Source organism: Thermodesulfovibrio sp. Kuro-1, from assembly GCF_006538445.1.
In the GTDB taxonomy this organism is placed as follows: Bacteria; Nitrospirota; Thermodesulfovibrionia; order Thermodesulfovibrionales; family Thermodesulfovibrionaceae; genus Thermodesulfovibrio; species Thermodesulfovibrio yellowstonii.
Genome location: NZ_BJKS01000002.1, coordinates 115,344 through 173,014, shown reverse-complemented (window position 1 = coordinate 173,014; position 57,671 = coordinate 115,344). Strand labels below are relative to the sequence as shown.

Here is a 57,671-nt window from a genome sequence, read left to right as displayed (position 1 = left end):
ACTTCTTCATGAGCATCCTGAGGACATACTGAAAGACCTACTCTGTCCAAAATTGATAAATCAATTATATCATCTCCCATAGCTGCGATTTCTTCTTTTTTGAGATTGTATTTTTCAACTATTTCATTGAAAATTTTAAGTTTTTCCCTCGTGCCCTGATAAACTTCAGCTATTCCCAGTTCTTTCATTCTTCTTTCAAGAGCTTTTGAGTGTCTTCCTGTTATTACAGCTAAATTTATTCCTGATTTATGAAGCATAACCAGCCCGTGCCCGTCTCTTACATTAAAAATTTTCAGCTCATTATTTTCATTGTCAAGAATGATGCCTCCAGAAGTTAAAACTCCATCCACATCAAGAATTAAAAATTTTATATTCTTTGCCTTTTTAATTATTTCATCAGAAAGATTTTTAGTTGTGTAGTTTTTTAAAATTCTTTCAATTATTCCAGTTGTTGAAATGCCTTCAATATATGGAAGGCTGTGGACTTCCTTTACTAATTCAGTACCAACAATGTTTTCAACTTTCCAGTCACCACCTTTAACCAAAACATCAGGTTCAAGAAATTTAATAAGATTATAAGGTGTTTCCTCATCAAAAAATGTAACAAAATCAACCATTTCAAGTGATGAAAGAACCTCTGCTCTTTCATTCTCTGGATTTATAGGTCTTAATGGTTTGATTTTTTTGACTGATTTGTCGGAGTTTAATCCTATCACAAGAATATCGCCTAACTTTTTTGCTTCTTTAAGATATCTGACATGTCCTACATGAATAATATCAAAACATCCGTTAGTGAAAACAATCTTATTGCCCTGTTTTTTTAGGTTATCTATTTCATTTTTTAGTTTCATTGCATGGACAATCTTACCCATTAATTTTCTCCATGGCTTTCTTTAAAATTTCTTTATCACTTTTGTATGTAAGTTTTTTCAGAGCTTCTTGGATGGTAAACCATTGAGCAGAACTAACTTCCCAGTCAGGATTTACCTGGCCTCCTGTATATTCAGCAAGAAAATATTTTACAGTTTTAAAATATCTTTCACCTTCCATTATGAACCAATAGGATACTTCACCCAATTCATCTACAATTTTCACATCAACCCCTGTTTCTTCTTTTATTTCTCTTAAGGCAGTTTCTTTTGGGTCTTCTTTTTTTTCAACAAGTCCCTTAGGAAGAGCCCATACTTTTCCATCCTTTGTTGAAATTAATAGAATTTTTACATTACCATCTTCAATTTTATAGACTATTCCGCCTGCTGAAAATGCTCTTTTCATTATGGCATCTTTGAGGGATTTAAAAGTCTTATAATATCATTATAAAATGCAAGCATCATAAGCGCAATAAGGAAGGCTATGCCTATTTTTTGAGAAACTGCAACAAATTTTTCACTTAAAGGTTTTCTCCTAATCCCTTCTATCATGAAAAACAGAATATGTCCACCGTCAAGCACAGGAATTGGTAGTAAATTAAGCACACCGAGATTAATGCTTATTATGGCTGCAAAACTCAAAAAACTTACCAAACCCTGTTCAGCAGTTTTTCCTGCTGCTTGAAATATAAGTATAGGTCCTCCAATAACATCTGTGGATACAACTCTTTGAAATATTTTTACGATTGTTAGGTAAGTAAGCTCTACAATTTCATAACACTTTTGAAATGATTTAGTTACGGCTGTTATTGGGTCTTCTTTTTTAATATAAAACTCATCAGCTGGCTTTATTCCAATCTGCCCTACAACAACTTTTTCTCCAAAAAGATTTTTAGCTTCCTTTGCTTGCGGAGTTATTTTAAGATTTAATATTTCGCCCTTTCTTTCTATTTTAAAGATGAGCTCTTTGTTGGGATTTTGCTGTATGAATTGAGCCATATCAAACCAGTTATTAATTTTTTGACTATCTAATTCAATAATTCTATCTCCCTTTTCTAATCCAGCTATTTTTGCTGGAGAGTTTTCTATTATTTCTCCTATGATTGGTTTAAGAACAGGAACACCATGAACAAAAATAACCCAGAATAGCAATACAGCGCCAAATATATTAAAAAGCGGACCGGCAAGCACAATGAATATTTTTTTATAAACAGGCTGATGTTTAAATGATCTTTTTTCATCAATTATTTCATCTCCTACTTCTTCACCATACATTTTTACATATCCACCAAGAGGCACAGCACTTAAAAGATATTCTGTTTCCCCTATTTTTTTGCCGAGAATTTTAGGTCCAAAACCGATAGAAAACTTAAGCACTCTAACACCGCTTAGTTTAGCAGCTAAGAAATGACCAAGCTCATGAATGAATATTAAAAATCCAAAAAGAATAACTGCATAGATAAGACTCATTCTCCAATCTCCTTTTTTGCCATTTTTCTTGCCCAGCTATCAGCTTCAAGAACTTCTTCTATACTGCTGACAGAAACAATTTTGTGGGCATCCATGACTTTTTTTATTATTTTATATATCTCTTTAAATTTTAACCTTCCAGACAGAAAAGCTTCAACAGCTACTTCATCTGCTGCATTTAAAACTGCTGGCATGCTCCCTCCTGCATTCAATGCTTCATAGGCAAGTTTAAGGCAAGGGAAAACTTCTGTATCTGGAATTTCAAATTGTAGCTTAGTTGTGATACTCCAGTCTATTGGTGGAACAATCTCTGGAAGTCTTTCAGGAAAGGAAAGCGCAAGTGCAATAGGTGCTTTCATATCAGGATTACTCATCTGAGCAAGATATGTTCCGTCAATAAATTCAACAAGACAGTGAATAATACTCTGTGGATGAATCAAAACACCAATATTTTCTGCGGGCATATCAAAAAGATAGTGCGCTTCAATTACTTCAAAACCTTTATTCATAAGAGTCGCTGAATCAATTGTTATTCTTTTCCCCATTTTCCACTTTGGATGATTTAAAGCCTCTTGAGGAGTAACATTTTCTATTTCATAGCTTTTTTTGCCTCTAAACGGACCACCTGATGCTGTAAGCCAAATTTTCTTTATGTAGGGTTTATTACAACCATTGATGCATTGGAAAACTGCACTATGTTCACTGTCAACAGGAATAATTTTTGCTCCACTTATTTTCCCCTGTTTTTTTATTAACTCACCTGCCATTACAAAGCTTTCTTTATTGGCAACTCCTATTGTTTTTCCTTCTTTTACTGCTTCAAAAGTAGGGATAAGACCTGCAGCACCTACTATAGCTGAAAGAATTATATCTGCTTCTTTTAGTTTTGCAAGTTTACAAATTCCTTCATTTCCTTTAAGTATTTCTAAATTTTTGACTTTTTTCCTTAATTCGTCACAGGCTTTTTTATCAAATACTGCTACATATTGAGGGTTAAATTCTTTAATCTGTTCTTCCAGAATATTAACACTGCTTTTTGCAGCAAGTCCTAATACTTTAAATTTATCTGGGAATTTTCTTATTACTTCAAGAGCGTTTTTTCCTATTGAACCTGTACTGCCAAGTATAACAACCTTTTTCAAACTCCCCTCCTAAATAAATCTCATTCCAAAATAAAGTATCGCTCCTGCAAAAAGTATGGCATCTATTTTATCAAGAATTCCACCGTGTTCTGGGAAAATAAAGCTTGAATCCTTAACTCCAGCATCTCTTTTAAACATGGACTCTACAAGGTCACCAAATATTGAGATAAAACCAATCAGTAATCCAGCTACAGCAAGACTTAAAAAAGTTTTGTTAATTAAGATATAGCCTAAAATTATAGATGCCAGACTGCCTCCAAGTAGTGAACCATAAGCTCCAGCCCATGTTTTTTTGGGACTTACCTCAGGATAGAGTTTACGATTTCCCAGACCTTTGCCTATATAATAAGCAAAAGAGTCCGCTGCCCAGACCACACCATAAAGATAGATTATCCACTGCCATCCATGTTCTCTTAAAAACCACTGAAAAGAAATTAGAGTTGGAATATATAGAAGTCCTGTAATTAAGGGAGAGATTTCCTGTAGAGACCCTTGAGGATCTTTTTTTGACAATAATCGTATAACTGTGATTGCTATAAAAGTTAAGGCGTAATAGTGTAATGCATATTGAAAATTGAAGCAGTTTAACAGGAAAATAATCAGTGAAATAATAACACCTAAAGCAATCCAGAAAGAGGAAGTTCTATACATTTTTAGAAACTCCCACATTCCAATAATATTTACAACTGCTAAAAGACCAAGAAAGCAATATGGTGGAAGTTTAATGATAAATAAAACTAAAATTGGCAAAGCAACAACTGCAACAAGAAGTCTTTTTTTATGTCCTTGTAAACTCACTGACTTTTCCAAATCTCCTTTGTCTTTTTTGAAAATCAAGAATTGCTTCTGTAAACTCTTCTTCAGTAAAATCTGGCCATAGAGTTTGGCTGAAATAAAACTCTGAGTATGCAGATTGCCATACAAGAAAATTACTGATTCTTTGTTCACCTGAAGTTCTAATTATAAGGTCAGGTTCAGGAATTCCTGCTGTATCAAGCATGGAAGAAAAAAAATCTTCATCAACTTTTTCAGGGACTGTATTGTTTATAATAATTTTTTTAACAGCTCTTATAATCTCATCCCTGCCTCCGTAGCTAATTGCAAACTGCGCAATCAGTTCTTTACATTCACTGGTTGCTGATTCTGTCTCTTCTATTACATTGAGAATATTTTTTGGAATCATGTCACGATTTCCTATCATTTTAAATCTAACTCCTTGGGATATAAATGTTTGAGTTTCTTTCCTTAAATGATTTTGAAGTAAATCCATTATAATTTCAACTTCTTTTTTGGGCCTTTGCCAGTTTTCAATTGAAAATGCATAGAAAGTAAGAACATCTATATTTAATCTAATAGCAGAGCGGATAATTTCTTTTACTTTTTCTACTCCTCTTTTATGCCCTTCATATCTTGGTAGTCCTCGCAACTGCGCCCATCTTCCATTTCCATCCATTATTATTCCAACATGTTTTATAAATCTGCTCATTTTTAATACTTAAAAGAAAGGATATGCAGAATTGTTTCAAAGGGACTTTCTCCCTGAAGAATTCTTTTAGGATTAAAGCCAAAAGGAGGCTTCACCAGAACAAATAGTTTATCTGATGATACAGCATAGTCAAGTATCTCGCCTGACATCTCGTCTGTTATATCTGTTTGTTCTATTCCTATTCCTGTCCACTGAAGTAACTGAAGTTTAGAACTTCTATATCCGAAAGTTGAGGCATTTACAAAACCTAAAAGAGGTTTCTTCTCAATAACAATTACTCCATTGCTTAATGGCTTAATTCTACTTTGAACCTTCCATTTTCCAAGACTTAACATGGCTATTCCCGTTTGTTTTTCATACTGAAGTCCGAATCCCATTGGTTCTTGTGAACGCCAAAGCGGGATTCCTTTGTTGTTGTATACTGCAAGTGAGCCATCATCTTCCCATTTAAAAGTAGTATCTCCAAATATGTAAAAATCATAAATATTTGCCTTTACAGGCAGTTTAAGAATGCTATTTTTTTGATATGTTGATTTTTGTGGCAGTATATAAAAAATTTCACCATTAAATCCCTCAGAGGGAGAATAAGCCTGTGCAATAAGACTACCATCATAAATTCTTAAAAATATATCATTTATTCTTGAGATTTCAACAAATCCATCTCCAACCCATTTAATTATTGATGAGACAACTCTATCATCTTTTTTGATTGTTACTATTATTTCATCTTTACCATCTTTATCAATATCCCCTGTATCAAACCATAATATATCTCCACCTATGGGTATTAGGTAGTTGCTTTTGAGTTTTAGATCTACATCTATAAGATATAGACTTATTTCATTATCAGATGCTATTAAAATTTGATTTTGACTGATACCATCAAAATTTCCTGTTGCAACTCTATTAACTCCTCTTGATAATCTAAATGAAAGAAGAGTATGACCTTCAGGAACTATCAATGAAGCATATTTTTTCCTTAATTCATTGATGGCTACAGCAGAAAGTTCGGTTTCTGATCTGGACAGAAGTTTTTTATCCTTTATCCAGTAAAGTTCTTGAGTAAGTTTGATATTTCCATTTTGTTTTGATTGTTTAAGCAGCAGAACAACATCAGCATTTTGCGGTTCTTTTAAAAGATTGTCTACTTCATTTATATTTACAGGAGCATTTATAAGTTCAAATCTTTCTGTATTTTTTAGTTCTCTGTAATAACCTTCACCAACTGCCCATTCTGTATTTCCTTGAGCATATAAAATTTTGATTTTTGATTTAGGAATTTTAAATAAAAGAGAGTTTTCTTTTGGTAAATTAATATTTCCTTCTATGATTATAGCTTTGGAAGAGTTTTCTTCAACGCTTACAACCTCTGCAGAGCCAATTATTTTTTCAGATTTACCTATAATCTGCCTTGTAACAGGATGAATTAAAGGCATGGTTTCTTCAAAAAGAACTACCCTTTGTCCCTTTTTTATTCCATCTTTAGCTCCTTTATCAAAAGTTAATTCATTATTTTCTAATTTAATAACCTTGCCAGTAATTATAGGGAAATATGATAAAAGACTTTCTTTAAAGTTTTGAAAATAATCAACCTGAGCATAACCTTGTTTTGTTAGCAAGATGAAAAGAAAAAGAAATAAAAATATTGAACACTTTTTAAAGTAATGCATTTTAAAGTTTATACTAAATACCTTTTTGAAGTCAAAAATTTTAATGATTAGTAAAGAATGCTATATTTCATCTACTGCCCCTTCAATCCAGTTTCTTTATCCAGAGTATTATCTAAGAGGTTTTTTATGGTATATTTAAACAGAGATGAAAAAATTCATATTAATTTTTGCTGCTATAGTTGTTATCGCAATTTTACTTATAACTCTTGATTATATGGATAAAGAATCTCAAATAAAAGTAAGGGTCTCAATGGAAGGCTCTTTTTTTAAAGATGCAGAATTTATTCAAAAAAAGGATGGGCAGGTGAAGCTACAACTTTCCTCAAAAGAAGCTTTTATGAGCGATGATGGAAAATTAATGGATATGAAATATCTCACTATGTTTTTTCCTGAAAAGGAATTTACTGTAAAGTCTCAAAGAGGATTTTACTATCCTGAATCAGGTGATCTCATTTTGACTGATGGAATTGAAGGGCTTTCAAAGGATTATAGAGTTTATGGCACAGAAGCATACTGGAGTGCAAAGGACAAGACCCTTTATTCAGAGAAACCCCTTAAAGTTGTAAGTAGTAAATTTTCTATAGAAGGAAGTTCTGGTAAAGCCAGTGCAGATTTGATAGAATTAAAGAAAGGGGTGGTAGCAATTGTCTATTCCAAGAAGTAGTCTTATAGCTATATTAATTTTTCTTCTTTTTATTAATCCAGTTCTTGCTGAAGAGAAAAAGGAAATGCCTCAACCTATAATAATAACTTCAAAAACTCTTATTAATGACAGCAAAGCAAAGACAGCGACATTTGAAGGAGATGTTGTGGCTAAAAGAGGAGAAGTTACTTTATATGCTGCCAAAATGATTGTATATTATGAAGATGAACAAAAAGGCGGTAATATAAAAATGATAGAAGCAATAGGAAATGTAAAGCTTGTAAAAGGAGATAGAGTTATAACATCCCATAAAGCAACATACTATCCTGAACCAGAGGAACGAGTAATTTTCACAGGAGAACCCAGGGCAACAGAAGGGAAAAATCTTGTTACAGGAGAAAAAATAACATATTTTATGAAAGATGACAGGTCATTGGTAGAAAAAAGTAAAGTTTACTTGAAAGAGAAAAAATCAGAAAAATGAGCAATACTCTGAAAGTTGAAAAATTAAAAAAGAGCTTTGGTAAAAAGGAAGCGGTTAAAGGTGTCAGCTTTAAAGTAGAAAGTGGAGAAGTTGTTGGTTTATTAGGACCTAATGGTGCAGGAAAAACAACAACATTTTACATGATAACAGGAATAATAAAGCCTGATAATGGAAACATTTTTCTTGATGATAAAAATATTTCATCAATGCCAATTTATGAGAGAGCAAAACTCGGATTAGGCTATCTTCCACAGGAACCCTCTATATTTAGAAAACTAACAGTTAGGGATAATTTAAAAGCTGTTCTTGAAATCAAATATGAAAATGATAAAGATGCTTTAGCTAAGATTGATGAAGAAGTTAATGATATTCTTAAAGAATTTAATCTGTTAGAGTTTGCGGACAGAGAAGGTTACAAGCTTTCAGGTGGAGAAAGAAGAAGGGCTGAGATTGCAAGGGCGATATCATTAAAACCGATTTTTATGCTTTTTGATGAGCCTTTTGCAGGCATAGACCCTTTGGCTGTGGTTGAATTAAAAAAAACAATAAAGCACCTTAAAGACAAAGGAATTGGAGTAATAATAACAGATCATAATGTAAGAGAAACTCTTTCCATAACAGATAGAGCTTTTATAATCCACAATGGTAAGCTACTTGCTGAAGGCTCTCCAGATACTCTTGTTAATGATCCTGTTGTAAGAGAAGCTTATCTTGGAGAGGAGTTTAAACTATAATGGGACTTGAACAAAGAACTGATTTAAGACTTACTCAAAAACTGGCACTTACACCCCAGCTTCAACTTCAACTCAAGCTTCTTCAGTTACCACAGCTTGAGCTGAGTCAATATATTCAGCTTGAGTTAATGGAAAATCCAATACTTGAACTGGATGAAGAAACTGAAAATATTCAGGAAAATGAAGTTTCTTCTGAAGAATATGAAGAACCTGTAGCTGTTGATAAGCTGGAAAAAATAATGATAGATGAGTATTTTGCTGAAAGGGCAGATGATGGCAGAGATCTTGGCTATTTTAATCCTGGCGTAGAAGAAAAGCCATCTTTTGAACTTTTTTACTCCACAACTACTGACTTATGGGAACATCTATTGTGGCAATTAAGATTAAGTAAAGCTCCAGATAAAATAAGAGCAGTTGCTGAAGTGGTTATAGGAAATATTGATGAGGATGGGTATCTTAAGGCTACAGAAGAAGAAATAGCAAAAATGTCAGATACAGACAATGAAACTGTTAAACAGGCAATTGCTCTTGTTCAGGAATTTGATCCGGCGGGAGTTGCAGCAAGGGATATTAAAGAATGTTTAATCCTACAGATTAAAGCACTGGGACTGGGAGATACTCTGGTTCAATCTTTTATTGAAGAACATCTTGAAGATATAAAAAAGAAAAAATATGAAAATATCGCAAAAAGATTTGGCATTTCAATTGATGAAGTTATTAAGTCTGTAAAAATTATAGAGAAACTTGAACCAAGACCGGGGAGAAACTTTTCTAAAACACAGGTTAATATTCCAGTGCCTGATGTGTATGTAACTAAAGTTGAAGGTGAATATCAGATTATATTGAATGACGAAGGCATTCCAAAGCTGAGATTAAGCAAAATTTATAGAGAGCTTTTTACAGAAAAAAATCTGCCTGTTCAGGAAAAAAAGTATTTAAGAGAAAAGTTTAAAAATGCTGTAGAACTGTTAAGGAGTATAGAACAGAGAAATAAAACAATTTACAGAGTAACCGAAAGTTTGGTTAAATTCCAAAAAGAGTTTTTTGATAAAGGAGTGAGTTATTTAAAGCCTCTTAACTTAAAAGATATAGCACAGGACCTTGGGCTCCATGAAAGCACAATAAGTAGAGTAACTTCCAATAAGTATCTTGCTTGTGAACATGGCTTATTCAATTTTAGATTTTTTTTCAGTAATGCTCTATCATCTAACCATGGCGGCATTTCTACTACACTTGTCAAAGATTTAATTCAAAAGATTATAAATGAAGAAAACCATATAAATCCTTTGTCTGACAAGGAAATTTCAGATATGCTTAAAAAACAAGGTATAGATATTGCACGACGAACTGTTGCAAAATATAGAGAAGAACTCAAAATACCACCCAAGCCTTTAAGAAAACTAAAAAATTATTAAGGAGGAAAGATATGAAAATAACCATCAGAGGAAAGAACATTGACGTGACAGAAGCATTGAAGCAGTATATTGAAAAGAGAGTAACTAAATTTGAAAGATTTTTAACTGACACATCTGAGGCTATTGTAACAATAAGTACTGAAAAATTTACGCATAAAATAGATGTTCTTCTAAAGGTGGATGGACATTTAATTCAAGCTGAAGGGAAGACTGAAGACCTTTATTCAGCAGTTGACCAAGTTGTAGAGAAACTTGAAAAGCAGGTATTAAAATATAAAGAAAAAGTCCAGAATAAGAATAAAAAAGAAACAATTAAATACCCATCCGCATTGTCCGAAGAAGTAGAGACTGCTAAGAGAATTGTTAAATATAAAAAATTTGATTTAAGACCAATGTCTCCTGAGGAAGCAGTAGACCAATTAGAACTTCTGGATAAAGATTTCTTTATCTTTATTAATTCATTCAGCGGAGATGTTAATGTTATATATAAAAGAAAAGATGGCAATTTTGGTTTAATTGAACCTGCCAGATAACCTTTAATTGCTTTGAATTTTGACAAATTCATAGTAATAGTAACAGGACTTTCAGGAGGAGGCAAGACAGTTACGCTCCGAACCTTAGAGGATATTGGTTTTTTCTGTGTTGATAACTTGCCGCCTCCTATTGTATTAGAATTTCTGGGGATGTTGAATGAATATAGTAGTTTTAAAAATATTGCAATTGGAATTGATATCAGAGTCCAGCAATTCTTGGAAAAAGCAACAGAACTTATCAAAAGAATAAAAGATATTTATAAAATAGAAGTTTTATTTCTTGAGGCTGATGATGATACGATTCTCTTGAGATATAAAGAAACAAGAAGACCTCATCCCCTTTCAACTCATTATAACGATTTACATAAGGCAATCAAACAGGAAAAAGCTTTGTTATATCCTCTTAGATGTTTGTCAGACAGAAGAATTGATACATCAAATTTAAATCCTCATGAACTAAAATTCTTAATTCGCTCAATGTATGGAGCAGAAAAGATATCACCTTCAATAACTATTATTTCTTTTGGCTACAAAAAAGGTATTCCTGCCAATGCTGACTTAATATTTGACGCAAGATTTTTACCCAATCCATATTTTATCCCTTCTTTAACAGACCTTAATGGCAAAGATAAGCCAGTAAAAGATTTTGTATTAAAACAAAATGAAACAATTGAGTTTTTGACATATATCAAGAATTTTTTGAGTTTTGCGGTTTCAGGTTATAAAAGAGAAGGAAGAGCTTATGTAACAATAGCTATTGGATGCACTGGAGGAAGACACAGATCAGTGGTCTTAGTAGAAGAAATAGCAGATTACTTGAGAAGCCTTTCTCTTAATCCAGTTGTTATTCATAGGGATTTATAAGTAAATTTTAAGAAAACCATAAAAATTTAAAATCGCAAAATTTCTTGACAAAATAGACTCTGTATGGTATTCTTTTTTGCAGTTGTTTTTTAATCTCATAAAAATCTAACAGAAAGAAGGTGGGGTATGTTAGAGTTCAACAATTGGTTTTTTGTATTAATGGTTCAATTTTTTATTTTAATGTTTATTCTTAATGCTATTCTGTTTAAACCCTTGATGGAGCTTTTCAGGCAGAGAGAACAAACAATTAAAGGCGCTCTTGAAGAAGCTCAACTTATGAACGAGAAGAAAGAAAAAGCAATTGCTCAGATGAATGCAGATTTAGCTCAAGCAAAAGCTCAGGCAAAGCAGATTATTAATGCCTTAAGGGAGGAAGGGCTTGCTTATCAGAGAGAGGTTGTTTCTAATGCTGAAAAAGAAGCTGTTCAGATGATTGAAAAAGCCAGGGCAGAAGTTAAAGCAGAAACAGACAAAATCAGAAATATGCTTAGACAAGAAGTTGAAAGGCTCTCTGAAGAAATTGTTAATAAACTGGTAAAGGCTTAAATGGAGGGGACATGAAAGGGAAAATGCTTTTAATATTCATGATGATAGTAATGATTGCATCTTCAGCAATGGCAGCAGAAGCAGAACATGCAGGAGGCGACTTAAAAGAGTGGGCATTTAAGGTAATCAACTTTGCTATACTGGTTTTTATAATTGTTAAATTTTTAGGCAAACCTATCAAAAATTATTTTGCACAGAGAAAAGAGTTAATTGAAAAGAGCATTCGTGAGTCACAGGAAGCTAAGGAACTTGCTCAAAAAGCACTTCAAGAGGTAGAAGAAAAGCTTAAATTAAAAGATAAAGAAGTGCAAGATATTTTAGATACAGCTAAGAAGATTGGTGAGCAGGAAAAAATACAGATTGTTCAAGAGAGTGAAAAATTAAAAGAGAAAATTCTTGAGCAGGCAAAGACAAACATAGAGTTTGAAGTGAAGATGGCTAAGGATGCTTTGAGGCTTGAGGCTGCTGAGCTTGCAATTCAGTTAAGTGAGCAGAAATTAAAGGAGAAAATAACTCCTGAAGAGCAGGAAAAGCTTCTTCAGGAATCAATAAAAATAATAGAGGGGCGGAAAAATTGAGAAAGGTAAGAGGTGCAAAGGCAAAAAAATATGCTAAACAATTTTTAAGCCTGGTGAATATTGACCAGGTACCAGAAATTGTCTCTAAGTTGGAAACAGTTGTAATGCTTATGCAGAAGGAAAAGCAGTTCAGGAATATGCTTACTTCACCTTCTTTTAAGGACGAAGAGAGAGTTGGAGTCATTGGTTATCTTTGTGAAAAATTAGGGCTTCCAGAAGAAACAAAGAAATTCCTAAACTTTCTTAGTATTGAAGGGGTGCTGATAGGTTTGGGTGAGATTGTAAGATACATTAATGCGCTCTATCTGGAAGCTAAGAAGAAGGTTAAGGGGATTGTAACCTCAGCAGTAGAACTTCCCGAAAATATCAAGCAAAAGATTGTTGAATCACTTAAGGCAATTACAGGCAGAGATGTGGAATTGCAATATGAGATTGATCCTTCATTAATAGGTGGAGTAAGAGTTAAAGTTGGAAGCACAATGTATGATTTGAGTATAAAAGGCCAGTTGGGTCTTTTAAGAGATAAGCTTATAAAGGGGTGAAAAACTATGGAACTTAAGATGGAAGAAATTAGCGAGTACCTTAAAAAGCAGATTGCTGACTTTGAGAAGAAAGCTGATGTCAGCGAAGTGGGAATAGTTACCTCTATCGGTGACGGAGTTGCGAGAATCTATGGATTAGATAACTGCATGGCCTCTGAAATGTTAGAGCTTCCAAATGGTGTTTATGGAATGGCTCTTAACCTTGAAGAGGACAATGTAGGTGCTATTCTTTTTGGTGATGATAGGCTTGTTAAAGAGGGAGACCTTGTTAAGAGAACTGGAAGAGTTATGGAAACACCTGTTGGAGAGGAACTCATTGGAAGAGTAGTTAATGCAATCGGTATTCCAATTGATGGTAAAGGTCCAATTAATGCAAAGACTTCAAGAAAGGTTGACGTTATTGCTCCAGGAATTATTAAACGTCAGCCTGTTAAAGAACCTCTTCAAACAGGTCTTAAGGCAATAGATGCAATGATTCCTATAGGTAGAGGACAGAGAGAGCTTGTTATTGGTGACCGTCAAACAGGTAAAACAGCTATTTTGCTTGACACGATAATAAATCAAAAAGGTCAGAACTGTATATGTATATATGTTGCCTGCGGTCAGAGACGTCAGAGCGTAGTTCAGGTTGTTGAAACTCTGAAAAAATATGGTGCAATGGACCACACAATAGTTGTTGCAGCAACCGCTTCTGAGCCTGCATCCATGCAGTATCTTGCTCCTTATGTTGGCTGCGCAATGGGTGAATATTTCAGAGATAAAGGAATGCATGCATTGGTATGTTATGATGACCTTACAAAACAGGCTTATGCTTATAGACAGGTTTCATTGATTTTAAGAAGACCACCAGGAAGAGAAGCTTATCCTGGTGACGTTTTCTATCTCCACTCAAGATTGCTTGAAAGAGCAGCAAAACTCTCAGATGCAGAGGGTGGAGGTTCACTTACTGCATTGCCTGTTATTGAAACCCAGGCAGGTGACGTTTCTGGATATATTCCAACAAACGTTATTTCCATTACAGATGGTCAGATATATCTTGAGCCAGAGCTTTTCTATGCAGGTGTTCGTCCTGCTATTAACGTCGGTCTTTCAGTTAGCCGTGTCGGTGGAGCAGCACAGATCAAAGCAATGAAACAAGTTGCGGGTATGCTAAGACTTGACCTTGCACAATACAGAGAGCTTGCAGCATTTGCTCAGTTTGCTGCAGACCTTGATAAAACAACAAGAGCACTTCTTGAAAGAGGGCAGAGAATGGTTGAACTGCTTAAGCAGGATCAATATGTTCCAATGCCTGTAGAAGACCAGATAATGCTTATATTTGCTGGAACTCAAGGACATCTTGATGATCTACCAGTTTCTGCTATTAAAGCTTTTGAACAGGGATTCTTAAGCTTCATTAGAAGCCAGAAAGAAGACATTAGAAAGGAAATCAGGGAAAAGAAAGAACTTGATGATACATTGAAACAGAAAATTACTGATGCTATCTTAGAGTTTAAGAAGACTTTTCAGCCTTAATAATAAAATCTGAAGGTAGAGGAGCAGTTAAATGCCAACATTAAGAGATATAAGGAAAAAAATAAAAGCAATACAGGGAACAAAAAAGATTACCTCTGCCATGAAGATGGTGGCAGCAGCCAAGCTCCGTAAAGTTCAGGATAGCATGCTGAGGTATAGACCTTATGCTACCAAAATGCAACAGGTTTTATCAGATCTGGCTGGAGCAGTTGAGACAAGAGGTGATGTTCCGCCATTGCTTTTAAGAAGACCTATAAAGAATGTAGAAGTACTGGTTATTACATCTGACAAAGGACTTTGTGGAGCTTTTAATACAAATATATTGAGAGTTGCAGCAAAAGAAATAGACCGTCTAAAAAAAGAAGGCTTAAATGTTACAATTTCAGTTGTTGGCAGAAAAGCAAGAGATTATTTTAAAAGAAGAGAAATTCCGTTAAAAAATATATGGACAGGAATTTCAGGAAAACTTCAATATGCTCATGCTCAGATGATAACACAGGAAATGATTAACTCATATGTAAGTGAAGCTGTGGATGAGGTAGTAGTTATCTATAATGAATTTAAGTCTGTAATAGCTCAAAGGGTTGTAATTAATAGAATTCTACCGGTGGGAAGAATAGCTTCTGAGCCTTCGGAACAGCCAGTATTTATTCCATTTACATATGAGCCGAGAGCACCTGAATTGTTTGCAATGCTTCTTCCAATTTATATAGAAATCCAGATTTATAGAGCACTCTTGGAATCGCAAGCAGCGGAAGAAGCAGCAAGAATGACTGCAATGGACAATGCAACAAAGAACTGTGACGAGTTGATAAAAAAGACCACTTTAATAGCCAACAAGGTCAGACAGGCATCAATTACAAAAGAGCTTATGGATATAGTTGGTGGTGTAGAAGCTTTAAAACAAAGTGAAGGATAAAAATTTTAAAAAAGAATAAAAGGAGGTTTAAAAATTATGAACGTAGGTAAAGTAGTACAGGTTATCGGAACAGTTGTTGACTGCGAGTTTGAAGGGCAACTACCGGAAGTTTTGAATGCTCTGAAAATAGAGGAACCTGGCGATCCTGCTAAGGGTATTCCAGAGCTTCATTTAACACTGGAAGTTGCAATGCATCTTGGAGAAAATAGAGTTAGAACAATTGCTATGGGTTCAACAGATGGACTTGTCAGAGGAATGAAAGTAGTTGATACAGGTGCGCCAATTACAGTTCCTGTTGGTAAACCTGTTCTTGGAAGGATTATAAATGTTATTGGTGAACCTGTTGATGAAATGGGACCAATTCAGGCACAGGATAAATATCCAATTCATATATCAGCTCCTGAATTTACCGAACAATCCCCAACTACCCAGCAGTTTGAGACAGGTGTTAAAGTTTTTGACCTTCTTGTCCCCTTTGTTAGAGGTGGAAAAATGGGAATGTTCGGTGGAGCAGGCGTTGGTAAGACGGTTATTATTATGGAAATGATTCACAACATCGCTATGAAGCATGGTGGTGTTTCTGTTTTCGCAGGTGTTGGAGAAAGAACCCGTGAAGGAAATGACCTTTATCTTGAAATGAAGCATTCTGGAGTTTTGCCACAGGTTGCGCTTGTTTATGGACAGATGAATGAGCCACCTGGTGTTAGGGCAAGAATTGCTCTTACAGCTTTGACAGTTGCAGAATACTTCAGAGATCAAGGACAGGACGTTCTCATATTCATAGATAACATCTTTAGATACACCCTTGCTGGTAGCGAAGTTTCCGCACTTCTTGGAAGAATGCCGTCTGCAGTTGGTTATCAGCCAACGCTTTCAACAGAAATGGGTGCTTTGCAGGAAAGAATAACCACAACAGCAAAAGGCTCTATTACATCCATGCAGGCAATTTACGTTCCTGCAGATGACTTAACAGACCCTGCAGTTGCAGCAGTTTTTGCTCACCTTGACGGTACAGTCGTTCTTTCCCGTCAGATTGCAGAGCTTGGTATTTATCCTGCTGTTGACCCGCTTGATTCTACAAGCCGAATTCTTGATCCAAGAGTAGTTGGTGACGAGCATTATCAGGTTGCAAGAGGTGTTCAGTCAGTACTCCAGAGATACAAAGAGTTGCAAGACATTATAGCAATTCTCGGTATAGAAGAGCTTTCAGAAGATGATAAGCTCACTGTTGCAAGAGCAAGAAAGCTTCAGAGATTTCTAAGCCAGCCATTCCATGTTGCAGAAACATTTACAGGAACTCCCGGAAAATATGTAAAACTTGAAGATACAATAAAAGGATTCAAAGCAATTCTTGATGGAAAATATGATGACCTGCCAGAGCAGGCATTCTACATGGTTGGACCAATTGAGGAAGTTGAGGAGAAAGCTAAGAAGATGGGATACACAAGACAGGTTTAATTAAAAGGAGTGGAGAATGGAAAACAAATTGAAGTTAGAAGTTATAACTCCCTATGGAGAAGTAATAAACGAAGAAGTTGATGAGGTTTATACTACAGGCGCGGAAGGAGATTTTGGAGTATTTCCAGGGCATTGTGCCTTTATGACAGCTATAAGAATTGGTTCTCTTTCATATAAAAAAGATGGGCAGATGCATTATCTTTTTGTTAATAGAGGATACTGCGAAGTGCTAAATGATAGAGTTCTGGTATTGGTTGGAAGTGCTGAGAGAGTTGAAGAGATTGATGTAGAAAGAGCAAAAGCAGCTTTAGCACGTGCAGAGGAAAGACTTCGTAAGGCTCAGGCTGGTGAGACAGATATTGATCTTGCCAGGGCACAAGCAGCTTTGGAAAGAGCAACAATAAGAATTCAGCTTGCTACAAAACTTATACCAAGATAACAGCATATACTAAATAAGTAAAAGGGAGAGCAACAACCTCTCCCTTTTACTTATAGACCATTCAAAAATTCAAAAACCTAAATTTAGAAAATCAATAGATTATAGAATCGATACGCTTCAATCACTAAAGGTTATTCCGATGGGTCTCAATAACCCTGACGAATTTGATCCGAAAGGGTCATCCTGTAAGCCGAGGTTTCCTTTTTCTTTTGTTATTCCGAGCACTTTCAATGGGTATGAAGAATCTCTCTTTGGTTCAATAAAAAAATGGAGTAGATTCCTTGTCGCTCGTGCTCCTAGGAATGTTGCCTACGTCGTCACTCTGAGGGACAATGTCCTGGAGGGTCTCCTCCGTAAAAAAGAGGAGATTTCTCCTATCTTCGTAAAGTTTTGCTGAATTTTGTAAAGGTATAAAAAAACGGGAGGGACTGCCCTCCCGCTTTTTTATTATCCGTGGGATGCTGGAAAGAAAGTGTAGCTTACCCAGACAAGAATAAAAAGTAAACCTATACCAAGTCCTATGCTCCAGATTATAAGCTTCTTTTCAATAGGAAGCAAAGGCTCATACTCTGCCTCCATTTTTTCAAGTTCTTCTTTGAGTTTTGCTTCATCTACCATAGTATACCTCCTTTATCCTGTTATTATCGGAGGTTTTACTCCGTGGAAGAATATGTAAGAAATTACCAAACCAATCCAGAGTATGAATCCGAATAAACATATCAGATAAACAAGAGCAAGTCTGCCAATTCCCTCTTCCCAAAGTTTTCTGAAGTCAGACATTACACCGATTGTGAAGAATGTTATTAAGAAGAAAAGCACTCTCAGAGCATTTGTTCCTGCGGTTGCAACATTTGTATCTGAAATAACTTTTTTAGAATCCTTGATTGAAGCTTCAAGTTCTTTAATTTTATTTTTCTTTTCATCTATCTTTGCTGTTAGTGTTGTCTGCTGAGCAGGGTCTGTTACAGTAGCAAGCTGTTTCTCTGTTGCTGTAATTTCTTTCTTTATTTTATTAATCTGAGCTTCTACAGGTTGAATCTTTGGTGCATGAGGAGCAGAAATAAGTAAAATTACTATAAATGTGACTGCATATGCCATTACAAATTTTGGAAATCTTCTCCATATTTCTGTAGCACTTACTCTTTCACCAGGTTTGCACTCAATCTTTGCACACCAGATATAGGCAAGAATAAATGCCCATATACTGATAAAGATATCTATAAAGAGCTTTGTTGTTGATGCTGCCATGAGCATCCATCCTGGTTCGTACTTAATTCCAGCTGCTGTCTCAGCCTTTGCCCTCACAAGTGCATCAACAACCGCACCTGATGCAAAAGCTGCACCATCTGTCTTAACAGCAAGTCCCATCCATGCACCAGCAACCATTGGTTCTTTCCAGAGGAATGCCTGTGCAAAGAATGGGAGAATTATGAGCTCAACAACAGCAAATATAACAACAAGAGAGGAAACCATAATTGGAACTACAGGTCTTGCCTTAATTGCTCCACCTGTTGCTATTGCAGCAGAAACACCGCAAATTGAAATTCCTGATGCAAGCGGAGCTGCCCATTCTTTACTGAACTTAAACCATTTTCTTGCTATGAAATAGACAAGTGCCCAGTAAATAAGATATGCCTCCACTATAGCGCAAAGACCTCTGAATAAAACCGCTGAGGCAAGTCCGAATGCTTGTGCTGATTTTAATCCAAGAAGAGCTCCCATTAAACCGATTGCTGTTTTAATGTAAAACTCTGGTTTAAGGGCTTCACCTATGAATTTAGCAAAGGGTCTAAAGAAGTTTCCGACAATAAGTCCAAGTAGGAGAGCAAATATAAAACCACCTTCTCCTGTTAGTTTCAGAGACCATGGAATTCCTGCTTTCTTTGCATCTGTTGCTGCAAAATAGGCATAGTGACCTATAAACCAACACAGATAGCTAAGCCAGAAAACAAAGAAGAAACCGATATTGAACTTCACTAAATTTGCTCGCATCAAAGCAGCACCAATTGTGAAAACAACCGCCATAAAGATGTAGGTTAACACTAAAGAAGCAAACCCTGAAAGTCCTTTCTTTTCATAAGTATCACCTACTTTATAAGGTGTAGGGTCTTTAACTGTGACAGTTTCCTCTTTACCATCAGCCTTTTTAATTGTGAGTTTGTTGCCATCAATCTTTGTAATTTCTCCTTTAACAGATTGATAAATCTTTCCAGTTGGAGCTATTGCTTTACTTGAGTCAGTCCATTCCTTTGTGCTTACAACCCAGCCAAGCGGGTCAGTGCCTGTATAAGCCAAGAGAGAAATGAGAAATATAACGATCGCTAACCAAAACGCCAACCAATCTTCGCTAACACCTTTTTTTTGCTCTGCCATACTTCAACCTCCTTTCTAAAAATTTTTAAGGAAAGAAAAAAATAAAACTAAAATAAAACTAATTTCTCACCTCCTTTCATTTAAAAAAATTTAAAGACTGTCAGCCTCTTGCAATCTCCTTAAAATCAATATATTGTGAGATAACGCAATTTCCAATTTATCACTCCTTTGCTACTAAGAAGATTGCAAGAACATCATATACCATTATTAGCATTATAGACATGTTAATAAAAAACAACAGCAAAATACATACCAAACAAAAAATGAACAAAAATCAAAGGCAAAATTTCACTATTGTTACCAAGTAGTAACATTATTTTATTTAATACGTTACCAAGCAGTAACATTATCTAAATATCCTTTTCCTATGCTTGAGATGGCTTTAATTGACAATATTCAGATAATTTAAAAATCTCTGGCAATATTAAATCTCTAAAAATTGCTCAATTCAGCTTATCGTAATTGATAATTTTAGAGAGTAAAAATTTGTTTGACAAAAAAATTTTTTTTACAGTAATATATAAAGTTTGCAGGGGCTTTGTCCCTGTTTTCATCTCTGTGGGAGGAGGTCGAAAATTGTATGCTTTAGGGACCCATCTTTTAATTGAATTAAAAAATTGCAATCCTGAGATCCTCAAAGATCTCGAAAGTGTCAAAAACATTCTGGTAGATGCCGCAAAAAAAGCAAATGCAACAATCATTAGTGTTAATTTCCATGAATTTAATCCATTTGGTATCAGTGGGGTTGTTGTTATTGCGGAGTCTCATCTGACCATTCATACATGGCCAGAATATGGTTTTGCTGCAGTGGATGTATTTACCTGCGGAGAAACCATAAAGCCAGAGATTGCAGCTCAATATATTATAGAAGCATTTGAGTGCAAAGTTCCCTCAATAGTTGAGATGAAAAGAGGTATAATTTCTCATAGAAACGAGAAACTACCTCATAAGGTATGTCATGAAGAATTGCAAGTGGTATATTGAGCAAACATCTGAGGATGAGATTATATTTCATTCTCTTAAGGAGATAATATATAGTGAGAACTCTCCTTATCAGAGGATTGAAATAGTCCATTTTGGTAATCTTGGCAGATGTCTTCTTCTTGATGGTAAAATGCAGTCTTCTGAGGTTGATGAATTTATTTATCATGAAGCATTGGTTCATCCTGTTATGCTTCTAAGTGAATCTGTAGACAAGGTGCTCATAGCAGGCGGTGGAGAGGGAGCTACTTTGAGAGAGGTATTGAAACATCCTGTTAATGAAGTCGTCATGGTAGAGCTTGATGAATCAGTTATTACAATTGCTAAACAATATCTTCCAGAATGGAATAGCGGTGCTTTTGACGATCCGAGGGTCAGGTTGGTTATAGATGATGCAAGGTCTTATATTGAAAAAACAAAAAACTATTTTGATGTAATAATAATAGATTTACCTGAACCAGCAGAAGGAGGACCTGCTTATCTGCTCTATACTAAGGAGTTCTATGAAAAAGTAAAAGAAGCTCTCACAGAAAAAGGCATGATGGTTACGCAATCTGCTTCTGCTTCTGTAAATAACTTAAGGGTTTTTGTTTCAATTGTTTCTACTCTTAAACAGGTATTTCCATATGTTAGACCCTATATTACTTATGTGCCTTCTTTTTTTGCTCCATGGGGATTTGTTCTTGTTTCTAAAAAAATTAATCCTGATGAGTATGTAAATAGAATAAATGAGAAACTCTATTCTGTGGGAGAAAGTTTAAAATTTTACGATATGGATAGTCATACATCTATGTTTTATCTTCCAAAGCATATCAAAAAAGCTTTTGAAAAAGAGGGGATAGTCATACACGATGACTCCCCTCTTTCTTTTTATTAATCTTTCTTTTTAGAAGGTAACACTGCAAGTCCTGGTAATTCTTTCCCTTCAAGTAATTGTAAAGCAGCACCACCACCCGTTGATATAAATGAAATGGAATCACTCACTCCTGCTTTATGCACTGCATAGTCTGTATCTCCACCACCTACTATTGTAAATGCATAAGAATCAGCAACTGCATGGGCAATCGCGAATGTACCTCTTGAAAATGCGTCTATTTCAAAAACTCCCATTGGTCCATTCCATAAAATAGTTTTTGCATCATGTAAAGCCTCTGTAAAAAGCTTTACTGAAGCAGGTCCTATATCAAGCCCTCGCCAGCCCTGAGGTATTTCCTGTACAGGAACTATCTTAGTTTCTGCTCCTGTGTCTATGCTTTGAGCAATCACAACATCTACAGGAAGATAAAATTTAACCCTGTTTGCGCGAAGTTTTTCCATTATTTTTATAGCAAAATCTATCATATCGGACTCAACAAGGGAGTTACCAACCTCGTATCCCATAGCTTTTATAAATGTAAAAGCCATTCCTCCACCAACTATTACTTTATCTGCTTTGTCTGCAAGATTTTCCAATACTCCAATCTTCCCTCCAACTTTAGCACCTCCCAGTATTACCACAAAAGGTCTTATCGGAGATTCCACAGCTCCTTTTAGATATTCAATTTCTTTTTTAAGTAAAAATCCAGCGGCTGAAGGAATAAATTTTGGTATTCCAACAATGGAAGCATGTGCCCTATGCGATGCTCCAAAAGCATCGTTTACATAAAAATCTGCTAAAGATGCAAGAGCTTTTGCAAACTTTTCATCATTTTTTTCTTCTTCCATGTGAAACCTTAGATTTTCAAGGAGAATGACATCTCCCTCTTTCATTTTTGAAACAAGCTGTTCAACCTGAGGTCCAATACAGTCAGGGGCGAAAATTACTTCTTTGTTAAGAAGCCTTTGAAGTCTTCTTGCAACAGGAGATAGTGAAAACTTGGGATCAACCTTTCCTTTCGGTCTTCCAAGATGTGAAGCAAGAATTATTTTTGCTCCTTCGTCAATGGCGTAGTTTATAGTTGGTAGTGTGGAACGAATACGTCTGTCATCAGTTATTACTAAATTTGCATCAAGGGGCACATTAAAATCAGCTCTTATAAAGACCCTTTTTGATTTTATAGGTAAGTCTTCAATTGTCATTTTGTCAAAAGAATTATTAAAAGGTGTCATTTTGACCTCCTTAAATTTTTTCCATTAAATAAAGAACAAGGTCCCTAACCCTGCAGCTGTATCCATATTCATTGTCATACCATGATATTACTTTTGCCAGTCTGCCTTCTATGACTTTTGTAAGAAGTCCGTCAACAATTGAAGAGTAAGGAGAGCCGTTAAAATCAATTGAAACCAGAGGTTCTTCAATATAATAGAGAATGCCCTTAAGGAGTTCTTCAGAACTTTTTTTCAATGCTTCATTGATATCTATTTCATTTACATTTTGACTTAGTTGAACTACAAAATCAACCATAGATACATTAGGAGTTGGTACCCTTATTGCCAATCCATCAAGTTTTCCTTTAAGTTCTGGGAGTACTTTTGCAACAGCTTTTGCAGCACCAGTTGTAGTGGGAATCATTGACATGGCAGCAGCTCTTGCCCTTCGCAAGTCTTTATGAGGAAGGTCAAGAATTCTCTGATCATTTGTATAGGAATGAATAGTTGTTGCGAAACCTCTTTCAATTCCAAAATTTTCGTGTAGCACCTTAGCTACAGGAGCAAGACAGTTTGTGGTGCATGAAGCATTGGAAATTATTCTGTGCTGAGAAGGGTCAATCATATGATGATTAACTCCCATAACAACAGTGATATCTTCTTCTTTAGCAGGTGCTGTAATTATTACCCATTTTGCTCCAGCCTGCAAATGACGCGAAGCACCGGCTCTATCTGTAAATCTTCCTGTTGATTCAATTACAATGTCAATTTCTAAATCTTCCCAAGGAAGTCTTTCAGGAGAAGTTTCAGCAAAGATCTGAATTTCTTTGTCATCAACCATAATATAATTATCTTGAGCTTTTACAGCACCTCTGAACTTTCCATGAACAGAGTCATATTTAAGCAAATGCGAAAGGGTGTATGCATCGGTAAGGTCATTGATTGCAATAACTTCAATATCTGGATAACCATAACAAGCACGGAAAAAAAGTCTCCCAATCCTTCCAAATCCATTGATTGCAACTCTTAAGGACATACTTACCTCCTACTTAAAATTTTCTTTAAAACTGTTTATAACCATTCCTGTAAGAAGTTTTGGGTAGAAATATGTTGATTTAGGAGGCATTCTTAGACCTGCAAGTGCAACTCGTTCTATTTCCTCTACTTTTGTTGCTCTGAGAATAAAAATTGCATCACATTTACCTTCTTGAACCATTTTTATGCCTTTTTCAATGTCTATATCATAACAGACTTCTCTTTGAGGAAACATTTTTTTTAGAATTACTTCTTCCAAGATGTTAACATCAAAATATCTTAACTCCTCAGGTAAATAATCAAGGCATGGTCCTTTGTATTGAAGAATATAAAATTTGTTATCTTTTAAATATACTCCAATATTTTTGGGTCCCATTTTTTCAATTACTTGCTGTATATCCTCATCTTTATTGAATTCAAATAAATGAAAAAGATCATTTTGGTTCTCAAGTTGCTCTTTGACTGGTAAAGAAGTGCTTAAAAGTCTATGAGTTGGTAAAATAAGATAACCATCATCTTCAATATTGGTTAAAAACATAAGCACATAATTCCAGGGAGAATCTTTTTGTTCTGGATAAAGTTCATTCATCTGTTTTTTAAACTCAAGAGCAACTTCATATCTATGGTGCCCATCAGCAATAAAGATGGGTTTATTTTTAAACTCTTCCACTATTTTATTAATCTGAGCGGGTTCTTTGATTTTAAATAATCTATGAATATTTCCATTTAAATCTCTTGCTTGAAGATAAGGAGTTTTTAATTTTTCCAATATTTGAGATGTTATTCTTTCTTTTGAGCGATATATGGAAAATATCAGAGAAGTATTTGCCATACAGGCTTTCATAAGATTTAGCCTATCTGTCTTAGGTTTTGAATAAGTCTGTTCATGGGGATAAATTCCTTTGCCAAACTCTTCAATTTTTACAGTACCTATGATACCTCTTAATATTTTCTTTTTATTTTTATATGAATAATGAATTTCATAACCGTAAAAACAGGGTTCTTTTTCCTGAATAAGGATACCCTCTTCCAACCATTTATTTAAATACTGTTTTGCAAGAGAGTATTTATCTACATCAGGTGAATTTTTTCCATAATCAATTCTTACTATGTTATAAGGGCTTTTATTATAGAGAGTCTCTTTGAGTTCATCAGAAATGATATCATAAGGAGGACACATAACATCGTCCTCATTTATTTTTTCAGGATTGTAAACAATTCCTTTAAAAGGCTTGATAATAGTCATATGAGTTTTATGATAACATTTACATTTATTGTAGCTCAACCTTAGCTAAATATGTTATATTTCATTTCATGAATTTAATTACAAAAATTGTTATTCTTCCAAAGGTTGGAAAAACAAGAATAACATTTTATCGTGATAAAAGAAAAGTCACAAAGGATAAAACAACATTTTCCTTGCCATTTGATATGCAATTAAATGAAAAGATAGCATCAGGAGAAATAATTTACAGTCCTATGTTCAGGTCATGCAGAATTATGTGGAATGAAGCTCCTGAAGATATTCAGGTAAAGGAAGAGGCAGAAAATTTTATAAAGGAATTTTTATTTGGTACCCTGTTAACTACAACTGAGCCTATAGAGCCTCAAGAGGCTGAAGAAATTTTTGATGGTTTTATAAAATTTTTGAGTTCTTCAATTCAATATAGGATAACTGGTGAAGGTGCCTGTGTTTTAAATATTCCAATAGCTGCAAAACAGTCAAAAATGTTAAAAAATAATATTAAGGAAAAAAGATACAGGTGATTATTTTCTAAGTGATGATGGATTTATATTAAGAAGTTTTCGTCCCCATGAAAGAGGACAGAGAGAAAGAGTTGTTTTCGCTACAAAAAAATTAGGGATAGAGATTAAAGAAGATGAATTATTTCTTGACTCATCACCTGAGGAGCTTTCAGAAAATCTTTATAAATTTATTCAGTTTGTTTCTGCTGTATATTTATTTTATCTCACATAAAACAAAGACTGCCTCATTTTAAACAAGTTAGACTTCAACCAATATCTCTTTCTATTACACAATGACCGAAGAATTTTTCAGAGTAAAGTAAAGGAATTGACATAGAGCAAACAAACAAATTAATATTGATTTAGAAGCAAAAATACTTAAAGGAGCTTTAAAATGTTTGAGAAGTTTACAGAAAAAGGCCGCAAAATCATTCTCTATGCCAGAGAAGAAGCAGAAAAAAGAAATAGCGAGTTTCTTGATACAGAACATTTACTTCTTGCAATTTTAAGAGAAGAAGAATCAATCCCTGTAGCTATAATGCGAAAAATTGGTATCGCTCCTGAGAATGTAAGATATGAAATTGAGAAAAGAGTGACAAATGAAGGTAATCTTTTAACCTATGGAGAGATACCCTTTTCACCAAGAGCAAAAAAAGTTCTTGAAAATGCTATTGAAGAAGCGAGACTTTTGGGGCATCCCTATATTGGGAGTGAACATCTCTTTCTCGGTTTAATTAAAGAAGAAGAAGGAATAGCTGGTAAGGTTTTAAGAACTCTTGGGATTAATCTCCTTGCTGCAAGGCAGTTAACGATTAATTTTTCTATAAGACCTCATTTTCAGGGCACACCTCAGAGAGAAAAGAGAAAAACAAATACGCCAGCGCTTGATGAATTTGGAAGAGATTTAACCTTACTTGCTCTTGAAGGTAAGCTTGATCCTGTGATTGGAAGAGAGGATGAAATAGAGAGGGTTATTCAGATTCTTGGAAGAAGAATAAAGAATAATCCTGTTATAATTGGCGAACCCGGAGTTGGTAAAACAGCAATTGTAGAAGGGCTTGCTCAGAAAATTATTGAGGGAGATGTTCCTGATATTTTACTGGGCAAGAGAATTATTGCTCTTGATCTTGGGGCATTGATTGCAGGTACGAAATACAGAGGACAGTTTGAAGAAAGACTTAAGGCAGTAATCAGAGAGGCAACTCAATCTGAAAATATTATTCTATTTATAGATGAGCTTCATACAATAATTGGAGCAGGTGCTGCAGAAGGTTCTGTTGATGCGTCAAATATGTTAAAACCAGCTTTGGCACGTGGAGAAATGCAATGTATTGGTGCCACAACTCCTCAAGAATACAGAAAATATATAGAAAAGGACGGAGCACTTGAAAGAAGATTTCAACCAGTGTATATTCAGCCAACCACAGTTGAGACAACAATAGAAATATTACGGGGAATTAGAGAAAAATATGAATCTCATCACAAGGTAAAAATTACAGATGAGGCAGTAGAAGCAGCTGTTAAACTTTCTGATAGATATATTACAGATAGATATCTACCTGATAAAGCAATAGATGTAGTAGATGAGACTGCCTCAAGAATTAAGCTTAGAAGGTCTATAATGCCTCAGGAGTTGAAATCTCTTGAGTTTGAGCTTGCTAAAATTTCAAAAGAAAAGTCTTTATATATAAAACTCCATGATTTGTCTTCAGCACAGAAGGCAAAATATGAAGAAGACAAATTAAAAAGGATATATGAAACAAATTACAAAAAATGGAAAGACTCAATGTATAAAGAAGTTCCTCTTGTTACAGCCGATGACATCTCATATACCGTATCTAAGATGACAGGAATTCCACTTTATAAACTTGAACAAACAGAGTCTGAAAAACTGCTTCAAATGGAAGAAATTTTGCATCAAAGGATTGTTGGACAGGATGAAGCAATAAAAAGTGTTTGTAAAGCAATAAGACGTTCTCGTGCAGGATTAAAGACAAAAAATAGACCAATAGGTTCGTTCTTCTTTCTTGGACCTACAGGAGTTGGAAAGACCGAACTTGCAAAGGTTCTTGCAGAATTCATGTTTAATGATGAGAATGCTTTAATCAAGTTTGATATGTCAGAGTATATGGAAAAATTTAATGTATCCAAGCTCATTGGAGCACCTCCTGGTTATGTTGGTTATGAAGAAGGTGGTCAACTTACAGAAAAAATTCGTAAAAGACCTTATTCTGTTGTTCTATTTGACGAAATTGAAAAAGCTCATCCAGATGTGTTTAATTTGCTTTTGCAGATACTTGATGAAGGTGTACTTACAGACAGTTTTGGAAGGAAGGTAGATTTCAGAAACACGATTATAATAATGACATCAAACATTGGAGCAAGATTGATTGAAAAATCAACACCTCTTGGCTTTCGTAAATCTGATTCTGTAGATGTATATTCAAAGATTAAAGACAATGTTTTTGATGAACTCAAAAAGACATTTAATCCTGAATTTCTCAATAGAGTTGATGATATTGTTGTATTTCATCCTCTTGAAGAATCCCATTTGCTTGCTATTATTGACCTTTTAATTGCTGAAACAAATAAAAAACTCGCAGAATATGGATTTGTAATTGCTGTCTCAGATGAGGTTAAACACTGGATTTTGAATAAATATTATCAGCCAGCTTATGGTGCAAGACCTATGAGAAGGGCTATTGCCAGAGAGATAGAAGATCCTCTTTCAGAGGAAATTCTTAAGGGCAATTTTAAGGGTGCAGACTTTATAAAAGTTGAGTTAAATAACAATAATATAGAATTTAAAGAAGTCCAGGAAGAAGTAACAACTTCTGTGAATTAAGAGGAAAGATGAAAAAAAATGTATTTTTGATTTTATTTATTCTACTTGCTTTGATTATTACAGGGAGCATTCTCATAAAAAAGAATAGCTCATATACTAAAGAAAATGCTAAGGTCGGATTTCCTGCTCCAGATTTTGAGCTTAAAGATATTAACGGGAAAAAATGGAAGCTTGAGGATTTAAAAGGGAAGATTGTTATTCTCAATTTTTGGGCATCATGGTGTAATGATTGTAGAGAAGAAAAAAAGTCAATACAGTCTTATTTGAGCAAAAATGGAACACCAGATGACTTAGTATTTATTACAGTTCTTTATAAGGACAATCCTCTCACAGTTACTGAAATGGTAAAAAAAGAAGGTTATACTTTTCCTGTATTGATTGACGATGGAGTTGTTTCAACAATCTACGGAATAAAAGGGGTTCCAGAAACATTTCTTATAGATAAAAAGGGAATTTTAAGACACAAAATTTTAGGACCTGTGCAGTGGGATAATCCGCATATAATTCCACATTTAAGGCAAGTACTGATGTAATGGGTAAGCCTGGAAAGCCTAAAAAGGTTTTACTATTTATTGCGACACTTTTCAGTGATAAAGAAGTATACTACAAAGCTTTAAAAATTTTAGAAGAAAAATTTGGAGAAATATTCTTAGAGTCTTCTCCTACACCATGGAATTATTCAGATTATTATACCAAAGAACTTGGTAGTCCAATATGGAGAAGATTTATATTTTTCAAAAATCTTATTTCTGAAGGTGATATTGCTCGGATAAAAATTCAAACAAATAAGATTGAACAGAATCTTTCTAAAGACGGGAATCGCACAATTAATCTTGATCCAGGTTATATAGGGCTTGCAAAGCTTGTCCTTGCAACCACGAAAGATTACTCACACAGAATTTATCTCAAATATGGAATTTATGGAGAAGTTACCTTGATTTTCAAAAACAACTCTTTTAGCCCGAATATAAATACTTATAGAGACTATGCTCAGGAAGAATATATAAAACTGTTTAACCTTGTAAGAGCCATTTATAAGGATTTGTTACTGCCAGTTAATTGACAAAAATTCTCTTTGACTTTTAAACTTAAATTAAAACCATGCTTAGGGAGGGAAAGTGTTAAAAGGAATTGAAGAAATCTCAGCAACTAAAAAAAGACTGAAAATTGAAATACCAGCAGATATAGTTGAAGGAGAAATTCAGAAAGCTTTAAAAGAAATTCAAAAAAAGGCAAAAATTCCAGGATTTAGACCTGGCAAAGCTCCGATTTCAATTATTGAAAAAAAATTCGGTAAAGAGGCTGAAGCTGATGTTCTTGAAAAACTTGTTTCAGAATCTTACCAAAAAGCAGTAAAAGAGACAAAAATAAAACCTTTGCTTCCTCCTATGGCTGAGGATGCTATTGATATAAAGAGAAATGAGCCTCTTTCTTTTGAATTAGTTGTTGAGGTAAGACCAGATATTGAAAATCTTAACTACGACAATATAGAAGTAGAAGAGATATCAACAGAAGTAAAAGAGGAAGAGATTGAAGAAGTGCTTCAGAGGCTCTCTAAGGAAAGAGGTACCTATGAACCTACAGAAGATCCTGCCATGTCTGAAGACCTTGTTGTAATTGACTATACCACAGATATTGGTAAAGAAGCAAAGGATTATATATATAAACTTGGTGCAGGACCTTTTCCAGAAGATTTTTCAAAGGCGATAGAAGGAAAGAAAAAAGATGAAACTTTCAGTCTAACAATAGATTTTCCGGAAGACTCTATTGCTGATTTTGCTGGCAAAAAGGTTAATTTTGAAATTACGATAAAAGAAGTAAAGAGAAGACAGAACATTCCTTTGGAGGAACTACATAAAGAGCTTGGTTTTGAAGATAGTGACAGTCTTAAAAAATACATAAGACAAAGTCTTGAAAATGCTAAAAAAGAGCAGGCTTTGGAAAAGCAGAAATTTGATATACTTAAAAAACTTCTTGAAACCTATGATTTTGAACTTCCTGAAGGACTTGTAGAGATGGAGATGAAAAGAATAACAGAGGAATATGAATCCTTAGGTCTTGATATAACACAACACATGGATAAAATATCAGAAAGAGCAAAAAGAAATGTTAAAGCATACATTCTTATTGATCTTATAGGTGAAAAAGAAGGAGTTTCTGTTTCTGAAGAAGAGCTTAAACAGGAAATCATGAATATTGCAAGAAGATATAGCATAACTCCACAGGGAGTTGTTCAATACTATATGTCAAGAGATGGTTCCTTAGAAGCACTTCAAAACAGTGTCTTTGAGAGAAAAGTTTTTGACATACTTTTACAGAAGTCAAACAGAATTAAAAAAGAGGAGGCAGTATGAGTATTGTTCCAATAGTAATAGAGCAGACAGGAAGAACAGAGAGAGTCTATGACATATATTCAAGACTGCTTAAAGACAGAATTATTTTTATTGGCACAGAGATAAATGACCATGTTGCCAATGTTGTAATAGCTCAGTTACTTTTTCTTCAGACAGAAGATCCTGAAAAAGACATTCATATTTATATAAACTCACCCGGAGGAATGGTATCAAGCGGACTTGCAATATATGACACAATGCAGTATGTAAAGCCTGATATTGCCACATACTGCATCGGTCAGGCATCTTCAATGGCATGTGTATTACTTGCAGCAGGAACAAAGGGCAAAAGATTTGCTCTTCCTCATTCAAGAGTGATGATTCATCAGCCAATAGGTGGATTTTATGGACAGGCAACTGATGTAGAGATTCATGCAAAAGAAATTTTAAAGATGAAGGATTTGCTCAATAATATTCTTGCAAAACACACAGGACAACCAATTGAAAAAATCCAAAAAGATACAGAAAGAGACTTTTTTATGTCAGCTGAGGAAGCAAAACTTTACGGAATTGTTGATGAAGTTATTAGTTCAATAAAAAAATAAGGTGTTAGCATGGCAAAGAAAAATGAAGAAACATTAAGATGCTCTTTTTGTGGAAAATCACAGAAAGAAGTAAAAAAACTTATTGCAGGAAATGGTGTTTATATCTGTGATGAATGTGTTTCTCTCTGTAATGAAATTCTTGAAGAAGAAAGATTTGAGCATCTTGAAGGAATAAAACAGGACCTTCCAACTCCACAGGAGATTCATAAGTTTTTAAATGATTATGTTATAGGACAGGAAAGAGCTAAAAAAATTCTTTCTGTTGCTGTTTACAACCACTACAAAAGAATTTTTAAAGGAACTTCATCTGATGAAATTCAAAAAAGTAATATAATGCTCATAGGACCTACAGGAACTGGTAAAACTCTTTTAGCTCAAACACTTGCAAAATTTCTTGATGTTCCATTTGCAATTGCTGATGCAACAACTCTAACAGAAGCAGGTTATGTTGGAGAAGATGTTGAAAATATTCTTCTTAAACTTCTTCAGAATGCAAATTTTGATATACAGCGTGCGCAGATTGGAATAATCTATATTGATGAAATAGATAAAATAAGCAGAAAATCTGATAGCCCATCAATAACCAGAGATGTCTCTGGTGAAGGGGTACAACAGGCGCTTTTAAAAATAGTAGAAGGCACATTAGCAAACATACCTCCTCAAGGTGGAAGAAAACATCCTCAGCAGGAATACATTCAGCTTGATACAACAAATATACTTTTTATTTGTGGTGGTGCTTTTGTAGGACTTGAGGAGATTATAAAAAAGAGAATCGGCAAAAGAACTATTGGATTTTTATCTGAGACAAAGAAAATAAATGAAGAAAATGTGCTTTCTCAAGCTGAACCAGAAGATTTAATAAAGTATGGCATGATTCCAGAGTTTGTTGGAAGATTTCCTGTTGTAGCAACTTTAAATCAGCTTGATGAAGACGCGCTTATAGAAATACTCACAAAACCTAAAAATGCCCTTGTAAAACAGTATCAAAAATTATTTAGCATAGATGGGGTAAAACTCACTTTTACCGATGATGCTTTGAGAGCAATTGCAAAGAAAGCAATTGAAAGAAAAACGGGTGCAAGAGCATTGAGAAGCATACTTGAAGATATAATGCTTGATGTTATGTATCTTATTCCTTCTGAACGGGGTATAAATGAATGCATTATAAATGAAGATGTGGTGAACAAGAAGGCTTCACCAATTTTGATATATAAAGAAAAAAAAGTAAAGCATGCCTGAGCAGATAAAAATAATCATTGATGGAAAAGAATTAAAAGCAGAGCTTTTTGACACAGAATGTAGCCGAAAAATTGCTGATGTTTTGCCAATTGAAAGCGAAATAAACGAATGGGGTGATGAGTTCTATTTTTCAATTGGGATAAAGATGTCTCTTGACAGTACAGCAACAAGAAAAGTAAAAGCAGGAGATATTGGCTACTGGCCGCCCGGTGAAGCTTTGGCAATATTTTTTGGAAAAACACCTTTAAGCACAGGACAGGATCCTGTGCCTGCCAGTGAAGTAAATATTGTTGGCAGACTCATTGATAGTCCTTCAATATTTAAAAGCCTAAAAGGAGCAAAAAAAATTAGAATTGAAAAAGAATAAGTACAGGCTTTCTTTCCCTGAAGATGAAAAACGTCATAGCTGGCTACCAATGCTTTTAAAAGCTTATGCAATAATGGATGAAGGAGTTAAAAAGGATATTGAAAAATATGAAAAGTCAGGGAAAAAACTTGCCTGCAGACGCGGATGTAGTTGTTGCTGTAAAACTCATCGTGATATTCCTGTTTATCCAATTGAGATTGTGGGAATTTACTGGTATGTTATTGAAAAAACTAAGGAGCCTATCAGAACAAAAATTAAAAGTTCTCTTATATTGCACAAAAAAGATGAACCCTGCCCATTTTTAATTGATAATGTATGTTCAATCTATCCCATGAGGCCTCTTGCATGTAGACAATTTAATGTATTCGGTAAGCCTTGTGCCGAAGGAGAAGATGCTTTTTATACAAGACCTCATGATGTTTTAAACCCTTCAGAGCACTATCTTGCCAGAGCCCTTTATGAAACTGTTCCTTTTTACAATATTTATGATGAGGATGAAAAAATTGAGTTTATAAACTCAGGTAAGCTCAACTCTCTTGTGAGAATTCTTCAGAGATATCCATGGATTGAACTTGCAAGAAGAATTTCTTCCTTAAATATTTATTGAAATTTTAATTCTCTATATGTCATATTTATGACATGAAGGATGAAATTTTGATTATCGGGCAATCTATTCAAATTCAGAGAATTCTGACATTCATAGATAAACTTTCAAAAACTGATACTACTGCTTTAATAATGGGTGAAAGCGGAACAGGCAAAGAACTTGTGGCAAAAATGATTCATCAAAAAAGTTCAAGAGCAGAAAAACCTTTTATTCCTGTAAACTGTGCTGCCATACCTTCTGAACTTCTTGAATCTGAACTCTTTGGACATGAAAAAGGAGCATTCACAGGAGCACAGAATTGTCGTTATGGCAGATTTGAGCTTGCAAATGAAGGCACAATTTTTCTTGATGAGATAGGTGATATGCCCCTTCATCTTCAGGTAAAAATATTAAGGGTCATTCAGGAAAAAACATTTGAAAGAATAGGAGGAACACGTCCTATTCAAGTTAATGTTAGAATTATTGCAGCAACAAATAAAGATTTAGAAAATGAAGTAAAAGAAGGAAGATTCAGAGAGGACCTTTTCTGGAGGCTGAATGTTGTTCCTGTGGTAATCCCTCCATTAAGGGAAAGAAAGGAAGACATCCCGCTTTTATGTGAATATTTTATCAATAAATTTTCGCATAAATTTGGATATTCATTACAGATTAAGCCTGAAGTTATGCAAATATTTTTAAACTACACATGGCCAGGTAATGTTAGAGAACTTGAAAACTTAATTGAAAGACTTTATGTTTTGAATGAAGGTGGTAATATTAATATTAAAGACATTCCCGAACGAATAAGATTTGGAGAAAATTCATTTCAAAAGGAGCTTATTCCAGATGATTTAAATCCTTTTAGTTCAGGAATAGACCTCAATGAGGTTTTAAAGGAGTATGAGAAAAAACTAATCTTACATGCATTGAATTTGCACGGATGGATTAAAAGCAGAGCAGCAAAGTATTTAAATATAAACAGAACAACGCTTATTGAAAAAATGAAAAGACTTAATATTAAAGACAATGAAAATGAGGATTAACAAGTTTATTCTTATTGTTTCAATTTTGATATTCAGCATTGCCTATGCAGAAGACACTCTTAAAAAAGGAGAGGATTTTTTAAAAATAGAAGATTATATTAATGCAAGAGAATTTTTTAAAAGATACACTGAAGACCCGAAACTTGCAGATAAAGCACTTTTAGGACTTGCTAAGGCAGAATATTTTCTTGGAAATTACTATGAAGCAACTATTCCTCTTAAAAGACTTCTAAGAGATTTTAAAAACTCTTCTGCCATCAATGAAGCTAATCTTTATATGGGCTTAAGTTATTTAAAAGCTGGCAGATTCAGGGAAGCAGAAGACTACTTAAAAAAAGTAGAATCGCCATTTGATAAAAAGGCAATGATTGGATATGGCTGGCTTGCACTTCATAAAGGTGATTTAAAATCAGTAGAGGCAGTTTTACATAAGCTTGACAAAAAAGATTTTAATGAACCAGATACTGCTTTGTTACGGATAAAGTATCTTGCAATGACAGGTAAGGCTGAAGAGGCTTTAAAGGAGTTTAATAAAAATTTAAAACTAAGAAAAACCCTGTATGATATTGATAAAGCTGATATTTTAATCAGAGCTAATAAATTTGCAGATGCAGAAACTCTCTTAAAAAAATTTATAGAAAGATCAAAAAAACTGTCTGATACTATCAAGGCAAAAAAAATGCTTTTTGAAATGTATCTTGCGCAAAATAAAACCAGTGAAGCTTTGAAAGTTGGAAAAGAGATATACTTTTACATTCCTACAGATGATGTAAGACTAAAGCTTTACTCTATTTATATGAACAGCAAGAGCTATGATGAAGCATTGAGAATGCTTTTTGTATTGAGAGATAAAGAACTTAAAAATAAAAAAATTGAAGAGTTTATAAAAGCTGTCATGCATGAAAATCCTGAAAAGGCAACAGCTTATATTGTTAAAATATATCCATTTTTACCCTCAGACTCATTACTACTGCTTCAGTCAGCTCAATTTCTTATTTCTCATGGAAAATACAATGAAGCTAAAAATCTATTGAGAAAAATACAAACAGGTCCGAGAAAGGCTGAAGCGGTGCTGCCCTATTCCAAAATTTTGATAAATGAGGGAAAATACAATGAAGCTAAAAAACTTTTGGAACCTCTTAAAGATAAAAATGATATGGCAAAGGCTCTATATGCTCAAATTCTTGATAAAGAAGGAGATAAACTAACAGCACTTTCTTATTTAAGAAAGATATCAAAATCAATCAAAGACCCTGATATTTTAACATCAATAGGTAATCTTGAGTATTCTAATGGAGACAGAAAAAAAGCTATTCATTACTGGATTGAAGCATCAAAGTCTGGAAATGCGGAAGCAACACTTAAAGCTGCTGACTATTTTTATCTTTTAAAAAAAACAAAAGAGGCTATTCAATATTATAAAAGAGCTATAGATATCGGAATAAAAGACAATGACTCTCTGATGTGGGCATATTATCAGTATGGAAAGCTTGCAAATGATAAAACATATCTTGAAAAGGTTGCCAATTCAAAAGGAGAACTGGCTGAAGCAGCAAAAGCACTTCTTGAGAAATTATGAAACATGAAGAACTATTAAGCGAAGCAATATTAAAGATTAATACAGCCTCAGAAGCTTTAATTAAATATTATAGAGTTCTTGAGGATAGAATCAGCCGTCTTACAGAAGAAGTTGACCAGAAAAAAAGGCTTCTAAGCAGTATAATTGACAGTATTGATATAGCTGTTGTATTTTTTGACAGAGATGGTGTCATTAAATTAATCAATCGTGCAGGTGAAAATCTTTTTAATGTAAAGGCTGAAGATATTATAGGTCAAAAAAAATTACCCATAAAAATTAAAGATGATCTTATTTATCCAGCAAACTCAACAAAACCATTTTATTCAATAGTTTCTCAATCAGATGTTCTTGATTCAGAAGGAGACAAAATTGGATATGTTTTTTTGTGTAAAGATATTACAAGAATAAAAGAACTTGAAGCAGAAAATGAAAGAAATCGGAGACTTACAGCAATGGGCTCTCTTGTAATGAAAATAGCTCATGAGATAAGAAATCCTCTTGGAAGTATTGAACTTTTTGCGAATATGATATCAGAAGACCTTAAAGAAAGCATTCACGGAGATTATGCAAGAAGAATCTCAAGTTCTGTAAGAATGTTGCGAAATACTCTTGAAAACATGCTCAGTTTTACAAGAGGGATAAATCCAAAGAAGACCTCTGTATGTATTAATGAACTAATTGAAGAAATAATAAAAGAGTTTCAGGAATTATTCAGCAGAGTAGGAATAGAAGTCTGTAACAAAATAAAAGATAGATTCGTGATATATCTTGATTCTTCCCTCATAAGACAGGCACTTATTAATCTTATTGTTAATGCTTATCAAGCCATGCCTGATGGAGGAACTATTACTATTGATGCATACAAGGATGGAGAGTTTGTAAAACTTATAATCAAAGACACAGGTCAAGGGATTGACAGTGAAATAGTTGAAAAAATCTTTGACCCTTTTTTCTCTACAAAAGATAGAGGCACAGGACTTGGTTTAAGTATCACAAATAGTATAATTTCTGCTCATGGTGGAAGAATTGAAGTAAAAAGTAAAATTAGCAAAGGCACAGAATTTGCAATTTATCTACCAGTAAGATGAAATCTGTATTGATAATAGATGATGAACCAGACATGGGTTTTGCTCTTAAGGAGGGTATGTCAAGGCTTGGATTTGATGCCCATTATTACAGGGACCCTTCGCAATTGCTTTCTAACATCAATTTCAGCGATTTTTCCCTTATTATTACAGATGTAAAAATGCCGAAAATGGACGGCTTACAACTTCTTGAAGAAATAAGAAAGAGAGGTATTTTTACGCCTGTAATTGTCATAACAGGCTATGGAAATGTAGAGGATGCTGTAAGAGCAATGAAACTTGGTGCTGTTGATTACATTATGAAACCATTTTCAATGGAAACTTTAAAATCTCTTGTTTCAAGGTTAATTCCAGAGCAGGATGAAATTGTTGCAGAATCAAGGGAGATGCGAAGAATTCTTGAAATTGTCAAAGAAATAGCAAGAACAGATATTACGGTGTTGCTTACTGGAGAAAGCGGTGTTGGTAAAGAAGTTATTGCAAGATATATTCATAAACATAGCCCAAGGTCAAATCAGCCCTTTGTTGCTATAAATTGTGCAGCTATTACAGAAACACTCCTTGAAGCCGAACTTTTTGGACATGAAAAAGGAGCATTCACAGGAGCAACTGAAAGAAAACCTGGTAAGTTTGAGCTTGCCAACAAAGGAACAATTCTCCTTGATGAGATAAGTGAGATGGCTTACAGACTTCAGGCAAAGCTTTTAAGAGTAATTCAGGAAAAAGAAATTGATAGAGTTGGAGGCACAAAGCCTATTCCAATAGATGTTAGAATAATTGCAACAACCAATAAAGACCTTGCAGAGGAAGTCAAAAAAGGCAATTTCAGAGAAGACCTTTTTTATAGAATAAATGTTTTTCCAATAAGAATTCCACCACTTAGAGAAAGAAGTGATGATATAATTCCTCTTGCTGAGTTTTTTCTTAAAAGACTTTCTAATAAGATGTCAAAAAATTTTACAATTACAGAGGATATGAAAAAATTTTTATTGAAAAAATCATGGCAGGGAAATGTGAGAGAACTTGAGAATTTTATTTACAGGTCTGCTGTTTTAAGTCAAGATGGAATACTGAGACTCCATGAAGATGAAATAAATCTATTTGAAGAAGAAAAACCTGTCAAAGCTGGCAAATTGAAAGATGCTGAAAGAGAATTGATTGTAGATGCTTTAAAAAAAACAGAGGGAAATCGCACAAAGGCTGCAAAAATTCTTGGAATTAGTGTGAGAACATTGAGAAACAAAATAAATGAGTATGGACTTAAAGATGTATAGTTTACGGCATAAAAATTGCATCTATTTTTTAGAGGTTGTTCAATTACTAACGGTCATTCCGACGGGATTGTCTGAGGGGTCTCCTTCTCTAAAAAGAGGGATTCCTCACTTCATTCGGAATGACAGGTGGAGGTAAAATATGGATAAATCAATAAAAATTCTTGAAAAAGTAATGGATATTTGTACCTATAGGCAAAAAATTCTTGCTTCAAATATAGCAAATGCAGACACTCCTAACTACAAAGCAAAGGATATAAATTTTCAGGAAGAATTAAAAAAAGCAGCAGAAAGCCATAATGCAGAGTATAAAGTTATTGAAGCACCGACAACAATGCCAAACAGAGACGGAAATACTGTTAACATAGAAGTGGAAATGACAAAACTTGCAGAAACTATGCTTATGTATAATGGTGCAACACAACTATTTTCAACGAGAATTCGTATGTTAAAAGATGCAATAAAAGGAGGTAGATAGTGAAGGACATATTTTTGCCTCTCAAAGTATCAGCAACAGGACTTGAAGCACAGAAAATAAGGCTTAATGTAATTGCATCAAATCTTGCTAATATAAATTCAACAAAAACCCCAGAGGGCGGTCCTTACAGAAGAAAGGATGTTCTTTTTACAACATATATGTATGACCAGATTTCTCAAGGTGTAGATGTGCAGAGAATTGTTGAAGACCAGCGACCTTTCAGAATTGTCTATGAACCATCACATCCTGATGCAGATAAAAATGGATATGTAAAATATCCGAATGTAAATCCAATGGAAGAGATGATTAATCTTATCTCTGCCTCACGTGCTTATGAAGCAAATCTTACGATGATAAACTCTTATAAGGATATGTTTATGAGAACACTGGATTTATTAAAAGTTTAGGAGGTTTTAAAAAATGACAGAGATAAAAAACATAAGTGAACTTTTGGGGAAAAGCTTACAGGACCTGAAAGAACTTCAGGGAACACAGAAGGAGTCCTTTGAGCAGGCTTTAAAAGACGCTATAAAAGAGGCTTCTCAGGTTGAACAAGAGGCTCAAAATGCAATTGAGGCATTCTCAAAAGGAGAACTGAGTATTCATCAGGTTGTGCTGGCTATGGAAAAGGCTGATATGACACTTCAAACACTCATTCAGGTTAGAAACAAAGTATTAACAGCTTATGAGGAAATCTCACGTATGCAGGTTTAATAAAAAATGGCAATTACAGATAGAGTTAAAACAGTATTAGAAAACATCAAAAACATGCCCTTAAACAGAAAATTAGCTCTTGCAGGGCTTACTCTTATTGTTTTTGCTATAATTTTAACTTTATTCCTATGGTTGCCCAAACAGGATTATCAGGTTTTATACAGTAATCTTTCTGCTGAAGATGCTGGGAATGTTATAAATAAGCTTAAAGAGAAAAAAGTTCCCTATCAAGTAAAAGACAATGCAATATATGTTCCTTCTCAGAAAGTTCATGAGCTGAGACTTGAGCTTGCTTCACAGGGAATTCCATCAGGAGGCGGAGTTGGTTTTGAGATATTTGATAAAACTCAAATAGGGCTTACTGAGTTTTCTCAGCGTGTAAATTATATAAGAGCTCTACAGGGTGAACTTCAAAGGACAATAAAACAGCTTCAGGAAGTTGATCAAGTGAGAGTTCATATAGCCATTCCAGAAAAATCAATTTTTACAGAAAAAGAAGATCATCCAACAGCATCTGTGGTTTTAAAGCTTAAGCCAGGCAGAGCTCTTTCAAAAGAACAGGTGTCAAGCATAGTTCATCTTGTCTCAAGCAGTGTTGAAGGTCTTTCTCCCCAATATGTAACAGTAGTTGACCAATATGGGAATCTTCTTTCTGCACCAAAAGACTCAACTCAACTTGCAGAGGCTACGCATATTGAATATAAAAGAAATATTGAAAAAACATATGAGAAAAACATTCAGAGCATGCTTGAAAATATAGTAGGCAAGGGGAAAGCAATAGTCAGAGTTTCTGCAGATATAGATTTTTCAAAGGTTGAAAAAGTTGAAGAAAAGTATGATCCTGATACAATTGCGATAAGAAATGAACAGCGTACACAGGAAAAGACAATGTCACCTCAGCAAGGAGGAATCCCCGGGGTGCTATCAAATCAGCCGGGACAACCTCAGACAGGCGCTACCCAGCAGAACATACAGTCTCAAAAACAACAGGAAAGTATAAATTATGAAGTAAGTAAAAGTATAAGCAAAATTTTGCAGTCCACAGGTCAAATAAAAAAGATATCTGTTGCTGTTCTGATAGATGGAATTTATAAGGAAGAAAAGGGTAAAAAAGTTTATGTTCCAAGAAGTGATGAAGAAATTAAAAAATATCAAGAGCTTGTTCAGGCATCAATAGGATATAATAAAGAAAGAGGAGATTATGTGATAGTTGAGAGCATTCCATTTGAGATTGTGCCCGAAGAAAAACCAGGTATTGATTATTGGGGGATAGCAACAACAATTCTTAAATATCTGATACCTCTTGTTATTATTGCGCTTATAATTCTTTTTGTTGTCAAACCCATTATTGAACTCCTTAAAAAACCTGTGGAAGAAAAAATTAAGAAAAAAGAGATTGTTATATCAGAAGAAGCTGTGCCTCCTGTAATGAAAGAAAGAGACATCAGAGAAGAGATAAGACACATAGCAAGAACCAATCCTAAGAAAGTTATTGCAATACTGAGAGAGTGGATAACTGAATAATGCAAAGCAAATTCCCGAAAAGATAGTGGAGATTACAGATGAGGAAATTTTCAGGGGTAGAAAAAGTTGCTGCTCTTCTTTCTTTAATTGGCGAAGATGCAGCAACAGAACTTTTTAAACATTTTGACCCTATTGAGCTTGCCAGAATTATTCCTATGATGTCAAGAATAAAGCTTACTCAAGAAGAAGCTGAGGCAATTCTAAATGAGTTTGCCGAAAAAGTTGGCACTGCTCCGGTCATGGTTGATGAAGAGTATATAAAAACAATACTTACAAAAGCATTTGGAGAAGAACAGGCAGCAAAGCTTATAAGCAAGATAGAAAGTGGTGCTTCTGCTTTTGATATTTTGAGGTGGCTTGATTCATCTGCGATAGCAACAATGCTTCAGAGAGAGCATCCTCAAACTATAGCAATTATACTTGCTCATTTAGAACCTACACAGGCAGCAGAAGTTTTAAGCAAGTTTCCTGAACAGTTTAAAATAGAAATTTCTCAAAGAATTGCAAATCTTGAACAGATTTCTCCTACAATTTTGACTGAACTTGAAGACGTACTTCAGAGCCAGCTGCGTTCATATACGCAATCAAGAAGAATAGGAGGAGTAAAGACAGTTGCTGAAATACTTAATCAGATGGACAGAACAAGTGAGGAACTGATTCTTAAAAATATTGAAGAGAAAGACCCAATTTTAGCTGATGAAATTAGAAAACTTATGTTTACCTTTGAAGACCTTATCTATGTTGATGATAGAGGTATCCAGACAATTCTTAAAGAGATCTCAACTGATGACCTTGCACTTGCACTGAAAATGGCATCAGAGGAATTAAAAGAAAAGATATTTAAGAACATGTCAAGTAGAGCAGTTGAGATTCTTAAAGAGGAAATGGAAGCAAAAGGACCTGTGAGAGTCTCAGATGTTGAGAAGGCTCAGATGAACATTGTGAGAGTCGCAAGAAAACTTGAGGAAGAGGGTAAAATTGTAGTTGGTAAAAGAGGAGGTGAAGCAATTGTTACCTGAGGATATTAAGCCTTATGTTCCTTTATCCTTTGATGAAAATAAGAAGATAGCAATTGACAAACACGAAAATAACTTTGATGAAGACCTTATAAAAAAAGGTTATGAACAGGGGTTTAACAAGGGATATGAAGTTGGATATAATGAAGGTCTTAGTAAGGGTTATGAAGAAGGATTTAATAAGAGTCAGAAGGAGATAAAAGAAAAATCAGATGAATTTCTCAGAGCAACTCAATTTTTTAAAAACATAATAAAAGAATTATCTCTTTTTAAAGAAAAACAAATAGAATTTTTTCTTCCACAGATTTTAAAATTTGCTTTTAAAATAGCAGAAAAAATTGTAGCCACAAAGATTTCCCTTGACAGAGAAGTAACTTTTTCAATTGTCAAGGAAACTTTAAAATCTGTTCCTTTTAATGAAGACAGGATTATTATAAAGCTTAATCCAGAGGATTATGATTTCATTGCAAACAAAATTAATGAACTTGACATTGACAAAGCAAAACTTCAAATAGAGTCTTCTCCTGATATAACAAAAGGAGGATGCTGGATTGAAACTCAATCTCAGCACATTGTATCAACAATTGAGCAGAGGCTCAAGGAGATAGAGAATGCTCTCAATTCAGTCATTTCTCAGCAAAGCTGAAGAAGTTTTGGAAGAAATAAGTCCGATTAAAATTTATGGTAAAGTAACAAAGGCTGTCGGACTTATTGTTGAGAGTGTTGGAATAGATGCAAGCATTGGAGATATTTGTGAGATTATCACTGATGAAAACAGTGTTGAAGCAGAGGTTGTTGGATTTAAAAATGGAACTATTTTGCTTTCTCCTCTTGGTGAAGTTTACGGGATAAAAGCAGGAGCAACAATTGCTGTAAAGGGAAAACAAAGTTACATCCCCTTAAATAATGATATTCTTGGAAGAATAATTGATGGAACAGGAAATCCTATTGATGGTGGAGTTTCATTAAAAGGAAAGCCCTTTCCAATATATAAGGAAGTTATAAATCCTCTTGAAAGAGAAATAATTAAAGAACCTCTTGACCTTGGCATTAGAGCAATAAATGCACTCATAACATGTGGTAAGGGACAGAAAATTGGGATTATGGCAGGAAGCGGGGTTGGTAAAAGTGTTTTACTTGGAATGATTGCGAGATATACTTCAGCTGATATAAATGTAATAGCACTGATTGGTGAGCGAGGCAGAGAAGTAAGAGAGTTTATTGAAAATGATCTTGCTGATGGATTAAAGAAGTCAGTTGTTGTTGTTTCAACCTCTGATACGCCAGCCCTTGCACGCATCAGAGGTGCCTTTTTAGCTACTGCCATAGCAGAGTATTTCAGGTCAAAGGGAAAACATGTACTTTTACTTATGGATTCACTTACCCGTTTTGCAATGGCACAGAGAGAAATAGGGCTTGCAGCAGGGGAGCCTCCAACAATGAAAGGATATCCTCCAAGTGTTTTCAATTTAATGCCAAAGCTTCTTGAAAGAGTGGGAGTTACAAAAAATGGTGGCTCCATAACAGGAATTTACACAGTGCTTGTGGAAGGAGATGATCTTACAGATCCTGTTGCTGATGCAGCAAGAGCAATTCTTGATGGTCATATTGTGCTGAGCAGGGAGCTTGCTAACAGGAATCATTATCCAGCAATTGATCCACTGAAAAGTATAAGCAGACTGATGAAAGATATTATTGAGGACAGACACCTTAAGTATGCTCAAAGGCTTCTTGAACTTCTTGCAACCTATGCAAGATATGAAGACATCATAAACATTGGTGCATATAAAGAGGGAACAAATGCACAGGTTGATTTTGCCATTAAGATGATGGACAGAATAAACAGATTCTTAAGGCAGGATATAAATGAAAAGGCTACTTTTCAGGATAGCCTCATTCAGCTTTACAATTTATTTGAAGAGCAATGAATATGAACGCTTTAAATATGATACTCAAATTAAGGGAATGGGAAGAAGAGCTTGAAAAACAGAAGTTTATAGGGATTCTCACTGAAAGGCAAAGAATGGAGGGATACTTAAGAGAGCTTGAGGAAAGATTTCGCTCTGTTGGTTTTCTTAAGGAGTCAAATTCAATGGAGCTTCTTTCAATTTATAATGAAATGCAGTATCTTTTGACACGGTTAAAGGAAGCTCAGGAAATTATGCAAAAAATAGATGAGGAATTGCAAGCTCAGAGACAGATTTATGAGGAAGCCTTCAAAGAAAGAAAAAAGATTGAGCAGCTTTATGATAGGCTTATTAACACCATAAAAATGCAACGACAGAAACTTGAAGAAAAACTCATTTCTGATGTTTTCATAAGTCGGCTAAGGAGTTAATAATGTTTAAGAGAGCAATTATTTTTTCCATATTAATTCTTGTTTTAGGACTGGCAGCCGGCACCTTAATTGGACAGCAGACATCAAATAAACAGCCTGCGAGCATAGAAGAAGACAGACTGAAGATTCTTCAGCAAGACCTTGCTAAAAAAACTGAGGAGTTGAAAAAACTAAAAAGTGAAATTGATGCAAAGATAAAGCAGCAGGAGGAACTTAAGGCTCAGCTTGAAAAATCTCAGCAGGAAAACTATCAGAGGCTTGCCAAAATATACGAAGCAATGCCTCCAGAGGAAGCTGCATCAAGAATTGAAAAGCTTGATGAAGACACTGCTGTAGCACTTCTTCTTGCAATAAAGCCCCGTCAGGCAGGAAAAATTCTTGCCAATATAACTCCTGACAAAGCAGCAGCCCTTTCAAAAAGAATCGTTTCAATAAAGGAAAAGGCATCCAGGTAGGAAAATTTTTCCTTCATAATCTGCTTTTTTCAATATAAAAACCCTTCAAAATCAATAAATTAAAACTGGCATAAAGATTGAATTATTTTTTGCATGATGTTAACAGGAAATATAAATCTGGATGCATTAAATTTAATAAAAAATCAGATGGCTGTAACAAGTAAATCCACTGGATTTGATGACCTCTTCAATGAACTTCTGAAGCTTCTCTTTGAAAATAAAGACATCTCAACTGCTTCTTCAGCAAACAGTAATCCCTTTATTCTTCCCTTTGTCTCTTTCCAGAATTTCCTATTTCAGGACATTACAAATTTTCAGGAACTCTTTCAGCCTTCAGAGTTTTCTTCTGAACTAAAAGCCTCTCTCAGTCTTCTTCAGTCAGGTCAGATAGATATAAAAGAATTGAGCAGTCTTTTGCAAAATCTTAATCCTCAGAATACCAGAAATGAAATTCAGAGTTTAATTGAAAGTTTAGATGCAAAAATTCTTTTAAATAAAGAAACCCTACAGTCAAATAGTTCAAAGTTGTCAGAGATAGTTCAAAATTGTTCAAACAAAGTTAATTCCGAGCAATTTCTCTTTAATTCTGAATCATTCAGTTCCTCTCACGGTAAGCTCAGTGCTGGATCTCCTTCCACTTTACTGTTAAATATTGTTAAAACCTATTCAGAAAGCAGTGGTAATAACTCAGAGTTTCCGAATACTGAACTGATAAAGAAAACTCTCAATAACGAAGAAGTGTCATCGCAATTAAACATTTTTCACAATATTCAAGGAAAAACCCGTGAGGATGTTCAGCAAAAAATTGAACTTCCCTTTACCCGGCTAAGTCAGGTTTCAGATATAATTGTTAAGGCATTATCCAGTTCTCAGAAAACCATAATAGTGCAGCTTGAACCACCAGAGCTTGGTAAAATTTTAATTAAACTTTCCATGGACAATGCAGGTTTGAGAGCTGATATGAAAGTTGACTATCCTCATGTAAAGGAAGCTCTCACAGGACTTATTCCAGAAATTAAAAGCAATCTTCAAGCTTCAGGACTAAAGGTATCTGATTTTCTGCTTGATTTAATGAAGGATAATCGTGGATACTCCGATTCCTACAATGGTCAGGGACAGAGAAAATACAGAGGTAATCAAAAATTTTTTGAATACTTTGTATGATAGGGAGGGATAGAAAATGGCAGATGTAACAAGTATATTTGATAATCCACTTTACACAGTTCAGCAAAAAACAACTGCAACAGGAAACAACCAGATAGACAAAGAAGCATTTTTAAAGCTTCTTACAGCACAACTGAAATATCAGGATCCACTGAATCCAATGGACAATACAGAATTTGTGGGACAGCTCGCAATGTTTTCAGCACTTGAGCAGATCATTAATATTGGAGACACATTAAATAGTTTTGTCTCTACCAAAACAAAGGGAGATGCAATGCTGCTTGGAGCAAGTTTAATTGGAAAAACTATTACAACTACATCTTCAGAAGAATTCACAGTAAAAGGAGTAAGCTATCAGGATGGAAAGCTTAAAGTTGATGTGGGAAGTAAAACCCTAACGCTTGATGAAATAAATGGTATAAAAGCCTGATGAGGAGGTGATACTGTGTTAACATCACTTTTTACAGGAATAAGTGGACTGAATGCAAATGGGCTTGCCCTTTCAGTAATAGGAGATAACATTGCCAATGCAAACACTGTTGGTTTTAAAGCAAGCAGAGCCAATTTTGGAGACATACTTAGTCAGACACTGGGTGGAGCATCAGCAATGCAGGTTGGTCGTGGAACAATGATTATTGATATTCAGAAGATGTTTACGCAGGGAACTCTTGAGACCACATCAAATCCCCTTGATCTGGCAATAGAGGGAGATGGATTTTTTGTAGTAAGGCAACTTAATGGACCAACCTATTACACCCGTGCAGGACAGTTCAGACTTGACAAAGATGGATATGTTGTTGATCCAAATGGATACAGACTTCAGGCATATCAGATGGATGCAACTGGCAGTGTCACAGGTGAGATAAATGATGTATATCTTGCAGGATTGATGAGCGAACCTTCAGCAACAAATAAAATAAATATGCAGGTAAATCTTGACTCCAGGGATGATACCAGAACATGGAGTTTTACTCCAGGAGCAAATCTACCAAATTCAGCAGTATATAATTTTTCAACAGCAATAACAGTGTATGACAGTCTTGGTAATCCTCATCTTGTTTATACATATTTTGTAAAGACTACAGCAAATCAATGGCAAGCCCATGTAATATACAATACCAGTGCAACAGGAACGCCAAATTATGTAGAAATGGACTTTGCAGGAACACAGCCAATAACCTTAACTTTTGATGCAGATGGAAAACTTACCACAGTTACACCAGCGAATCCTACAGGAACATTTGATTTTACTGCTTGGGGAGCAGCAGCTAATCAACAAATAGCATTTGATTTTACAAACTCAACTCAGTACGGCTCACCAAATGCTGTTGTATTTCAAAATCAGAACGGATACTCTTCAGGAAACCTGATTGCCATTACAGTTGATCAGGATGGAGTTATATCGGGTGTATTTACAAACGGTCAGGTAAAAAAGGTTGCTCAGGTTGTTCTTGCAAAGTTTGTTGCAGCCCATAATCTTACCAAAGTGGGAAAAAATTTATTTCTTGAATCATATGGTTCAGGCGGACCTACTTACGGAGCACCTGGAACAGTAGGAGTTGGCTCAGTATATGCAAACTCTCTTGAATCAAGTAATGTTGACCTTGCTGAGGAGTTTATAAGAATGATTGCAGCACAGAGAGCTTATCAGGCAAATGTGAGAGTCATTACAACAACAGATAATATGCTCAATGAATTGATGAATATTGTGAGATAATTGTATTGCTATATTTTAAGGACCCATTATACTTCTCTAATCTCCATTGTGGCGTCCTGATGCGGTTCTTTTGTTGTAATTCCGAGTTTTTATGTCATCCTGAGTTTTCCACTGTGTCATTCTGAACCGAAGGTGAAGAATCTCATCCTCAACAAAAGTAGACCCATTGCTATTGCTCTGGGTGACAGAAAAGTATCTATCTGGGAAGATAAAATTACAAAGTAATCAGGTATGAACCTTTATCTTAATAAATCTTCTTTTGCCAATTCTTACAATATATTCTCCGGCTGTAAGCTTAATATCTGGATTTGTTATCTGCTCATCATTCACCCTTATTCCACCTTGCTTGATGAGCCTTACAGCCTCTGAAGTGCTTTTTATGATACCACTTTCTTTAAGAATTTTTGGTAGCCATACACCTTGTTTTTCTTCTTTTATTTCTACAGTTTCAATTTCCTCGGGAATCTCCCTTTTCCTGAAAAGCCTGATAAAATTCTCCCTTGCTTTTTCTGCATATTCTCTGCCATGATATCTGTTTACAATTTCAAAGGCTAAGGATTCTTTCGCATCTCTTGGATTTATTCTGCCTTCCTTTATCCCTATTTTAAGCTCATTAAGTTCCTCAATTGATATATGGCTTAAAAGTTCATAATATTTGAGCATTAACTCATCATTTATTGACATTAACTTCCCAAACATTTCATCAGGTGGTTCATTTATCCCAATGTAGTTTCCAAGACTTTTTGACATCTTCTGTACTCCATCAAGTCCTTCTAAAAGAGGCATAGTTATTATTACTTGCTCTTCCATTCCATACATCTTCATAAGCTGTCTTCCCATAAGAAGATTAAATTTCTGATCAGTTCCGCCGAGTTCTATGTCAGCTTTGAGATATACTGAGTCATAGGCTTGAAGAAGTGGATATAGAAATTCAAGGATTGTAATTGGTCTTCCTTCAGTAAACCTCTTTTTGAAGTCTTCTCTTTCCAGCATCCGTGCCACTGTCTCTGCACCTGCAAGTCTACACATATCAAGTGCTGTCATAGAAGCAAACCATTCACTATTGAATCTTATATCTGTTTTTTCAGGATGAAGTATTTTAAAAACTTGTTCTTTATATGTTTCTGCATTTTTTAAAACTTCTTCTCTTGTAAGAGGTTTTCTTGTTTCTGTTTTTCCTGAAGGGTCTCCAATCATTCCTGTAAAATCCCCAATTAGAAAAATTACTTCATGCCCGAGTTCCTGAAACTGTCTCATTTTTTCAAGTAAAACTGTATGTCCAAGATGAATATCAGGAGCAGTTGGATCAAAGCCGACTTTTATTCTTAATGGTTTTTTATCTTTGTATGCTTTTTCAAGCTTCTTTTTAAGGTCTTCTTCAAGAATTATTTCAACAGTGCCTCTTTTAATTATTTCAAACTGTTTTTCAGGTGGTAACACAGCTTCCTCCTTTAAAAAGAATGCTCTTTATCAGGAAACTCTCCTTTTTCAACTTCTTCTTTGTATTTTATTATTGCCTTTAAAACATCTTCTCTCAGATTGGCATATTTTTTTACAAATTTAGGTGTAAATTTTTCAAAAAGTCCAAGAAGGTCATGAATTACAAGAACTTGTCCATCGCAGTGCACACCTGCACCAATTCCTATTGTAGGAATTTCAAGGCTTTCTGTAATCTCTTTTGCAAGTTCTGAAGGAATTACCTCAAGAACAATTGCTACTGCACCTTTATCCTGTAATCTCAAGGCGTCCTCTATTATTCTTTTTGCCTGTTCTTCTGTTTTGCCTTGAAGCCTGTATCCACCCATTCTGAGAAATGCCTGAGGAGTAAGTCCAAGATGACCTATAACTGGAATCTCAGCTTCGGTTATTGCTTTTACATGAGATAGTATTTCTCTGCCCCCCTCAAGTTTAACAGCATGAGCACCAGCTTCTTTAATTAATCTGCCTGCATTTCTTACAGCCTCTTCAATACTTACCTGATAGGACATAAAAGGCATATCAGCTACAACCATAGCTCTTTTTGTTGATTTGACAACTATTTTTGTATGATAGAGCATATCATCCATTGTTACCGGTAAAGTAGTTTCATTTCCTTGAACAACCATTGAAAGAGAATCTCCTACTAAAATCATGTCTATTCCAGCTTCGTCAACAAGATGGGCAAAGGGATAGTCATAGGCAGTTAACATTGTAATTTTCTGTTTTTCTTTTTTCTTCATTAGCAAATCTGTAACTGTAAATCTCATTTTTGTGTCCTTCTTAATGCTTTAAGCTGTAGTTGAAGACTTTTCATTCCTTCCCACTCATTAATTGATGGTGTAAATGCTGCATCAATCAGTGAGCCTTCTAAAATTTGTGCATCTCCCATATCAAATCCTATTGCTCCGATGGTATTTCCATTTTGTCTTAAAAACATTTTAAGATGATTATTTCCTACTTTTCTTAAATTTAACACAGTAAGTTCCTTTGCTCCAAAAAGAGGTTCCCGATTGCCCTCGCCAAAGGGTTCAAGAAGAGATATTTCTTCTGCTACCTTTTCTGTAACCTCATTCAGATTTACAGCAGCGTCAAGAAGAAGTATATTTTTATCATCCCTTACTATCTCTTGAGCAATAAGACAGAGTTTTTCTTTAAAGGCATAGAGATTATCTTTTAAAAGAGTCATTCCTGCTGCCTGCTTATGTCCCCCAAATCTTATAAGTAAATCCTTAGAAGCATTTAAAAATTCCTGTAGGTCTATCCCTGCTGGACTTCTTGCAGAACCCTTTGCCTTTTCTCCTTGAATAGATAATATGAAGGCAGGTCTATTGAATTTATCCATAAGCTTACTTGCTACTGTACCAACTACTCCAGGATGCCAATCTCCCCATAGAACTATAACAGGCTCATCATCAAACTCCTTAGAAAGCTTCTCTTCAACTTCTGCCATTATTTTTTCTTCAGTTTTTTGCCTCATAGAATTAATCTGATTTAACCATTTGCTCAGGCTATCAAGCTCAGATTCATCTTCAGAAATTAAAAATCTAACTACATCTCCTGCTTGGTCTATTCTGCCAGGTGCATTTATTCTTGGGATAAGACAGAAGCTTAAATGAAAACCTCTGATGGAGTTTGAATTTATTCCTGCAATATTCTTAAGCATTTTTATAGAATTTCTTACAGGAGAGTCAATCATCTCCCATCCGTGTTTAATAAGTGTTCTATTAGCATGGATAAGTGGAACCATGTCAGCATAAGTTCCCAAAGTTACAAGGTCTAAATATCCGAGTGCTTCTTCACGACTTAAAGCCATAGCAAGCATAAAGGCAACCCCAACTCCAGCAAGATAGTTGTAATAGGGCTTGCCATCAATTTTTGGATTTATTACTGCTAAAGCATGAGGAGTAACAACTTCTTCATTTAATCTCAAAGGTTCGTGGTGGTCTGTAATTATAACACCAATGCCTTCTTTATTAGCATATTCCACTGCTTCAAAATCTCTTATCCCGCAGTCAACTGTTATTATGAGTTTTGCCCCGATTTTTTTTGCTTCTTCTATGCTTCTTATACTTAATCCGTATCCATGTTGTATTCTATGTGGAATATGGTAAAAAACTTTTGCTCCCTTTTTTATGAGAATATCGTAAAGTATGGCTGTTGAGGTTAAACCATCTGCATCATAATCACCGTTAATTAAAATTTTAGTTTCTGATTTTATTGCTGCATCTATTATTTTTGTGGCTTCATAAATTCCTGTAATTTCAAAAGGATCAATATTATCTATGTTGGGATTAAGAAAGGAATATATCTCATCAATATCTTTAAGTCCTTTTGATAGTAAAACCTGTGCAGTTGGAATAGTTATATTCAGAGACTTTGATATATATTGAAGATACTCCTGATTTGTTTTTACAACAACCCATTCTGAATACTGCATTTTATCTCTTGATTAGAGAGTTTTTACCAAGAAGAAGGACAACAGGACTTGCCACAAAAATGGAAGAGTATGTCCCCACTAAAATTCCCAGTATCATGGCAAGGGCGAAATCATGCAAAACTTCTCCACCGAAAAAGAATAATGCCACTGCTGCCATTAAAGTTGTAAGTGATGTCACTATAGTTCTTGATAAAACTTCATTTATGCTTTTATTCATCAAAGCTTCAAGAGTCATTGTGCCTTTTGCAACTTTCCCAAGATTTTCACGAATTCTATCAAATACTACCACCGTATCTGTAAGAGAATAACCGGCGATCGTAAGAAGAGCACTAATAAAAATTAAGTTTATTTCCTTATCAAGAATATAAAAAATTCCAAGTACCGCCATTACATCATGAAAAGTTGCTACAGTTGCACCAATGGAAAAATGAAATTTAAATCTGATTGCAATATAAATAAGAATGCCTGCTGTAGCTGCTAAAATTGCAAAAAGAGCATCCCTTTTTGTTCTTTCACCTATTTTAGGTCCTATCTCAGTAACTGATTCAATAATAGGCTCTTTAGCAGTGAGATTTTCTTTTAATGCTTTTTCAATGGTATCCTGTATGCCTTCCTGCTGTTTTTTAAGTTTTATAAGAATCTTTTTTTCTGTTGGCAGTTCCTGTATATCTGCATCCTTTATCCCTGCCTTATCTAAAACAGTTCTTACTTCAGCAAGGGTTACAGGTTGGGAAAATCTTATCTGAAGACTTAAACCTCCTGCAAAATCTACTCCAAGATTTGCTTTACCTGCATGAATCTGAAATATAGCAAATATACCAAGAATTATCATTATGCATGAAAGCGCCAGGGCAATATATTTTTTCCCAAGAAAATCAATATTTGTCTTGCCAAGAATCTGTATCATATGCTCAGGCTCTTACGCTCCTTTCCTATGTATATGAAGTCAAAAACTGTTTTCGTTCCAATTAAAGCAGTAAAAAGATTTATAGCAACGCCCAAGGACAGAGTAACAGCAAAACCTTTTATAGGTCCAGAACCAAAATGGAAAAGCACTGCTGCTGTAATAAGCGTTGTCACATGAGAGTCAAAGATGGTCCAGAATGCCTTTTTATAACCTGTTTCTATAGCTGCCTTAGGAGTTTTGCCCAGTCTCAATTCTTCTCTTATTCTTTCAAACATGAGCACGTTTGAATCTACAGCCATGCCAACTGCAAGAGCAATGCCTGCAATGCCTGGTAATGTTAGTGTAGCATTCAAAGCAGCTAATGCACCAATAAGAAGAATAATATTAAGTATCAGAGCAAAATCAGCGATAACTCCACTTAGACGATAATAGATAATCATAAACAGAGAAACAAAAATTGATGCTATGATTACAGCCATTTTCCCTGCTTCAATTGAGTCTTTACCCAATGTTGGACCAACTGTCACATTTTGAATAAGCTTTACAGGTGCTGGAAGCGCACCTGCTCTTAAGACTATTGCCAAATCTTTAGCTTCTTCAAGAGTGAAACTACCTGAAATCTGGGCATTACCACCTTCAATTTTTTCTTGAATTACAGGAGCTGAATAGAGATTCCCATCAAGTATTATTGCAAGTCTTCTCTTTACATATTTACCTGTGATATCTTCAAAAATTTTTGCTCCTGCGTCATTGAATCTTAAAGATACATAGGGTTCATTAAATCTCTGGTCAATACTTACATGAGCCTCTGCAAGAAGGTCACCTGTAAGAAGCACATCTTTTTTGACAATATATGGTCTTTTATAAACCTCTCCTGTTTCTTTGTTTACAATCTTCTGGAAAACTATTTCATCGCTTTCTGGAAGCTTAGACTTCCATTGATTTAAAAAAGTATCTTCCTCTCCAGCCTTTATTAATGAAGGAAGTTGTTTCCAGAGAGTTGTTTCCTCATCAAGAAGTTTAAACTCAAGCTGGGCTGTTTTTCCTATTATTTCAAGAGCTTTTTTGGGGTCCTTTACCCCTGGCAGTTGCACAACAATCTCATTTTCTCCCTGTTTGTGAATTGCAGGCTCTGCAACCCCGAGTTGGTCAATTCTATTACGAATTACTTCTATTGCCTGCTCAACTGATGTTGTTTCAACTCTTTTAAAGGCAGTTTCTGGAAGTTCGCAGATAATATTGCCACCATGTTCAGAAATTGAAAGGTCTGCATAGTTTTCTTTAATAATTTTTTTAACATCTTCATTCACAGGCTGAATAAATATCTTTTCTCCTTGAACTTTTACAGAAGGTTTTAGCCCCTTTTTTTCAAGAAGGCTCTGAAGATGCATGCCAATTCTCTCAACTGTTATTTCTCTTGCTCTTTTGAGGTCAACCTCAAAAATCAGATGAGAACCACCTCTAAGGTCAAGTCCGAGAACAATTCCTTTGTGTGGAAGATTCTTCTTCCACCACTCAGGCATATAGCTAAACAAAGGTGTATTCGGTAAAAAGAAAATAATTGCAAGAATAACAGTAAAGGCAATAAGAGCTATTCTAAGGTATATGCCTTTTCTCATGAAAACTTATTAATCCTCGTCTGTTGCAGGTCTTAGTGCAGCGATTGACTGCTTTGAAAATTTTAATTTCACATTTTCAGCAACCTTAAGAACCACTGTATTTGGATTTACACTATCTACTACACCGTAAAGTCCACCCACTGTTATTACCTTATCGCCTCTTTTAAGATTTTCAAGCATCTGCCTATGTTCTTTTGCTCTTTTTTGCTGTGGTCTAATTAGAAGAAAATAGAAGACAACAATAATTAATACCAGGGGTAAAAGGCTTGCAACGAGACTCATTATTGGATCTCCTTGACCGCCACCTTGAGGTGCAGGTCCCATTGCAAAAGCATCTGTTATTAAATTCAATAAATACATAATTCACCTCCGAAAATTTTTAAATCTTTTTATAGTAGCAATCTTGAACAAAAAATGGCAAGTTATATAAGCTTTTTCTTATTTACCGATAAAATTTATTCTATTTTGACAGTTTCTCCTATTTTTATTTTTAAAATTTTTGTTTGAATTTTTTGCTCTGCGATTTCGTTTTCAAACTCTTCAACAGTTCCGTTAAGCATAGGAAAAGTGCCAAAGTGCATGGGGATTACCATTTTTGGATTAACAAATTTTGTTGCAATAGCTGCTCTTTTTGGTCCCATGGTGAATTTATCTCCAATACATACCATCATAATGTCAACTTTGTACATTAAGCCAAGTAGTTTCATGTCCTCAAATAAATCAGTATCTCCTGTATGATAGAGTGTTGGTCCATTTTTTATTGAAATTAAGAAACCACCAGGATTTCCTCCATAAATAAGACTTTTGGGTGAATCTGGAATTTCTAAAGCAGAACTATGAACTGCTGGCACAAATAGAATTTTAACTTCTCCGTTAAGCAGAGTTATTTCTCCACCAAAATTACCTGTAGTTTCATAGCCAAACTGTTTTTCAGGATATCCTGCATATTTAACTATAGCTTTCCCTAAATCATATGTAGCAACAAGTTTAGCCCCTGTTTCCTTAGCTATTTCTATAGAATTTCCAATGTGGTCTCCGTGAGCATGGGTTAATAGAATAAGATCAACTTTAGGGAGTTCTTTTAGATGTCTTTTACCTTCTTTATTTGCAGGGTTAGTAAGCCATGGGTCTATTAGTAATACTTTGCCATTTGGAGTCTGGATTTTGAAACTTGAATGTCCATACCATGTTATTTCCGTAGCTCCAAAGGAGGCTACAGGTAAAAGAATAATCAACAATAGAAAAATTAATTTTTTCATGATATTCCTCCTATACAAGAGAATATAGTTTTTAATTATATCAAAAATAATTTAGAAACAATCCAATACTTTCAAAATAAAGTGTGGTCAAAAAAATTATAACCCTTAGTTTGTAACAACTTAAATGCTGTGTAACATGTAAATTATTAAAAAAACAGCTATTGCAAGGAGAGAAATCACAAGGAGGATATCAAGCAAAACTGAATGCTGATAGGTGTCTTTATCAATCTGTTTTTCAACTTTTTTATATCTGATAAAAGCAAGAAAACCCATAATAGCTCCAAGAGAAACCAAGAATATACCAAAGAATGAAGAGTATCCTGAATGAGGCATTGTGGAGATTTCTTTGCCAATAAAAATAGAAAACTGTTTTACAAAAAGAGCAAACTTTTCAACAACAAATCCAAATGCCATTATCCCAATACTTGTTCTTATCCATGCAAGAAAGGTTCTTTCATTTGCAAGATGAACTCTTCTGTTACGGATTTTTGGATGAATGTTTTCCTGTTCATTCATTTTTTAATTCTAAAATAAATATTAAAAAAACCACAATGAAATATTAATCAGCCGTAGTGTAAAATATCATCATAGTATCATTGTATATAGTCATTTTAGAACTTGTTGAGCAACTATTCGTAACTATTATGTATCTCTAATATCAAAAACTAAATTCCTGAATTAAAATTTTTTAGGAGTGTGTCACTTGGTGCAAACCCTTGATTTTACTTGATGGAGCTGAGGGGAGTCGAACCCCCGACCTCTTGAATGCCATTCAAGCGCTCTCCCAACTGAGCTACAGCCCCGATTTATAAAATTAACATATATACACATTTATTTGTCAATTACTATTAATTTTTCTTACTTTTTTAAGGTATAATTAAAAAATTGCAATAGCGAGAGGTACTTGATATGTCAAAGTTTTTTATTTTTCTACTACTTGTTTTCCTCACTATTATTGGACTTTTTGCAATGGAAAATAAAGAGATGGTAATTCTTAAAATACCTTTTGGTGCATCATATGAAATGCCCAAAATAGGATTAATGCTTCTTTCTTTAAGTTTCGGAGCCTTTTTTATTTTTCTTGTTTTTTTTATTAGAGACACTACCAATCTTATAAGTAAGTTTCAATTACAGAAAAAACACAAAAAAGAGGAAAAAATAAAGGATTATTACGCAAAGGCACTGAATGCAATCATGAGAGACAAAGTCACAGAAGCAAAAGAAGCTTTACAGGAAATATTGAAAGAGGAGCCTGAGCATATAGATGCACTTATAAGACTTGGAGATCTTTCAATGAAGGAGGAAGACTATAAGACAGCTCTTAAATATTATAAAAAAGCCTATGAACTTGACCCTAAAAACATAGTCCCTCTCTTTTCTATTGAGAATGTTATGGAAAAAATGAATGAAAATGAGCTTGCCCTCAAATACATAGAGCAGATTACAAATCTTGAACCCGATAGCCCTTTAGCACATTATAAAATGAGAAATATTTTAGAAAGGCTTGAAAAATGGGAAGATTTAATTGTTTTGCAGAAAAAAATTCTTAAACTTGTCCCAGAGTATAAAAAATCAGAGGAAGAAAGAAGGCTTGTAGGATATACATATGAGTATGGAAGAGTAAGTCTTGAATCAGGAGAGATTGAACAAGCTGAAAGAATTTTTTCAAATCTTATTAAAACATCTCCAGATTTTATTCCTGCTTATCTGGGTCTTGCAGAAGTTATAATTTCCAAGGAAGGTGTTGAAGAAGCAATTGATTTTCTAAAAAAATGCTATGAAGATTTAAAATCTAAACTTTTACTTATCAGGCTTGAAGATTTGCTTATTAGCATAGGTGACCCAAAAAGATTAATTCAATTTTACCTTAAAGCAATAAACGAAAAGCCAGATGATATTGAGCTCAAATTCCTTCTTGGAAGACTTTATTATCGTCTGGAAATGATTGATGATGCTATAGAGACATTATCTTCTATTGATCCAGCTATATGTTCTACTCCGAAGCTTCACTGTATAAAGGGATATCTTTATCTAAGAAGAAATCAAACTACAAAAGCTGTTTCTGAGTTTAAACAGTTATGCCCTGAAACAAAAGTATCAAA

The 57,671-nt window shown here is 34.6% G+C and carries 62 protein-coding genes and 1 tRNA gene (2 of these 63 cut by a window edge); 42 read left to right on the top strand and 21 right to left on the bottom strand.

All coding sequences use genetic code 11. The features are described from left to right. The 7 genes in view from rfaE2 to FLY87_RS03090 are tightly spaced (at most 9 nt apart) and all read right to left on the bottom strand, a layout consistent with a single transcriptional unit that may run on beyond the window. Positions 1 to 872, bottom strand: the 5' portion of a protein-coding gene (rfaE2, locus tag FLY87_RS10215; RefSeq protein ID WP_141266284.1) for a D-glycero-beta-D-manno-heptose 1-phosphate adenylyltransferase. The gene continues 127 nt to the left of window position 1, outside the view; the window shows 872 of its 999 coding nt (coding positions 1-872); the start codon lies at positions 870 to 872; the stop codon falls past the left edge of the window. Beyond that, positions 865 to 1,275 (bottom strand): NUDIX hydrolase, encoded by a 411-nt coding sequence (locus tag FLY87_RS03115; protein ID WP_012546746.1) that lies wholly within the window; start codon positions 1,273 to 1,275, stop codon positions 865 to 867. The genes rfaE2 and FLY87_RS03115 overlap by 8 nt, the downstream gene beginning before the upstream one ends. Further along, positions 1,275 to 2,339, bottom strand: a complete 1,065-nt coding sequence (gene rseP, locus FLY87_RS03110) for an RIP metalloprotease RseP (protein ID WP_141266283.1) — start codon at positions 2,337 to 2,339, stop codon at positions 1,275 to 1,277. The genes FLY87_RS03115 and rseP overlap by 1 nt, the downstream gene beginning before the upstream one ends. Then, positions 2,336 to 3,481 (bottom strand): 1-deoxy-D-xylulose-5-phosphate reductoisomerase, encoded by a 1,146-nt coding sequence (locus FLY87_RS03105; protein ID WP_012546435.1) that lies wholly within the window; start codon positions 3,479 to 3,481, stop codon positions 2,336 to 2,338. Before FLY87_RS03105 ends, rseP begins: the two co-directional genes overlap by 4 nt. 9 nt (positions 3,482 to 3,490) lie before the next feature. Then, complete coding sequence (locus tag FLY87_RS03100) at positions 3,491 to 4,279, bottom strand: phosphatidate cytidylyltransferase (protein ID WP_141266282.1); 789 nt, start codon at positions 4,277 to 4,279, stop codon at positions 3,491 to 3,493. Next, positions 4,260 to 4,967 (bottom strand): isoprenyl transferase, encoded by a 708-nt coding sequence (locus tag FLY87_RS03095; protein WP_141266281.1) that lies wholly within the window; start codon positions 4,965 to 4,967, stop codon positions 4,260 to 4,262. The genes FLY87_RS03100 and FLY87_RS03095 overlap by 20 nt, the downstream gene beginning before the upstream one ends. A 2-nt stretch (positions 4,968 to 4,969) precedes the next feature. Next, positions 4,970 to 6,637 carry a VCBS repeat-containing protein gene (locus FLY87_RS03090; RefSeq protein ID WP_012545024.1) on the bottom strand — a complete coding sequence of 556 codons (1,668 nt, stop codon included), beginning with the start codon at positions 6,635 to 6,637 and terminating at the stop codon, positions 4,970 to 4,972. A gap of 145 nt (positions 6,638 to 6,782) precedes the next feature. Between FLY87_RS03090 and lptC the strand changes: the two genes are divergently transcribed. The 13 genes from lptC to FLY87_RS03025 all read left to right on the top strand — a co-directional run bounded on the left by lptC (position 6,783) and on the right by FLY87_RS03025 (position 17,307). Further along, the gene (gene lptC, locus FLY87_RS03085; protein ID WP_012546228.1) at positions 6,783 to 7,301 is read left to right on the top strand and encodes an LPS export ABC transporter periplasmic protein LptC; all 519 of its coding nucleotides are present in this window, start codon (positions 6,783 to 6,785) and stop codon (positions 7,299 to 7,301) included. Beyond that, positions 7,282 to 7,764: a lipopolysaccharide transport periplasmic protein LptA gene (lptA, locus tag FLY87_RS03080; RefSeq protein ID WP_012545095.1), complete on the top strand. Its 483-nt coding sequence runs from the start codon at positions 7,282 to 7,284 to the stop codon at positions 7,762 to 7,764. Before lptC ends, lptA begins: the two co-directional genes overlap by 20 nt. Beyond that, positions 7,761 to 8,498 carry an LPS export ABC transporter ATP-binding protein gene (gene lptB, locus FLY87_RS03075; RefSeq protein WP_012546539.1) on the top strand — a complete coding sequence of 246 codons (738 nt, stop codon included), beginning with the start codon at positions 7,761 to 7,763 and terminating at the stop codon, positions 8,496 to 8,498. Before lptA ends, lptB begins: the two co-directional genes overlap by 4 nt. Beyond that, entirely contained in the window at positions 8,498 to 9,913 is a 1,416-nt protein-coding gene (gene rpoN, locus FLY87_RS03070; RefSeq protein WP_141266280.1) for an RNA polymerase factor sigma-54, read from the top strand. Before lptB ends, rpoN begins: the two co-directional genes overlap by 1 nt. 11 nt (positions 9,914 to 9,924) lie before the next feature. Beyond that, a complete protein-coding gene (hpf, locus tag FLY87_RS03065) occupies positions 9,925 to 10,446 on the top strand; it encodes a ribosome hibernation-promoting factor, HPF/YfiA family (protein ID WP_012546709.1) in 522 nt (173 codons plus the stop codon). Between the two features lie 12 nt (positions 10,447 to 10,458). Next, the gene (gene rapZ / locus FLY87_RS03060; protein WP_051345812.1) at positions 10,459 to 11,310 is read left to right on the top strand and encodes an RNase adapter RapZ; all 852 of its coding nucleotides are present in this window, start codon (positions 10,459 to 10,461) and stop codon (positions 11,308 to 11,310) included. Positions 11,311 to 11,436: 126 nt separating this feature from the next. Further along, positions 11,437 to 11,856: a F0F1 ATP synthase subunit B gene (atpF, locus tag FLY87_RS03055; RefSeq protein WP_028842221.1), complete on the top strand. Its 420-nt coding sequence runs from the start codon at positions 11,437 to 11,439 to the stop codon at positions 11,854 to 11,856. An 11-nt stretch (positions 11,857 to 11,867) separates the two neighbouring features. After that, a complete protein-coding gene (gene atpF / locus FLY87_RS03050; protein WP_028842222.1) occupies positions 11,868 to 12,434 on the top strand; it encodes a F0F1 ATP synthase subunit B in 567 nt (188 codons plus the stop codon). Further along, positions 12,431 to 12,976 carry an ATP synthase F1 subunit delta gene (gene atpH / locus FLY87_RS03045; RefSeq protein WP_012546284.1) on the top strand — a complete coding sequence of 182 codons (546 nt, stop codon included), beginning with the start codon at positions 12,431 to 12,433 and terminating at the stop codon, positions 12,974 to 12,976. Before atpF (FLY87_RS03050) ends, atpH begins: the two co-directional genes overlap by 4 nt. Positions 12,977 to 12,982: 6 nt before the next feature. After that, entirely contained in the window at positions 12,983 to 14,491 is a 1,509-nt protein-coding gene (gene atpA, locus FLY87_RS03040) for a F0F1 ATP synthase subunit alpha (protein ID WP_028842223.1), read from the top strand. A 31-nt stretch (positions 14,492 to 14,522) separates the two neighbouring features. Next, positions 14,523 to 15,410, top strand: a complete 888-nt coding sequence (atpG, locus tag FLY87_RS03035) for an ATP synthase F1 subunit gamma (RefSeq protein WP_012544924.1) — start codon at positions 14,523 to 14,525, stop codon at positions 15,408 to 15,410. A 36-nt stretch (positions 15,411 to 15,446) separates the two neighbouring features. Then, on the top strand, positions 15,447 to 16,868 hold the full coding sequence (atpD, locus tag FLY87_RS03030) for a F0F1 ATP synthase subunit beta (protein WP_012546293.1): 1,422 nt from the start codon (positions 15,447 to 15,449) through the stop codon (positions 16,866 to 16,868). 16 nt (positions 16,869 to 16,884) lie between these two features. After that, a complete protein-coding gene (locus tag FLY87_RS03025) occupies positions 16,885 to 17,307 on the top strand; it encodes a F0F1 ATP synthase subunit epsilon (protein WP_012545870.1) in 423 nt (140 codons plus the stop codon). 447 nt (positions 17,308 to 17,754) lie between these two features. Here the strand turns inward: FLY87_RS03025 and FLY87_RS03020 are convergent, their stop codons facing one another. Beyond that, positions 17,755 to 17,925, bottom strand: coding sequence for a hypothetical protein (locus tag FLY87_RS03020; RefSeq protein ID WP_141266279.1), 171 nt, complete (start codon positions 17,923 to 17,925; stop codon positions 17,755 to 17,757). 12 nt (positions 17,926 to 17,937) lie between these two features. Beyond that, the gene (locus FLY87_RS03015) at positions 17,938 to 19,680 is read right to left on the bottom strand and encodes a putative sulfate exporter family transporter (RefSeq protein WP_141266278.1); all 1,743 of its coding nucleotides are present in this window, start codon (positions 19,678 to 19,680) and stop codon (positions 17,938 to 17,940) included. Between the two features lie 486 nt (positions 19,681 to 20,166). Here FLY87_RS03015 and speD point away from each other — a divergent pair, with 486 nt between their 5' ends. Further along, complete coding sequence (speD, locus tag FLY87_RS03010; protein WP_239639276.1) at positions 20,167 to 20,664, top strand: adenosylmethionine decarboxylase; 498 nt, start codon at positions 20,167 to 20,169, stop codon at positions 20,662 to 20,664. Then, positions 20,639 to 21,538 (top strand): polyamine aminopropyltransferase, encoded by a 900-nt coding sequence (speE, locus tag FLY87_RS03005; protein ID WP_141266277.1) that lies wholly within the window; start codon positions 20,639 to 20,641, stop codon positions 21,536 to 21,538. The genes speD and speE overlap by 26 nt, the downstream gene beginning before the upstream one ends. Here speE and pgk read toward each other — a convergent pair. Genes pgk through FLY87_RS02990 form a run of 3 tightly spaced genes read right to left on the bottom strand, consistent with a single transcriptional unit; the run spans position 21,535 to position 25,009 of the window. Continuing rightward, positions 21,535 to 22,749: a phosphoglycerate kinase gene (gene pgk / locus FLY87_RS03000; RefSeq protein ID WP_012545367.1), complete on the bottom strand. Its 1,215-nt coding sequence runs from the start codon at positions 22,747 to 22,749 to the stop codon at positions 21,535 to 21,537. The two genes, speE and pgk, sit on opposite strands and share 4 nt — an antisense overlap. Positions 22,750 to 22,759: 10 nt before the next feature. After that, the gene (gene gap / locus FLY87_RS02995; RefSeq protein WP_141266276.1) at positions 22,760 to 23,764 is read right to left on the bottom strand and encodes a type I glyceraldehyde-3-phosphate dehydrogenase; all 1,005 of its coding nucleotides are present in this window, start codon (positions 23,762 to 23,764) and stop codon (positions 22,760 to 22,762) included. 9 nt (positions 23,765 to 23,773) lie between these two features. Next, the gene (locus tag FLY87_RS02990; protein WP_141266275.1) at positions 23,774 to 25,009 is read right to left on the bottom strand and encodes a DUF1015 domain-containing protein; all 1,236 of its coding nucleotides are present in this window, start codon (positions 25,007 to 25,009) and stop codon (positions 23,774 to 23,776) included. Positions 25,010 to 25,077: 68 nt separating this feature from the next. Here FLY87_RS02990 and FLY87_RS02985 point away from each other — a divergent pair, with 68 nt between their 5' ends. From FLY87_RS02985 to flgE, 26 genes are all read left to right on the top strand, one after another. Further along, complete coding sequence (locus FLY87_RS02985; protein ID WP_181405969.1) at positions 25,078 to 25,530, top strand: hypothetical protein; 453 nt, start codon at positions 25,078 to 25,080, stop codon at positions 25,528 to 25,530. After that, entirely contained in the window at positions 25,502 to 25,741 is a 240-nt protein-coding gene (locus FLY87_RS10385; RefSeq protein ID WP_181405982.1) for a DUF1828 domain-containing protein, read from the top strand. The genes FLY87_RS02985 and FLY87_RS10385 overlap by 29 nt, the downstream gene beginning before the upstream one ends. 162 nt (positions 25,742 to 25,903) lie before the next feature. Beyond that, positions 25,904 to 28,354: an ATP-dependent Clp protease ATP-binding subunit gene (locus FLY87_RS02980; RefSeq protein WP_012545172.1), complete on the top strand. Its 2,451-nt coding sequence runs from the start codon at positions 25,904 to 25,906 to the stop codon at positions 28,352 to 28,354. 8 nt (positions 28,355 to 28,362) lie between these two features. Then, positions 28,363 to 28,887 (top strand): TlpA disulfide reductase family protein, encoded by a 525-nt coding sequence (locus FLY87_RS02975; RefSeq protein ID WP_012546342.1) that lies wholly within the window; start codon positions 28,363 to 28,365, stop codon positions 28,885 to 28,887. Beyond that, positions 28,887 to 29,417 (top strand): DUF4416 family protein, encoded by a 531-nt coding sequence (locus FLY87_RS02970; protein ID WP_141266274.1) that lies wholly within the window; start codon positions 28,887 to 28,889, stop codon positions 29,415 to 29,417. Before FLY87_RS02975 ends, FLY87_RS02970 begins: the two co-directional genes overlap by 1 nt. 55 nt (positions 29,418 to 29,472) lie before the next feature. Continuing rightward, on the top strand, positions 29,473 to 30,708 hold the full coding sequence (tig, locus tag FLY87_RS02965) for a trigger factor (protein WP_141266273.1): 1,236 nt from the start codon (positions 29,473 to 29,475) through the stop codon (positions 30,706 to 30,708). Then, the gene (gene clpP / locus FLY87_RS02960; protein WP_012545892.1) at positions 30,705 to 31,292 is read left to right on the top strand and encodes an ATP-dependent Clp endopeptidase proteolytic subunit ClpP; all 588 of its coding nucleotides are present in this window, start codon (positions 30,705 to 30,707) and stop codon (positions 31,290 to 31,292) included. The genes tig and clpP overlap by 4 nt, the downstream gene beginning before the upstream one ends. Positions 31,293 to 31,301: 9 nt before the next feature. Continuing rightward, positions 31,302 to 32,531 (top strand): ATP-dependent Clp protease ATP-binding subunit ClpX, encoded by a 1,230-nt coding sequence (clpX, locus tag FLY87_RS02955; protein ID WP_141266272.1) that lies wholly within the window; start codon positions 31,302 to 31,304, stop codon positions 32,529 to 32,531. Further along, positions 32,524 to 32,898, top strand: a complete 375-nt coding sequence (locus FLY87_RS02950) for a cyclophilin-like fold protein (RefSeq protein ID WP_012545617.1) — start codon at positions 32,524 to 32,526, stop codon at positions 32,896 to 32,898. Before clpX ends, FLY87_RS02950 begins: the two co-directional genes overlap by 8 nt. Next, positions 32,885 to 33,505, top strand: coding sequence for a YkgJ family cysteine cluster protein (locus FLY87_RS02945; RefSeq protein WP_255446960.1), 621 nt, complete (start codon positions 32,885 to 32,887; stop codon positions 33,503 to 33,505). The genes FLY87_RS02950 and FLY87_RS02945 overlap by 14 nt, the downstream gene beginning before the upstream one ends. Before the next feature lie 32 nt (positions 33,506 to 33,537). Further along, positions 33,538 to 34,527, top strand: a complete 990-nt coding sequence (locus FLY87_RS02940; protein ID WP_164924797.1) for a sigma-54-dependent Fis family transcriptional regulator — start codon at positions 33,538 to 33,540, stop codon at positions 34,525 to 34,527. Further along, positions 34,517 to 36,106 (top strand): lipopolysaccharide assembly protein LapB, encoded by a 1,590-nt coding sequence (locus FLY87_RS02935; RefSeq protein ID WP_181405968.1) that lies wholly within the window; start codon positions 34,517 to 34,519, stop codon positions 36,104 to 36,106. The genes FLY87_RS02940 and FLY87_RS02935 overlap by 11 nt, the downstream gene beginning before the upstream one ends. Continuing rightward, positions 36,103 to 37,194 (top strand): nitrogen regulation protein NR(II), encoded by a 1,092-nt coding sequence (locus tag FLY87_RS02930; protein WP_012545659.1) that lies wholly within the window; start codon positions 36,103 to 36,105, stop codon positions 37,192 to 37,194. The genes FLY87_RS02935 and FLY87_RS02930 overlap by 4 nt, the downstream gene beginning before the upstream one ends. Before the next feature lie 8 nt (positions 37,195 to 37,202). Then, the gene (locus FLY87_RS02925; RefSeq protein WP_200855671.1) at positions 37,203 to 38,465 is read left to right on the top strand and encodes a sigma-54 dependent transcriptional regulator; all 1,263 of its coding nucleotides are present in this window, start codon (positions 37,203 to 37,205) and stop codon (positions 38,463 to 38,465) included. Between the two features lie 139 nt (positions 38,466 to 38,604). After that, on the top strand, positions 38,605 to 38,940 hold the full coding sequence (gene flgB / locus FLY87_RS02920) for a flagellar basal body rod protein FlgB (RefSeq protein WP_012546345.1): 336 nt from the start codon (positions 38,605 to 38,607) through the stop codon (positions 38,938 to 38,940). Beyond that, entirely contained in the window at positions 38,940 to 39,347 is a 408-nt protein-coding gene (gene flgC, locus FLY87_RS02915; protein ID WP_012546004.1) for a flagellar basal body rod protein FlgC, read from the top strand. Before flgB ends, flgC begins: the two co-directional genes overlap by 1 nt. A 13-nt stretch (positions 39,348 to 39,360) precedes the next feature. After that, positions 39,361 to 39,654, top strand: coding sequence for a flagellar hook-basal body complex protein FliE (fliE, locus tag FLY87_RS02910; RefSeq protein ID WP_012545881.1), 294 nt, complete (start codon positions 39,361 to 39,363; stop codon positions 39,652 to 39,654). 6 nt (positions 39,655 to 39,660) lie between these two features. After that, positions 39,661 to 41,178 (top strand): flagellar basal-body MS-ring/collar protein FliF, encoded by a 1,518-nt coding sequence (gene fliF / locus FLY87_RS02905; RefSeq protein ID WP_012546552.1) that lies wholly within the window; start codon positions 39,661 to 39,663, stop codon positions 41,176 to 41,178. A gap of 38 nt (positions 41,179 to 41,216) precedes the next feature. Further along, a complete protein-coding gene (gene fliG / locus FLY87_RS02900; protein WP_012545416.1) occupies positions 41,217 to 42,197 on the top strand; it encodes a flagellar motor switch protein FliG in 981 nt (326 codons plus the stop codon). After that, the gene (locus FLY87_RS02895) at positions 42,187 to 42,840 is read left to right on the top strand and encodes a FliH/SctL family protein (RefSeq protein WP_012546479.1); all 654 of its coding nucleotides are present in this window, start codon (positions 42,187 to 42,189) and stop codon (positions 42,838 to 42,840) included. The genes fliG and FLY87_RS02895 overlap by 11 nt, the downstream gene beginning before the upstream one ends. Next, on the top strand, positions 42,806 to 44,122 hold the full coding sequence (locus FLY87_RS02890) for a FliI/YscN family ATPase (RefSeq protein WP_141266270.1): 1,317 nt from the start codon (positions 42,806 to 42,808) through the stop codon (positions 44,120 to 44,122). Before FLY87_RS02895 ends, FLY87_RS02890 begins: the two co-directional genes overlap by 35 nt. Before the next feature lie 2 nt (positions 44,123 to 44,124). After that, positions 44,125 to 44,532 (top strand): hypothetical protein, encoded by a 408-nt coding sequence (locus FLY87_RS02885; protein ID WP_181405967.1) that lies wholly within the window; start codon positions 44,125 to 44,127, stop codon positions 44,530 to 44,532. Between the two features lie 2 nt (positions 44,533 to 44,534). Next, positions 44,535 to 44,987: a MotE family protein gene (locus FLY87_RS02880; protein ID WP_141266268.1), complete on the top strand. Its 453-nt coding sequence runs from the start codon at positions 44,535 to 44,537 to the stop codon at positions 44,985 to 44,987. A 96-nt stretch (positions 44,988 to 45,083) separates the two neighbouring features. Beyond that, positions 45,084 to 46,151, top strand: a complete 1,068-nt coding sequence (locus FLY87_RS02875) for a flagellar hook-length control protein FliK (RefSeq protein ID WP_181405966.1) — start codon at positions 45,084 to 45,086, stop codon at positions 46,149 to 46,151. Positions 46,152 to 46,167: 16 nt separating this feature from the next. After that, positions 46,168 to 46,581, top strand: coding sequence for a flagellar hook assembly protein FlgD (locus tag FLY87_RS02870; RefSeq protein ID WP_141266267.1), 414 nt, complete (start codon positions 46,168 to 46,170; stop codon positions 46,579 to 46,581). 15 nt (positions 46,582 to 46,596) lie between these two features. Further along, a complete protein-coding gene (gene flgE, locus FLY87_RS02865) occupies positions 46,597 to 47,868 on the top strand; it encodes a flagellar hook protein FlgE (protein WP_141266266.1) in 1,272 nt (423 codons plus the stop codon). A 225-nt stretch (positions 47,869 to 48,093) separates the two neighbouring features. On the opposite strand, the gene tyrS is transcribed toward flgE, so the two are convergent. From tyrS to FLY87_RS02820, 9 genes are all read right to left on the bottom strand, one after another. Further along, positions 48,094 to 49,308: a tyrosine--tRNA ligase gene (gene tyrS / locus FLY87_RS02860; protein ID WP_028842243.1), complete on the bottom strand. Its 1,215-nt coding sequence runs from the start codon at positions 49,306 to 49,308 to the stop codon at positions 48,094 to 48,096. A gap of 11 nt (positions 49,309 to 49,319) precedes the next feature. Then, positions 49,320 to 50,114, bottom strand: a complete 795-nt coding sequence (gene panB / locus FLY87_RS02855; protein WP_012545863.1) for a 3-methyl-2-oxobutanoate hydroxymethyltransferase — start codon at positions 50,112 to 50,114, stop codon at positions 49,320 to 49,322. Beyond that, entirely contained in the window at positions 50,111 to 51,784 is a 1,674-nt protein-coding gene (gene recJ, locus FLY87_RS02850; RefSeq protein ID WP_012546723.1) for a single-stranded-DNA-specific exonuclease RecJ, read from the bottom strand. Before recJ ends, panB begins: the two co-directional genes overlap by 4 nt. A gap of 1 nt (position 51,785) precedes the next feature. Further along, entirely contained in the window at positions 51,786 to 52,691 is a 906-nt protein-coding gene (gene secF, locus FLY87_RS02845; protein WP_012545001.1) for a protein translocase subunit SecF, read from the bottom strand. After that, complete coding sequence (gene secD / locus FLY87_RS02840; RefSeq protein ID WP_141266265.1) at positions 52,688 to 54,310, bottom strand: protein translocase subunit SecD; 1,623 nt, start codon at positions 54,308 to 54,310, stop codon at positions 52,688 to 52,690. Before secD ends, secF begins: the two co-directional genes overlap by 4 nt. 9 nt (positions 54,311 to 54,319) lie before the next feature. Further along, complete coding sequence (gene yajC, locus FLY87_RS02835) at positions 54,320 to 54,670, bottom strand: preprotein translocase subunit YajC (RefSeq protein ID WP_141266264.1); 351 nt, start codon at positions 54,668 to 54,670, stop codon at positions 54,320 to 54,322. A 95-nt stretch (positions 54,671 to 54,765) separates the two neighbouring features. Continuing rightward, complete coding sequence (locus FLY87_RS02830; protein ID WP_141266263.1) at positions 54,766 to 55,569, bottom strand: metal-dependent hydrolase; 804 nt, start codon at positions 55,567 to 55,569, stop codon at positions 54,766 to 54,768. A gap of 120 nt (positions 55,570 to 55,689) precedes the next feature. Further along, on the bottom strand, positions 55,690 to 56,085 hold the full coding sequence (locus FLY87_RS02825; protein ID WP_141266262.1) for a YidH family protein: 396 nt from the start codon (positions 56,083 to 56,085) through the stop codon (positions 55,690 to 55,692). 214 nt (positions 56,086 to 56,299) lie between these two features. Next, positions 56,300 to 56,372 (bottom strand) — tRNA-Ala (locus FLY87_RS02820). A gap of 106 nt (positions 56,373 to 56,478) precedes the next feature. Here FLY87_RS02820 and FLY87_RS02815 point away from each other — a divergent pair. Then, a protein-coding gene (locus FLY87_RS02815) for a tetratricopeptide repeat protein (protein ID WP_141266261.1) crosses the window boundary here: on the top strand, positions 56,479 to 57,671 show its 5' portion. 121 nt of this gene lie beyond the right edge of the window; the window shows 1,193 of its 1,314 coding nt (coding positions 1-1,193); the start codon lies at positions 56,479 to 56,481; its stop codon lies off the right edge, out of view.

Excerpts from the sequence above, each read along its gene's own strand:
- FLY87_RS02830 (WP_141266263.1), bottom strand. The coding sequence starts at position 55,569 with ATGAAAAAATTAATTTTTCTATTGTTGATTATTCTTTTACCTGTAGCC.
- FLY87_RS03015 (WP_141266278.1), bottom strand. The coding sequence starts at position 19,680 with ATGGCAGAGCAAAAAAAAGGTGTTAGCGAAGATTGGTTGGCGTTTTGG.
- FLY87_RS03020 (WP_141266279.1), bottom strand. The coding sequence starts at position 17,925 with ATGGTAGATGAAGCAAAACTCAAAGAAGAACTTGAAAAAATGGAGGCA.
- FLY87_RS02935 (WP_181405968.1), top strand. The coding sequence starts at position 34,517 with ATGAGGATTAACAAGTTTATTCTTATTGTTTCAATTTTGATATTCAGC.
- FLY87_RS03025 (WP_012545870.1), top strand. The coding sequence starts at position 16,885 with ATGGAAAACAAATTGAAGTTAGAAGTTATAACTCCCTATGGAGAAGTA.
- FLY87_RS02970 (WP_141266274.1), top strand. The coding sequence starts at position 28,887 with ATGGGTAAGCCTGGAAAGCCTAAAAAGGTTTTACTATTTATTGCGACA.
- FLY87_RS03095 (WP_141266281.1), bottom strand. The coding sequence starts at position 4,967 with ATGAGCAGATTTATAAAACATGTTGGAATAATAATGGATGGAAATGGA.
- fliF (WP_012546552.1), top strand. The coding sequence starts at position 39,661 with ATGGCAATTACAGATAGAGTTAAAACAGTATTAGAAAACATCAAAAAC.
- FLY87_RS03090 (WP_012545024.1), bottom strand. The coding sequence starts at position 6,637 with ATGCATTACTTTAAAAAGTGTTCAATATTTTTATTTCTTTTTCTTTTC.
- FLY87_RS02930 (WP_012545659.1), top strand. The coding sequence starts at position 36,103 with ATGAAACATGAAGAACTATTAAGCGAAGCAATATTAAAGATTAATACA.
- atpF (WP_028842221.1), top strand. The coding sequence starts at position 11,437 with ATGTTAGAGTTCAACAATTGGTTTTTTGTATTAATGGTTCAATTTTTT.
- lptB (WP_012546539.1), top strand. The coding sequence starts at position 7,761 with ATGAGCAATACTCTGAAAGTTGAAAAATTAAAAAAGAGCTTTGGTAAA.
- atpD (WP_012546293.1), top strand. The coding sequence starts at position 15,447 with ATGAACGTAGGTAAAGTAGTACAGGTTATCGGAACAGTTGTTGACTGC.
- FLY87_RS02940 (WP_164924797.1), top strand. The coding sequence starts at position 33,538 with ATGAAGGATGAAATTTTGATTATCGGGCAATCTATTCAAATTCAGAGA.
- secF (WP_012545001.1), bottom strand. The coding sequence starts at position 52,691 with ATGATACAGATTCTTGGCAAGACAAATATTGATTTTCTTGGGAAAAAA.
- flgB (WP_012546345.1), top strand. The coding sequence starts at position 38,605 with ATGGATAAATCAATAAAAATTCTTGAAAAAGTAATGGATATTTGTACC.
- FLY87_RS02985 (WP_181405969.1), top strand. The coding sequence starts at position 25,078 with ATGAATTTAATTACAAAAATTGTTATTCTTCCAAAGGTTGGAAAAACA.
- atpF (WP_028842222.1), top strand. The coding sequence starts at position 11,868 with ATGAAAGGGAAAATGCTTTTAATATTCATGATGATAGTAATGATTGCA.
- FLY87_RS02950 (WP_012545617.1), top strand. The coding sequence starts at position 32,524 with ATGCCTGAGCAGATAAAAATAATCATTGATGGAAAAGAATTAAAAGCA.
- panB (WP_012545863.1), bottom strand. The coding sequence starts at position 50,114 with ATGAGATTTACAGTTACAGATTTGCTAATGAAGAAAAAAGAAAAACAG.
- rpoN (WP_141266280.1), top strand. The coding sequence starts at position 8,498 with ATGGGACTTGAACAAAGAACTGATTTAAGACTTACTCAAAAACTGGCA.
- FLY87_RS02825 (WP_141266262.1), bottom strand. The coding sequence starts at position 56,085 with ATGAATGAACAGGAAAACATTCATCCAAAAATCCGTAACAGAAGAGTT.
- FLY87_RS02870 (WP_141266267.1), top strand. The coding sequence starts at position 46,168 with ATGGCAGATGTAACAAGTATATTTGATAATCCACTTTACACAGTTCAG.
- FLY87_RS02975 (WP_012546342.1), top strand. The coding sequence starts at position 28,363 with ATGAAAAAAAATGTATTTTTGATTTTATTTATTCTACTTGCTTTGATT.
- FLY87_RS02980 (WP_012545172.1), top strand. The coding sequence starts at position 25,904 with ATGTTTGAGAAGTTTACAGAAAAAGGCCGCAAAATCATTCTCTATGCC.
- FLY87_RS02875 (WP_181405966.1), top strand. The coding sequence starts at position 45,084 with ATGTTAACAGGAAATATAAATCTGGATGCATTAAATTTAATAAAAAAT.
- gap (WP_141266276.1), bottom strand. The coding sequence starts at position 23,764 with ATGTCCTTAAGAGTTGCAATCAATGGATTTGGAAGGATTGGGAGACTT.
- speE (WP_141266277.1), top strand. The coding sequence starts at position 20,639 with ATGAAGAATTGCAAGTGGTATATTGAGCAAACATCTGAGGATGAGATT.
- FLY87_RS02990 (WP_141266275.1), bottom strand. The coding sequence starts at position 25,009 with ATGACTATTATCAAGCCTTTTAAAGGAATTGTTTACAATCCTGAAAAA.
- clpP (WP_012545892.1), top strand. The coding sequence starts at position 30,705 with ATGAGTATTGTTCCAATAGTAATAGAGCAGACAGGAAGAACAGAGAGA.
- FLY87_RS03115 (WP_012546746.1), bottom strand. The coding sequence starts at position 1,275 with ATGAAAAGAGCATTTTCAGCAGGCGGAATAGTCTATAAAATTGAAGAT.
- FLY87_RS02890 (WP_141266270.1), top strand. The coding sequence starts at position 42,806 with ATGCTCTCAATTCAGTCATTTCTCAGCAAAGCTGAAGAAGTTTTGGAA.
- atpG (WP_012544924.1), top strand. The coding sequence starts at position 14,523 with ATGCCAACATTAAGAGATATAAGGAAAAAAATAAAAGCAATACAGGGA.
- recJ (WP_012546723.1), bottom strand. The coding sequence starts at position 51,784 with ATGCAGTATTCAGAATGGGTTGTTGTAAAAACAAATCAGGAGTATCTT.
- secD (WP_141266265.1), bottom strand. The coding sequence starts at position 54,310 with ATGAGAAAAGGCATATACCTTAGAATAGCTCTTATTGCCTTTACTGTT.
- pgk (WP_012545367.1), bottom strand. The coding sequence starts at position 22,749 with ATGACACCTTTTAATAATTCTTTTGACAAAATGACAATTGAAGACTTA.
- fliG (WP_012545416.1), top strand. The coding sequence starts at position 41,217 with ATGAGGAAATTTTCAGGGGTAGAAAAAGTTGCTGCTCTTCTTTCTTTA.
- clpX (WP_141266272.1), top strand. The coding sequence starts at position 31,302 with ATGGCAAAGAAAAATGAAGAAACATTAAGATGCTCTTTTTGTGGAAAA.
- yajC (WP_141266264.1), bottom strand. The coding sequence starts at position 54,670 with ATGTATTTATTGAATTTAATAACAGATGCTTTTGCAATGGGACCTGCA.
- FLY87_RS02880 (WP_141266268.1), top strand. The coding sequence starts at position 44,535 with ATGTTTAAGAGAGCAATTATTTTTTCCATATTAATTCTTGTTTTAGGA.
- lptC (WP_012546228.1), top strand. The coding sequence starts at position 6,783 with ATGAAAAAATTCATATTAATTTTTGCTGCTATAGTTGTTATCGCAATT.
- atpA (WP_028842223.1), top strand. The coding sequence starts at position 12,983 with ATGGAACTTAAGATGGAAGAAATTAGCGAGTACCTTAAAAAGCAGATT.
- rseP (WP_141266283.1), bottom strand. The coding sequence starts at position 2,339 with ATGAGTCTTATCTATGCAGTTATTCTTTTTGGATTTTTAATATTCATT.
- hpf (WP_012546709.1), top strand. The coding sequence starts at position 9,925 with ATGAAAATAACCATCAGAGGAAAGAACATTGACGTGACAGAAGCATTG.
- fliE (WP_012545881.1), top strand. The coding sequence starts at position 39,361 with ATGACAGAGATAAAAAACATAAGTGAACTTTTGGGGAAAAGCTTACAG.
- FLY87_RS02885 (WP_181405967.1), top strand. The coding sequence starts at position 44,125 with ATGAACGCTTTAAATATGATACTCAAATTAAGGGAATGGGAAGAAGAG.